52 protein-coding genes and 13 pseudogenes (2 of these 65 only partly in view) are annotated in these 54,994 nt (G+C 68.3%); 32 read left to right on the forward strand and 33 right to left on the reverse strand.

Translation table 11 applies throughout. From position 1 onward, the window contains the following. Positions 1-349 (forward strand): annotated as a pseudogene (locus FE633_RS20300) (cytidine deaminase family protein) (it extends 59 nt beyond the left edge of the window). A 236-nt stretch (positions 350-585) separates the two neighbouring features. Here the strand turns inward: FE633_RS20300 and FE633_RS20305 are convergent. From FE633_RS20305 to FE633_RS20315, 3 genes are all read right to left on the reverse strand, one after another. Beyond that, positions 586-1,428, reverse strand: coding sequence for a phosphotransferase (locus FE633_RS20305; protein ID WP_138046587.1), 843 nt, complete (start codon positions 1,426-1,428; stop codon positions 586-588). 258 nt (positions 1,429-1,686) lie between these two features. Continuing rightward, entirely contained in the window at positions 1,687-2,214 is a 528-nt protein-coding gene (locus tag FE633_RS20310; RefSeq protein WP_138046588.1) for a GNAT family N-acetyltransferase, read from the reverse strand. Then, positions 2,211-3,419 carry an IS256 family transposase gene (locus FE633_RS20315; protein WP_246113739.1) on the reverse strand — a complete coding sequence of 403 codons (1,209 nt, stop codon included), beginning with the start codon at positions 3,417-3,419 and terminating at the stop codon, positions 2,211-2,213. The genes FE633_RS20310 and FE633_RS20315 overlap by 4 nt, the downstream gene beginning before the upstream one ends. A 185-nt stretch (positions 3,420-3,604) precedes the next feature. Between FE633_RS20315 and FE633_RS20320 the strand changes: the two are divergent. Beyond that, positions 3,605-4,142, forward strand: a pseudogene (locus tag FE633_RS20320) (transposase); the annotation flags it as partial. 71 nt (positions 4,143-4,213) lie between these two features. On the opposite strand, the gene FE633_RS20325 reads toward FE633_RS20320, so the two are convergent. Then, a complete protein-coding gene (locus tag FE633_RS20325; protein WP_138046590.1) occupies positions 4,214-4,642 on the reverse strand; it encodes a VOC family protein in 429 nt (142 codons plus the stop codon). A 284-nt stretch (positions 4,643-4,926) separates the two neighbouring features. Here FE633_RS20325 and FE633_RS20330 point away from each other — a divergent pair, with 284 nt between their 5' ends. Next, positions 4,927-5,361, forward strand: a complete 435-nt coding sequence (locus tag FE633_RS20330) for a hypothetical protein (RefSeq protein WP_246113733.1) — start codon at positions 4,927-4,929, stop codon at positions 5,359-5,361. 362 nt (positions 5,362-5,723) lie between these two features. Here FE633_RS20330 and FE633_RS20335 read toward each other — a convergent pair whose 3' ends face one another. Beyond that, the gene (locus tag FE633_RS20335; RefSeq protein ID WP_138046591.1) at positions 5,724-6,047 is read right to left on the reverse strand and encodes a hypothetical protein; all 324 of its coding nucleotides are present in this window, start codon (positions 6,045-6,047) and stop codon (positions 5,724-5,726) included. A gap of 312 nt (positions 6,048-6,359) precedes the next feature. After that, positions 6,360-6,677, reverse strand: a complete 318-nt coding sequence (locus tag FE633_RS20345; RefSeq protein WP_138046593.1) for a transposase — start codon at positions 6,675-6,677, stop codon at positions 6,360-6,362. Positions 6,678-7,048: 371 nt separating this feature from the next. Between FE633_RS20345 and FE633_RS20350 the strand changes: the two genes are divergently transcribed. Beyond that, positions 7,049-7,252, forward strand: a complete 204-nt coding sequence (locus tag FE633_RS20350; protein ID WP_138046594.1) for a hypothetical protein — start codon at positions 7,049-7,051, stop codon at positions 7,250-7,252. Positions 7,253-7,622: 370 nt separating this feature from the next. Here FE633_RS20350 and FE633_RS20355 read toward each other — a convergent pair whose 3' ends face one another. Continuing rightward, positions 7,623-8,609 (reverse strand): TIGR01777 family oxidoreductase, encoded by a 987-nt coding sequence (locus FE633_RS20355; RefSeq protein ID WP_138046595.1) that lies wholly within the window; start codon positions 8,607-8,609, stop codon positions 7,623-7,625. Positions 8,610-9,289: 680 nt separating this feature from the next. Between FE633_RS20355 and FE633_RS20365 the strand changes: the two genes are divergently transcribed. Together FE633_RS20365 and FE633_RS20370 are read left to right on the forward strand one after the other, a co-directional pair. Next, a complete protein-coding gene (locus FE633_RS20365; RefSeq protein WP_138046596.1) occupies positions 9,290-9,484 on the forward strand; it encodes a hypothetical protein in 195 nt (64 codons plus the stop codon). Positions 9,485-9,527: 43 nt separating this feature from the next. Beyond that, a pseudogene (locus FE633_RS20370) lies at positions 9,528-10,372 on the forward strand (IS5 family transposase). Between the two features lie 277 nt (positions 10,373-10,649). On the opposite strand, the gene FE633_RS20380 reads toward FE633_RS20370, so the two are convergent. Next, entirely contained in the window at positions 10,650-11,030 is a 381-nt protein-coding gene (locus FE633_RS20380; RefSeq protein WP_138046597.1) for a VOC family protein, read from the reverse strand. Positions 11,031-12,083: 1,053 nt separating this feature from the next. Between FE633_RS20380 and FE633_RS20385 the strand changes: the two genes are divergently transcribed. From FE633_RS20385 to FE633_RS20410, 6 genes are all read left to right on the forward strand, one after another. Further along, positions 12,084-12,995, forward strand: a complete 912-nt coding sequence (locus tag FE633_RS20385) for an aminoglycoside phosphotransferase family protein (RefSeq protein WP_138046598.1) — start codon at positions 12,084-12,086, stop codon at positions 12,993-12,995. Further along, complete coding sequence (locus FE633_RS20390; protein WP_246113734.1) at positions 12,992-13,456, forward strand: NUDIX domain-containing protein; 465 nt, start codon at positions 12,992-12,994, stop codon at positions 13,454-13,456. The genes FE633_RS20385 and FE633_RS20390 overlap by 4 nt, the downstream gene beginning before the upstream one ends. Continuing rightward, positions 13,453-14,838, forward strand: coding sequence for an MFS transporter (locus FE633_RS20395; RefSeq protein ID WP_138046599.1), 1,386 nt, complete (start codon positions 13,453-13,455; stop codon positions 14,836-14,838). The genes FE633_RS20390 and FE633_RS20395 overlap by 4 nt, the downstream gene beginning before the upstream one ends. Further along, positions 14,835-16,775: an ATP-binding cassette domain-containing protein gene (locus tag FE633_RS20400; protein ID WP_138046600.1), complete on the forward strand. Its 1,941-nt coding sequence runs from the start codon at positions 14,835-14,837 to the stop codon at positions 16,773-16,775. Before FE633_RS20395 ends, FE633_RS20400 begins: the two co-directional genes overlap by 4 nt. Further along, the gene (locus FE633_RS20405; protein ID WP_138046601.1) at positions 16,772-17,347 is read left to right on the forward strand and encodes a class I SAM-dependent methyltransferase; all 576 of its coding nucleotides are present in this window, start codon (positions 16,772-16,774) and stop codon (positions 17,345-17,347) included. Before FE633_RS20400 ends, FE633_RS20405 begins: the two co-directional genes overlap by 4 nt. A gap of 397 nt (positions 17,348-17,744) precedes the next feature. Continuing rightward, positions 17,745-18,875 carry an FAD-dependent oxidoreductase gene (locus FE633_RS20410; RefSeq protein WP_138046602.1) on the forward strand — a complete coding sequence of 377 codons (1,131 nt, stop codon included), beginning with the start codon at positions 17,745-17,747 and terminating at the stop codon, positions 18,873-18,875. A gap of 227 nt (positions 18,876-19,102) precedes the next feature. On the opposite strand, the pseudogene FE633_RS48495 reads toward FE633_RS20410, so the two are convergent. Both FE633_RS48495 and FE633_RS20420 read right to left on the reverse strand, forming a co-directional pair. Continuing rightward, a pseudogene (locus tag FE633_RS48495) lies at positions 19,103-19,208 on the reverse strand (PhzF family phenazine biosynthesis protein); the annotation flags it as partial. Then, positions 19,189-20,025, reverse strand: coding sequence for a hypothetical protein (locus FE633_RS20420; RefSeq protein WP_138046603.1), 837 nt, complete (start codon positions 20,023-20,025; stop codon positions 19,189-19,191). The pseudogene FE633_RS48495 and the gene FE633_RS20420, both read right to left, overlap by 20 nt. A gap of 1,145 nt (positions 20,026-21,170) precedes the next feature. On the opposite strand from FE633_RS20420, the gene FE633_RS20430 reads away from it, so the two are divergent. Beyond that, on the forward strand, positions 21,171-21,776 hold the full coding sequence (locus FE633_RS20430) for a SigE family RNA polymerase sigma factor (RefSeq protein ID WP_138046605.1): 606 nt from the start codon (positions 21,171-21,173) through the stop codon (positions 21,774-21,776). Then, complete coding sequence (locus FE633_RS20435; protein WP_138046606.1) at positions 21,769-22,464, forward strand: hypothetical protein; 696 nt, start codon at positions 21,769-21,771, stop codon at positions 22,462-22,464. The genes FE633_RS20430 and FE633_RS20435 overlap by 8 nt, the downstream gene beginning before the upstream one ends. A 326-nt stretch (positions 22,465-22,790) precedes the next feature. On the opposite strand, the gene FE633_RS20440 is transcribed toward FE633_RS20435, so the two are convergent. The 4 genes from FE633_RS20440 to FE633_RS20455 all read right to left on the reverse strand — a co-directional run bounded on the left by FE633_RS20440 (position 22,791) and on the right by FE633_RS20455 (position 25,252). Then, positions 22,791-22,973, reverse strand: coding sequence for a hypothetical protein (locus FE633_RS20440; RefSeq protein WP_212747246.1), 183 nt, complete (start codon positions 22,971-22,973; stop codon positions 22,791-22,793). A gap of 218 nt (positions 22,974-23,191) precedes the next feature. Further along, positions 23,192-23,626, reverse strand: coding sequence for a peptidoglycan-binding domain-containing protein (locus tag FE633_RS20445; RefSeq protein ID WP_138046607.1), 435 nt, complete (start codon positions 23,624-23,626; stop codon positions 23,192-23,194). Between the two features lie 143 nt (positions 23,627-23,769). Beyond that, the gene (locus FE633_RS20450; RefSeq protein WP_138046608.1) at positions 23,770-24,276 is read right to left on the reverse strand and encodes a peptidoglycan-binding domain-containing protein; all 507 of its coding nucleotides are present in this window, start codon (positions 24,274-24,276) and stop codon (positions 23,770-23,772) included. A gap of 568 nt (positions 24,277-24,844) precedes the next feature. Next, a complete protein-coding gene (locus FE633_RS20455) occupies positions 24,845-25,252 on the reverse strand; it encodes a MerR family transcriptional regulator (RefSeq protein WP_138046609.1) in 408 nt (135 codons plus the stop codon). Positions 25,253-25,314: 62 nt separating this feature from the next. Here FE633_RS20455 and FE633_RS20460 point away from each other — a divergent pair, with 62 nt between their 5' ends. Both FE633_RS20460 and FE633_RS20465 read left to right on the forward strand, forming a co-directional pair. Then, a complete protein-coding gene (locus FE633_RS20460) occupies positions 25,315-26,124 on the forward strand; it encodes an alpha/beta fold hydrolase (RefSeq protein ID WP_138046610.1) in 810 nt (269 codons plus the stop codon). Further along, positions 26,121-27,335 carry an MFS transporter gene (locus FE633_RS20465; protein WP_212747247.1) on the forward strand — a complete coding sequence of 405 codons (1,215 nt, stop codon included), beginning with the start codon at positions 26,121-26,123 and terminating at the stop codon, positions 27,333-27,335. The genes FE633_RS20460 and FE633_RS20465 overlap by 4 nt, the downstream gene beginning before the upstream one ends. Positions 27,336-27,370: 35 nt before the next feature. On the opposite strand, the pseudogene FE633_RS20470 reads toward FE633_RS20465, so the two are convergent. After that, a pseudogene (locus FE633_RS20470) lies at positions 27,371-28,119 on the reverse strand (IS5 family transposase); the annotation flags it as partial. Between the two features lie 332 nt (positions 28,120-28,451). Then, positions 28,452-29,360, reverse strand: a complete 909-nt coding sequence (locus tag FE633_RS20480) for a class I SAM-dependent methyltransferase (protein WP_138046611.1) — start codon at positions 29,358-29,360, stop codon at positions 28,452-28,454. Positions 29,361-29,380: 20 nt separating this feature from the next. Here FE633_RS20480 and FE633_RS20485 point away from each other — a divergent pair, with 20 nt between their 5' ends. The 7 genes and pseudogenes from FE633_RS20485 to FE633_RS20510 all read left to right on the forward strand — a co-directional run bounded on the left by FE633_RS20485 (position 29,381) and on the right by FE633_RS20510 (position 33,607). Beyond that, a complete protein-coding gene (locus FE633_RS20485) occupies positions 29,381-29,776 on the forward strand; it encodes a VOC family protein (protein ID WP_138046612.1) in 396 nt (131 codons plus the stop codon). A gap of 286 nt (positions 29,777-30,062) precedes the next feature. Beyond that, positions 30,063-30,275, forward strand: a pseudogene (locus FE633_RS49775) (Ku protein); the annotation flags it as partial. Positions 30,276-30,339: 64 nt separating this feature from the next. Next, entirely contained in the window at positions 30,340-30,585 is a 246-nt protein-coding gene (locus FE633_RS49780) for a Ku protein (RefSeq protein WP_425473198.1), read from the forward strand. A gap of 298 nt (positions 30,586-30,883) precedes the next feature. After that, positions 30,884-31,134 (forward strand): annotated as a pseudogene (locus FE633_RS49785) (lipase); the annotation flags it as partial. A 226-nt stretch (positions 31,135-31,360) separates the two neighbouring features. Then, positions 31,361-31,981: a GtrA family protein gene (locus tag FE633_RS20500; protein ID WP_425473197.1), complete on the forward strand. Its 621-nt coding sequence runs from the start codon at positions 31,361-31,363 to the stop codon at positions 31,979-31,981. Positions 31,982-32,167: 186 nt separating this feature from the next. Continuing rightward, the gene (locus tag FE633_RS20505) at positions 32,168-32,695 is read left to right on the forward strand and encodes a hypothetical protein (protein ID WP_138046614.1); all 528 of its coding nucleotides are present in this window, start codon (positions 32,168-32,170) and stop codon (positions 32,693-32,695) included. 75 nt (positions 32,696-32,770) lie between these two features. After that, positions 32,771-33,607, forward strand: a complete 837-nt coding sequence (locus tag FE633_RS20510) for a DUF4097 family beta strand repeat-containing protein (RefSeq protein ID WP_138046615.1) — start codon at positions 32,771-32,773, stop codon at positions 33,605-33,607. Between the two features lie 57 nt (positions 33,608-33,664). Here the strand turns inward: FE633_RS20510 and FE633_RS20515 are convergent. Continuing rightward, positions 33,665-33,925: pseudogene (locus FE633_RS20515) on the reverse strand (sensor histidine kinase); the annotation flags it as partial. Positions 33,926-34,261: 336 nt separating this feature from the next. On the opposite strand from FE633_RS20515, the gene FE633_RS20520 reads away from it, so the two are divergent. Beyond that, on the forward strand, positions 34,262-34,441 hold the full coding sequence (locus tag FE633_RS20520; protein ID WP_138046616.1) for a hypothetical protein: 180 nt from the start codon (positions 34,262-34,264) through the stop codon (positions 34,439-34,441). A 148-nt stretch (positions 34,442-34,589) separates the two neighbouring features. Beyond that, positions 34,590-35,156, forward strand: a pseudogene (locus FE633_RS20525) (integrase core domain-containing protein); the annotation flags it as partial. Here FE633_RS20525 and FE633_RS20530 read toward each other — a convergent pair. The 4 genes and pseudogenes from FE633_RS20530 to FE633_RS20545 all read right to left on the reverse strand — a co-directional run bounded on the left by FE633_RS20530 (position 35,157) and on the right by FE633_RS20545 (position 38,456). After that, on the reverse strand, positions 35,157-36,125 hold the full coding sequence (locus FE633_RS20530; protein ID WP_138046617.1) for an alpha/beta fold hydrolase: 969 nt from the start codon (positions 36,123-36,125) through the stop codon (positions 35,157-35,159). A gap of 116 nt (positions 36,126-36,241) precedes the next feature. Beyond that, positions 36,242-36,768, reverse strand: a pseudogene (locus FE633_RS20535) (transposase); the annotation flags it as partial. Position 36,769: 1 nt separating this feature from the next. Beyond that, positions 36,770-37,453, reverse strand: coding sequence for a DUF998 domain-containing protein (locus FE633_RS20540; RefSeq protein ID WP_138046618.1), 684 nt, complete (start codon positions 37,451-37,453; stop codon positions 36,770-36,772). A gap of 169 nt (positions 37,454-37,622) precedes the next feature. Beyond that, complete coding sequence (locus FE633_RS20545; RefSeq protein ID WP_138046619.1) at positions 37,623-38,456, reverse strand: SDR family oxidoreductase; 834 nt, start codon at positions 38,454-38,456, stop codon at positions 37,623-37,625. A gap of 297 nt (positions 38,457-38,753) precedes the next feature. On the opposite strand from FE633_RS20545, the gene FE633_RS20550 reads away from it, so the two are divergent. Further along, complete coding sequence (locus FE633_RS20550) at positions 38,754-40,013, forward strand: MFS transporter (protein ID WP_138046620.1); 1,260 nt, start codon at positions 38,754-38,756, stop codon at positions 40,011-40,013. A 650-nt stretch (positions 40,014-40,663) separates the two neighbouring features. Then, complete coding sequence (locus FE633_RS20560; RefSeq protein WP_171060044.1) at positions 40,664-41,323, forward strand: TetR/AcrR family transcriptional regulator; 660 nt, start codon at positions 40,664-40,666, stop codon at positions 41,321-41,323. A 385-nt stretch (positions 41,324-41,708) separates the two neighbouring features. Here the strand turns inward: FE633_RS20560 and FE633_RS20565 are convergent. Both FE633_RS20565 and FE633_RS20575 read right to left on the reverse strand, forming a co-directional pair. Then, positions 41,709-42,370, reverse strand: a pseudogene (locus FE633_RS20565) (transposase family protein). A gap of 101 nt (positions 42,371-42,471) precedes the next feature. Next, positions 42,472-43,770: an MFS transporter gene (locus FE633_RS20575; RefSeq protein WP_138046622.1), complete on the reverse strand. Its 1,299-nt coding sequence runs from the start codon at positions 43,768-43,770 to the stop codon at positions 42,472-42,474. A gap of 72 nt (positions 43,771-43,842) precedes the next feature. On the opposite strand from FE633_RS20575, the gene FE633_RS20580 reads away from it, so the two are divergent. After that, a complete protein-coding gene (locus FE633_RS20580; protein ID WP_138046623.1) occupies positions 43,843-44,859 on the forward strand; it encodes a GlxA family transcriptional regulator in 1,017 nt (338 codons plus the stop codon). Between the two features lie 261 nt (positions 44,860-45,120). Here FE633_RS20580 and FE633_RS20585 read toward each other — a convergent pair whose 3' ends face one another. The 8 genes and pseudogenes from FE633_RS20585 to FE633_RS20615 form a co-directional block, all read right to left on the reverse strand. Further along, a complete protein-coding gene (locus FE633_RS20585) occupies positions 45,121-45,762 on the reverse strand; it encodes a TMEM175 family protein (RefSeq protein WP_138046624.1) in 642 nt (213 codons plus the stop codon). 187 nt (positions 45,763-45,949) lie between these two features. Next, positions 45,950-46,900 (reverse strand): fumarylacetoacetate hydrolase family protein, encoded by a 951-nt coding sequence (locus tag FE633_RS20590; protein WP_138046625.1) that lies wholly within the window; start codon positions 46,898-46,900, stop codon positions 45,950-45,952. Further along, positions 46,897-48,027: a VOC family protein gene (locus FE633_RS20595; RefSeq protein ID WP_138046626.1), complete on the reverse strand. Its 1,131-nt coding sequence runs from the start codon at positions 48,025-48,027 to the stop codon at positions 46,897-46,899. The genes FE633_RS20590 and FE633_RS20595 overlap by 4 nt, the downstream gene beginning before the upstream one ends. A 108-nt stretch (positions 48,028-48,135) precedes the next feature. Further along, positions 48,136-48,687: a carboxymuconolactone decarboxylase family protein gene (locus FE633_RS20600; RefSeq protein ID WP_212747248.1), complete on the reverse strand. Its 552-nt coding sequence runs from the start codon at positions 48,685-48,687 to the stop codon at positions 48,136-48,138. Positions 48,688-48,928: 241 nt separating this feature from the next. Continuing rightward, entirely contained in the window at positions 48,929-49,876 is a 948-nt protein-coding gene (locus FE633_RS20605; protein ID WP_138046628.1) for a quinone oxidoreductase family protein, read from the reverse strand. A gap of 222 nt (positions 49,877-50,098) precedes the next feature. After that, positions 50,099-50,460: pseudogene (locus FE633_RS48510) on the reverse strand (IS630 family transposase); the annotation flags it as partial. Between the two features lie 20 nt (positions 50,461-50,480). Next, a pseudogene (locus tag FE633_RS49790) lies at positions 50,481-50,605 on the reverse strand (IS630 family transposase); the annotation flags it as partial. 56 nt (positions 50,606-50,661) lie between these two features. Continuing rightward, positions 50,662-50,928: a sigma-70 family RNA polymerase sigma factor family protein gene (locus tag FE633_RS20615; RefSeq protein WP_212747249.1), complete on the reverse strand. Its 267-nt coding sequence runs from the start codon at positions 50,926-50,928 to the stop codon at positions 50,662-50,664. A gap of 3 nt (positions 50,929-50,931) precedes the next feature. On the opposite strand from FE633_RS20615, the gene FE633_RS20620 reads away from it, so the two are divergent. Beyond that, positions 50,932-51,174, forward strand: a complete 243-nt coding sequence (locus tag FE633_RS20620; protein WP_138046629.1) for an SRPBCC family protein — start codon at positions 50,932-50,934, stop codon at positions 51,172-51,174. 536 nt (positions 51,175-51,710) lie between these two features. Here the strand turns inward: FE633_RS20620 and FE633_RS20630 are convergent. After that, a complete protein-coding gene (locus FE633_RS20630; RefSeq protein WP_138046630.1) occupies positions 51,711-52,193 on the reverse strand; it encodes a hypothetical protein in 483 nt (160 codons plus the stop codon). A gap of 979 nt (positions 52,194-53,172) precedes the next feature. Between FE633_RS20630 and FE633_RS47805 the strand changes: the two genes are divergently transcribed. The 3 genes from FE633_RS47805 to FE633_RS20640 all read left to right on the forward strand — a co-directional run bounded on the left by FE633_RS47805 (position 53,173) and on the right by FE633_RS20640 (position 54,467). Beyond that, positions 53,173-53,382: a hypothetical protein gene (locus FE633_RS47805; RefSeq protein ID WP_212747250.1), complete on the forward strand. Its 210-nt coding sequence runs from the start codon at positions 53,173-53,175 to the stop codon at positions 53,380-53,382. Continuing rightward, positions 53,337-53,582 (forward strand): transposase, encoded by a 246-nt coding sequence (locus FE633_RS49795; protein ID WP_212747251.1) that lies wholly within the window; start codon positions 53,337-53,339, stop codon positions 53,580-53,582. The genes FE633_RS47805 and FE633_RS49795 overlap by 46 nt, the downstream gene beginning before the upstream one ends. A 93-nt stretch (positions 53,583-53,675) precedes the next feature. Then, positions 53,676-54,467 (forward strand): class I SAM-dependent methyltransferase, encoded by a 792-nt coding sequence (locus FE633_RS20640; protein WP_138046631.1) that lies wholly within the window; start codon positions 53,676-53,678, stop codon positions 54,465-54,467. 466 nt (positions 54,468-54,933) lie between these two features. Here FE633_RS20640 and FE633_RS20645 read toward each other — a convergent pair whose 3' ends face one another. Further along, positions 54,934-54,994: the 3' end of a hypothetical protein gene (locus FE633_RS20645; protein WP_138046632.1), read on the reverse strand. 593 nt of this gene lie beyond the right edge of the window; the window shows 61 of its 654 coding nt (coding positions 594-654); the start codon falls outside the window, past its right edge; it ends in the stop codon at positions 54,934-54,936.

The following is a 54,994-nucleotide window of genomic DNA, read 5'->3' on the forward strand; positions in this document are numbered from 1 at the left end:
CTGCCAGGGCGACAACCACACGATGGCAGCCGCGGCCCGCGTCCAGGGCGGCCGGATAGTCACGGCGATGAACGCCTACCACTTCACCGGAGGCCCCTGCGCCGAGCTGGTCTTCATCGGCGCGGCAGCCAATCCAGGGCACCTACGAGCTGGACACGATCGTCGCCGTGGGCGACCTCAATCGGGGGGGTTGTCCCCCCTGTACGGCCGGTGCCGTCAGGTCCTTCTCGACTACTTCCCCGCCCTCAAGGTCATCGTCGGCGAAGACGACCGCGTCCGAACCGTCCTTATCACCGACTTGCTCCCCGAAAGCTACGTCTGGGCAGACCACCAGCTCGACGGCGAGTAGACCGCGCCACTCAGCACGAGCTCGCACCGCCGGACGGCAACAGGGCGAACCTTGTCTGATGCAGCACCAGGACTTGTCCGGCCGATCATGTGACTCGTGTCCGGGGTCGTTGCTGTGGGCACGGGGCGAGGGGATGAGATGTCCTCTCAAGTCGGCCGAGTTCGTCCGCTGCTCCGTTGTCCGGATGCCGCACACGGCGCAGCGGATCGGGACCCAGCAGCCTCTCTGTCTCCAGTTCAGCCCAGTCCGCAGCGATCGAGTGCAGCACGGACCTGGTTGAGCCCCTCCACTCTCCAGTGGCCCCGGTCAGGCATTTGGTCGTCTCGGCGCCAGCGCCAGGCCGAGAACATCGCCCAGTTCAGGGCGCGGCACCGCTGAATCAAGCCGTGGTCAGCCCCCGTGTAGTGCTTTCCCACTTCTTCGGGCGCATGGGCGAGGTCGAACTCGATCGGCCCACGGCAGCACGTGGCGAGGTCTACGAAAAGCGGCCCTCTCCTCGTGTTCAGGAGGTTGCCCGGATGAGGCTCGCCGTGCAACAGCTGGTCGCCGGCTTTGTCGATGCTGATCGCGGCGCTCAGTCCACTGAGTGTGTCGTTGAGGAGTTCCCGGTCAGAATCGGGCAGTTCGGGGGACCGCTCCCGTTCGTTCACCTCTCTCAGTGCCACGGCGACTCGATCGGTGAAATGCGGTGCGCCCAGATCGATCTGGCGCAGGGCGGCATGGTGACGCAGGAACACGTCTGCGTAGTCGCCCGGCGCGATCTCTGATCGCACAGGTTCGTAGTACGTCCAGAGCGAGATGGCGAAGGCGTCACGCAAATAGACTCGGGGTTCGACCCGAGGGTCGAGCTCAGCCACCGGAGCGTCGACGTCGGCGAGACGGCGAGCAACCTCTACTTCGAACTCGGAACCAGCCAGATGCCCCGAAGGCGCGACCCGAGCCAGAACATCGCAAGGGACCAGGCGCAGCGCGACCCGGTCCGAGTTGTGGATGACGATCGCATCGTCGACCTGTAGGCCCAGCTCCGAAGCGGTCGCCCGTCCTGCCTCAACTGCGCGACGGAGTTCTGTTGGCTCCATACCGTTCTCCCTCATTGTTGAGTACACATACACGTCTGGAGACAACGGCGACGCCCCCGATGTCCGCGCGAACATCATTCGGCAGCCAAACCCGGACCCGGCGATAAGCATCGCAAACGGGACCTGCACAGGCCCTAGGATTCATTCGGCCGATCATGTGACTAGTCCGTGTCCGGGTCGTTGATGTGAACATGGGGCGAGGGCATCTGACGGATGCCAAGTGGGAACGGCTCCGGCCGTTTCTGCCGGGAGTAATAGTCAAGATCTGTGGCGTCTGATGGTCCGGTGCCATCGGATCTCGCCGTCGCGCCATTCGTCGGTGGGTGTGAGTCCGGCGGCAGTGGCGACGGCAGCGGATGCCCGATGTTCGGGGTGGACGTGGGCGATGATCGTGTGCACCGGCTGCTGGCTGAGCCAGTCGACGAGGCCTCGGGCTGCTTCGGTGGCGATGCCTCTTCCGTGCCACGGTGTCCCCACCACCCAGGCGAGCTCGGCGATGGGGCCGTGGCCGGAGGGGCTGACCGTCGCCTGGACGGTGCCCGTCAGGCAGGACTCGTCACCGAGCCGGATCACCCAGTTCAGCCAGGAGACGGCTGGATCGGGAGAGCCTGCGGTCATGCGCTGGTAGCGCGAGCGCAGGGCGTGCGGGGTGTCGGGAGTGCCGCCGATGAAGGTGTGCAGGGCCGGATCGGACAGCACGGTGGCCATCTCCTCGGCGTGCTCGACGCGCAGCGGCAGCAGGTCCAGCCGCCTGGTGCTGATGGCCTGGGCAGCGAGTGTGTTCACGCCGCGACCGCCTTGGGGCGTTCGATGAGCTGGCCGCGTTCGAAGCGGGCTCCGGCGCGGACGAGGGCGACGAGGTGGGGTGCGTTCACGGCCCGCCACCGTTGCTGGGCGGACTCGACGAGTTTGAAGACCATGGCCAGGGCGGCGGTGCGGGAGCCGGCGCCACGGGCGACCTTGGTCCGCAGCCGGACGGTGGAGAAGGTCGACTCGATGGGGTTCGTGGTGCGCAGGTGGATCCAGTGCTCGGCCCGGAAGTCGTAGAACGCCAGCAACTGGTCCTGGTCGTCGGTGATCTTCTTGACGGCCTTGGGGAACTTCGCGCCGTAGAGCTGGGCGAATGTGTTGACCGCCGGTGCCGCGTGGTCGCGGTCCTCAGCGTTGTAGCTGTCCTGGATGGCCTTCTTCGCGCCGGGCTGTGCAGACTTCGGCATGGAGTCGAGGACATTGGCCGTTTTGTGAACCCAGCATCTTTGCTCGCGGGTGTCGGGGAACACCTCGGACAGGGCCTTCCAGAAGCCCAGGGCGCCGTCGCCGACCGCGAGGACGGAGGCGCGCACGCCCCGGCGGGCGCAGTCGCGCATCAGGTCGGCCCAAGACTCGCCCGATTCGCGGTAGCCGTCCTTGAGAGCGACCAGTTCCTTGGAGCCGTCGGCGCGCACCCCGATGAGCACCAGGACGCAGGCTTTGGCCTCCTCCAGGCGGACGTTGAGGTGGATGCCATCGGCCCACACGTACACATAGTCGACCTCCGCGAGGTCGCGGTCCATCAAGGCGGCGTGGTCGGCCTGCCACTGCGTCGTCAGCCGGGTGACCGTCGCCGCCGAGAGCCCGGCGGAGGAGCCGAGGAACTGCTCCAGAGCGGGCACGAAGTCGCCGGAGGACAGGCCGTGCAGGTAGAGCAGTGGCAGCACCTCGCTGATCTTCGGGGACTTGCGGCACCACGGCAGCAGGATCGCGGAGGAGAACCGCTTGCGCTCCCCCGTGGTCTCATCGAGGCGTTTGTCGTTCACCCGCGGCGCCTTCACCTCGACCGCGCCGGCCGCGGTGGTGACCTGCCGGGGCTGGTGATAGCCGTTGCGGACCACCAGGCGGCGCCCCTGGTCGTCGCGTTCATTGGCCAACTCGGCTATGTAGACGTTGACTTCGGCCTCCAGCGCGGCAGCCACCATCCGCCGCGCGCCTTCCCGGACGATCTCATCCAGCAGCGAGCTGCCGCTTGGCGTGCTGCTGTCCTCGTTGACTACCGGCGTGCCTTCCCGACCGACGCGGCAACGTCGGCCTTGCTCGATGACCTATCGATCGATCCATCGGGAAGGTACGCCTCCTTCCGTCAGGAGTGATCCACAGGTATTGAGCATTGCTCTTCTGCCGGTCAGCAACGACCGCTGTGGCCGCTGACCGCATCATCGGCCACCTCGAGCCGTCGCGCTTACGCTTCAGCCCCGTCAGCGGTTCCGTAAAGACGCCGTGCTGATTGTCGACGGCACCCTGGTCCCCACGCGGGATCATACGGTTGTCGAGCAGTCGAAGAACTACAGGTATTTGGCCAACCATCAGGTCGTCATCGACGCCGACACCCGATTCGTCGTCGCCGTCGGCCGGCCGGGCACCGGCAACCGCACCGACCGCGAGGCGTGGGGACTGTCCGGTGCGAAGGCCGCCGTGGGCCGGGCCGCGGTCATCGCGGACGGCGGCTACCGGGGCACCCGCCGCTCATCCCGCACCGCCGTGAACGCGGCCAGACCGAACTGCCAGCTTGGAAGGAGGAGCACAACACCTCCCACCGCAGGGTCCGGGCCCGCGTCGAGCACGTCTTCGCGCGGATGAAGGCCTGGAAGATCCTTCGCGACTGCCGTCCGAGGGGCGGCGGCGTTCACACCGCGATGCTGGGCATCGCCCGGCTGCACAACCTCGCCCTCACGGGATAACTCCCCCACCCCTTACGGGACCAGGGAGGTCCAAGGGAGGCGGCTCCCCACCTCGCCGTCTCGGAGGATGCTCAGTCGAGACAAAACTCGTTGCCCTCGATGTCCTGCATCACGATGCAGGAATCGTTGCCGTCATACAGTAGTCGCACGCGTACCGCCCCGAGGGCGACCAGTCGTGCGCACTCGGCTTCGAGCGTGGCGAGGCGCTCTTCACCCATGAGCCCGGTGCCGACCCTCACGTCAAGATGCAGCCGATTCTTGACGACCTTGCCTTCGGGAACGCGCTGAAAGAACAGTCGCGGGCCCACACCTGAGGGATCACTGCAGGCGAACCATGAACCCTGATCCTCAGGAGACCGGGAGCGGTCGAAATCGTCCCAAGTGGCGAACCCCTCCGGCGGCGGCGATACGACGTACCCCAACACCTCGCACCAAAAGCGAGCGACGCGCTCAGGTTCTGCGCAGTCAAAGGTGACTTGGAACTGCTTGATCGATGACACAGGCGCACCATAACAGGGGGACTCTTTCCCTCATCTCCAGGTAGAGATCTGCATGTTGACGGGAGGATGGTCCTTGCGAGCCGCTGCCGCGTCGTGAACAACGCATCCCCGGCGGCGTAGCCCACCGGTGGGACCCAGGATCCAATCCCGACCACCACCCTCATGCCAAAGATCAGTCACGGGACAATCCTTAGCCCACGGCTGAGAAGCAGTCCCTTTTCCGAATTTAATTTGTGGCGTTTCCGCATGTCAGTCGTGATTTTTGCGTTGTCCGGGCAGGCTTGGTGCGTCTGGCTGGTCTGGAGGAGGTGCTGAACCACCGGGTGATCGGCCTGGAGCAGTATCTCGAGGCGCTGGCCGAGCAGGACGCGTCCGCTCCGGTGGAAGCCCCTGGGGCCGTGGCCGTCGAGGGACCGATGGACGAGCCGGTGCCGGCGGCAGGGCCGCGCAGGATGGTGGCCCGCAAGGAGGGCAGGGTGTCGGTAAAGGTCCTGGTCCCGGACTACCGGCGGATCATGACGGTTTTCAAGGACACGGGTGATGGCGGTCTATCGACGAAGCGGGTGGCGGCGAAGCTGGGCTGGGATCCGGCTGTTGCGACGCGGGTCGAGGGCGCGCGGGGCAGGATGAAGCGGCTGGTGGAGCGGGGCTGGCTGATGCAGGAGACGGCAGGCTGGTTCATGCTGCCCGCGCCCGGGCCCGCCGCTGCTGCCACGTAGTGGCCGTGCTGCGGGCCAGGCGGCGCCTGCCCATCAGCCAGGCCAGGGTCCACTCGACTGCTTCTCAGGGCAACGGCCCGTCACGGCAAGTTGGAAACAGCCTCAATGGCTTGGTTCGCTGGGGCCAGGGCGGTCAGTTAGCGCCGTGTCAGCCAATGTTCGCCCCGTCGCGACGCCCGGCACGGCTCTCCCAGTCTTCGGCCGGGGGTACCCCCACGAGGCCGACCCGGCACCTTGCGGGACACCGCACCGGACGCCGCCGTTCCCTGACGGGCGACCCTGGCTGACGAGGCACTATTTCGTCTTCCTGAAGACCCGTCCTGCCGTGCACCCTCAGGCCATGGAGACGTTGAGTTCCTTCACTAGCACTCGTTCGGCACGCCGCCCGTCTCGCCACCAACGAGGTATACCGCGCTGACGAAATAGCTAGGGACAAGCGCATGGGGTGGGAATCGTTCCCTATGCATCCCCAAAGCAACCCACTTGTTGTTCGTAACACCGTTGTCGGTGACGGTGTCGCCGTACGCCCAGCAAAGGCCGAGCGCCGACTCACCCGCATGGAAGGTGCCGAAGATCTCAGACGTGGTACTGGGGTATTGGCGCTCGTTGACAGTTTCGTACGCCGTCACCATCGCACCATCCGTCGGGGTGACGGGCGCGGCCGAGGCTGGCGCCGCAATGGCCATGGTCCCTACGGTTGCCACGGCGATGCCTAATGAGGCAAGTGACGCTTTTCGGATCATTGTGTTCCCCTCTAGGGCGCACCGATACTGTTCAAATCATCCTCGTGCACTCCGGGCTTCACAGTGCCCCCTTCATAATGTGCGTACTGCTTCGTCACAATGCTCTCTCGTGGTGGAAGTTCACCTCTGGCCCCTCGCACGCGGACCCGAAGCTGGGCTGGGATCCAGCTGTTGCGACGCGGGTCGAAGGCGCGCGGGGCAGGATGAAGAGGCTGGTGCAGCGGGGCTGGCTGGTGCAGGAAAGGCCGGGCTGGTTCATGTTGCCCGCGCCCGGGCCCGCCGCTGCTGCCACGTAGTGGCCGTGCTGCGGGCCAGGCGGCGGCTGCGCATCACCCAGGCCAGGGTGCGCTCGACGACCCAGCGGCGCGGGAGGACGGTAAACCCACTGGGGTCGCTGTGTTTGACCACCTGAAGGGTGAGGCCGAGCTTGCGGGCGGCCCAGTCGACGAGGTGGCCGGTGTAACCGCTGTCGGCCCAGATGAGACGTAGCTTCCGGAAGTTCTCCCGCAGGATGGGCAGCATCGTGCCGGCGGCGTCCCGGTCCGTGGTGGAAGCGGGCGTGACCAGCGCCATCAGCCTCCTGATCGCTGGTCAGCCACAGGTGGACGAGCGCCTTCACAGCGGATGCGGGAGATTGGCCTCCGCTGTCGTGGAAGGTGACGACTGCCGTGTCCCACGCGCCGGCCCATGGTTCATGGCCGTGCGCGAAGATGTCATCGGCAACGTCGCACAGGAACCTCGCCTGCTCTCGCAACTGACGGTTGTCGTGATTGACCCAAGCGAACCAGGACCTGTCCGTCCGAGGCCTGTAGCGGTAGTCCGGCCCGTAGTCGTAGGTCCAGTACGGGTCCGTGCTCCAAGGCTCGGGTTCCACATCCTCCCGCAGGCGCTCCCGAATCTGCCGTCGGCCGTCCTCCCAGAGCTGCTCGATCGCCACGGTGGCGATGAGCCCGCTCCAGCCCTTCGCCGGGCACCGCGACCGCCACAGCAGCGCCAGCTGGCGCCACGGTGGCACCGGTTCGCTCGCGTCGGGGAAGAGGTCATCGCTGCAGATCCCGCCGGTGGTCGTCGCCGCCAAGGCGAGCAGCAGCAGGTTCATGGAGTACGTCGCTGGCCGGGCCGGCACGGCCAGGCGCTGCGGCGTGTAGTCGCCATAGCGGGTGTTGTGGCGGTTTTCCAGCGCATGGTGGAAGAGTCCGAGAAGGAGAGTGAGCGCCTCGGTCCGCCGCGACTCCGGCCATCCGCGCAGTCGTTCCGCGAGGAAGGAGACGGTCGTTCCGCGCGTGGTGAGCGGCAAGAAGGACAGCAGCGCGTGCAGGAACGCGTCGTCGGTGGTGGTCGGTCTGTTGCGGCGCGTGTTGTGGCGTACCGACTCGGCTTCGTGCCCTACGCCCAGCACGCCGTGCAGGGCGTAGGGTTCCTCGGACGACCCCGGTCTGCTTCGCTGACGCGACTTTCGGACACGCAGGCGTTGGCTATGCACGCGAGTTGCGACTCTGATCCACTTCTTGTGGTCGTCTACACAGCGTGGCTGCTCGATTCACGGGCCCGACCCGATGCCGCACGAACCAGCCTGGCCCGCTGTACGAGGGATACAGCGGCCCTCTCCCACTCGGGATACGCGAAAACGAACCCGGCCGCGCGCAGCCGACCCGGCGCCACCCGACGGCTCTTGAGTAGCAGCTCCGTGTCCGAGCGCAGCGCGAACGCCCCCAGCTCGGCCATCCAGCGCGTCGCCGGCAGCCCCACCGGGACGCTCCAGGCCGTGCGCAGCGCCCGCATGAAGTCGCGGTGCGGAAGAGGGCCGGGCGAGGCGAGGTTCACCGGCCCTTCGAGGTCGCCCCGGGCGATCAGGAACTCCACCGCTCGCACGAAGTCCTCGTCATGGATCCAGGAGACGTACTGCGCGCCGCCGGCCACCGGACCGCCCAGCCCGAGTCGCGCCAGCCGCGACAGTACGTCGAACACACCGCCCCGATCCGGGCTCATGACCATCGCCGAGCGCAGCGCGACCTTGCGGGTCCCGGGAGTCGGTGCCTCGGCCTGCGCCCGCTCCCAGTTCTTCGCGATCTCGACGCTGTACGCCCAGTAGTCCGGCACACCGGCCTCCGAGCCGCCGATCACCCCGGTCGCCTCGTCGTGTGCCGCGTCGAAGCGGTGGGCGTAGACCGTCGCCGTACTCATCTGCAGCCAGACGCGCGGTGGCCGCGCGGCGGCGGCGATCGCCTCGCCGACCACCCGCGCCGAATCCACCCGGGAGTCCATCATGGCCCGAAGGTTCTCGGCGGTGTAACGGCAGGAAACGCTGCGCCCGGCCAGGTTGATCACGACATCGCAGCCGTCGATCGCAGCGGCCCAGCGGCCCAGCGTGGCCCCGTCCCAGCCGATGTCGTGCGCCCGCACGGGACGCCGGGTCAGCACCGTGACCTCGTGGCCGGCCGCCGTCAGGGCACGGTCGAGAATCGTTCCCACCTGTCCGGTTCCCCCGGGCAGCACTACCTTCATCGAACCCCCTCGGCTTCGCTCGGCATCAGCGTAGCTCTAATTTTTGAACGTGTTCAACTAGGGAGCCCGGTGCGCGTCAGGGCGAGGCGGCCGACACAGGCGGGCAGACCGGCGTCCACTTCTTACAGGGCCGGACCTTCGATGTTCGCTGGGACCGCTCCAGCTCTACGGCCAATCCCGCCCGTCCCCTCAAGCGGGTTCATCAGGGCTGCGGGGCCCACGACATCGACCGCTTCAACAACCTGGCTTGGGACCTCGGAGAGCGGCCGGTTCCCGATCTGCTTGTTGCCCTTCGCGTACGGCGCGCCCTGCTGGAAGGGACCGAAGAGCACATCGACCGATTCGCCGGCCGTCACCTCAGCCTGCGCTCGGGACACTCAGTTCGCCAGAAGGTTCATGCCCGGGACGGGCGGAGCAGAGCAACGCCATGGCGCTCACCCGGTCCGGCCAACGCGCGGCGACCTCCAGGGCGACCTGCCCGCCGCAGCTCAAAGTCAACGGCATTGGTTGTAACCTCGCCCGCCGTCCTCGCTCTGTGTTTGCTCAGGTCAGAAGTTGGCTCGCCCACCCGGCGTCGGCTCGACTCAGGTTATGGAACACCGCACCGTCGAGGGCTCGACCCCTAGGCAGGTTCGTTTGGATCACTTCCGCTGGCCGAGGTTGTCGTTGATGATGTCCGTGTGACTCACCGCATCAGTGCTCTGATCTCGGCCTTCGGCGTCCTTGCCAGCGTGATGCTGCTCGTCCTTGCCGTTCGTGAGTATCGTTCCGGGGCGTCGGTCCTCTGGCTCGTGGCTGGAGCCGTGATCTTCCTCAGTGCTTCGTACACGCTCGTGCGGGACGTGTGGCGGCTCCGCACTGGGCCGACCACCTGACAGCTGCACCGTTCCAACCAGCCCCGCCGGTCGTTGTTCGTGTGTGCCGTTGACTGACGCGCAGTGGGCGCGAATCGAGCCGCTACTCCCAGATCGGACTCCGCGGCGGGGTGGCCGGTGGAGGGACCACCGAGAGGTGATCGACGCGATCGCCTGGAAGTTCCAGACGGGATCGCAGTGGATCCACCTCCCCGAGAAGTACGGCAACTGGCGAGGCGTCTACAACCGGCTGCGGATGTGGGCCATCGACGGCACCTGGGAGCGGGTGTTCACCACGCTGGTCGCTCAGGCAGAGGCCGACGAAGACCTCAACTGGGCCGTCTCGGTCGACTCGACCGTCGTGCGCGCACACCAGCACGCGGCCGGAGCCCGCAAAAAAGGGCCCCAGCAGGCGAACCGGCGGACCACGCCATCGGCCGGTCCCGCGGCGGACTGACCACGAAGATCCACCTGGCCTCCGATGCCCACTGCCGGCCACTGGCCTTCGTGCTCACCGCCGGACAGGCCGGTGACGCACCCGCCTTCGCTCACGTCATGGCCCGCCTTCGCGTTCCTCGACGGTGAGGACGGCCCCGCACCAGGCCGGACGTGGTCCTGGCCGACAAGGCATACTCCTCCCGCGCGATCCGCGAGCACCTGCGCAAGCGCGGGATCCGCGCTGTGATCCCAGTTCCGGCCGATCAACGCGCCCACCGCCTGCGGCGTGGAAGCCGAGGCGGTAGGCCACCAGCCTTCGACCGCGAGGCGTACAAGCAGCGCAACACCGCCGAGCGCTGCATCAACCGCTTGAAACAGTGGCGAGGCATTGCCACCCGCTACGAGAAGACCGCAACCATCTACCTGGCCGGACTCCACATCGCAGGCATCTTCCTCTGGTCAGCGCGGTGATCCAAACGAAACGGCCTAGGCGTAGACCGTGACCTGACCGCCCGCACCGCCCGCGTGGGCACAGGCAACAGCGGTTCCAGCGGCGCCCACTGCTCATCGGTCAGGTCAAGCCGCCTCGTCACCGCTGGGGTGGCCACGAGGTCTCCGGGTTCAGGTTTTTCTTGGTCGATGAACCCTCTGCCGGAGACCTCACTTACTTCACGATCACGACACCCCCGTCACGCCGCACTTCGAGGCAGGCCCTGGGTACCTGGCGCCGAGGCGTGACCGATAAGCATCAGAGTGGGTTGAGGCGGGCCTTGAGCAGGCAGAACTCATTGCCTTCGGGGTCGGTCAGGACATGCCACTGCTCCTCCCCTGTCTGGCCGATGTCGGCCGGGCGCGCACCAAGCTTCAGTAGGCGTTCGAGCTCGGCGTCCTGATCGCGGTCGGTGGCGTTGACGTCGATGTGCAGCCGGGACTTCCCCTTCTCCGGCTCATCCCTGTAACTGAGGATGATCGTCGGCTGCGGACCACCGAACCCTTCACGCGGCCCGATCTCCAACGTGCCGTCGTCCTCGCGATCGAGCACGACGAAGTCCAGGACCTCGCACCAGAACCGCGCCAGCACCTCAGGGTCGCGGCAACCGAGCACGAGCTCACTGATACGACATGCCATAACGAAACCTGCTCTCAGCCTGGTAACTGCCGGGGAGGCCACACGCGAACCTCATGGGCTCCCAGCAGTGAAAACAATCCCGCGACCGTACCGGACGACGCGAGCACGGGCGAAATGATTTCAGGGCCGACCCTGTCGGGCAGCCGGGCAAGGCAGTTGGCCATGCAGTAGGGAAGCTGATTTTGAGACATGACCTGGCCGCCGACGTGCCCTTTCAGAGGTTCGCCATCCCGGGCGGCGCCATGGTCGGCACTTCGCATCGGGCAGTTCAAGCCATCTTGGTCAGCACTCAACTTCGGGGTGCCGCGGCCCAGTTCGAGAATCCTTTCTTCTGGCTTCGTCCCAGGGCATCGGGCCGTACCGCCTCAGTCCGCCCTTCGTTGAACGGCCTCTCGGATTGTCCGGATCACAGCCCCGGGTCCCGCTGATTGTCAGTGCCGTGCCCGAGGGTTCCTTCCGCACTCCACGCCTCGCTGCCGTCTGCCACAGCAGCCCCATCGCCACGAGAAAAGCACCTCAGATCCGGAGGGCCGAGTTGACAGCCACCAAGGCAGGGACGAGTTCTTGGCACCTGCGTACTGCGCACCGCCACCGCTTCTTCGCTTACAAACCGCGCCGTGCGCCACCGGCTCCTGCCCGGCAGGCCGGCCGCTGCCTCGTTCACCGCGGACGACACGCTCGTGCTCACAGCCGGTGCACGTGCCGGACGCGAGCTCAGCCGCCCGCGGCAATCGCTCGATCAGGTGACGACCCCCTGTGCGAGTGATCGAACAGTGCATCACGGCCACATCACCCAGTCCCCACAAGGGTCACCCCCCGTGCTCGAACTTTTGACCGACGCTTCGCCTGCTGTTGCCCGTAACGGCCTGTCCAGCAGCCGAGTTGTTGTGTCACCTATGCCGCTCACCCTTTCCAGGAGGAACTCATGAATCCCGTCCCCGCCCTCGCCCCCGTGCCTCCTGCGCTCGAACAGCGGGTCCACCTCGTGCACGGTGTTGACGCCGCCCGTACGTTCGCCGCGGATCCGGCACGTCCGGAACCGAGGTGGGGGGCATGAGCGTCGCAAAAAAGCCGATTCCGCCCGTCCTCCTGGAGTGGGCCCAGAGCGTCGTCGGACCGGTGCACCTGGTCCGAGACGTCTCCCACGGCCGCGTGAACTCCCGTGTGTGGCAGCTGACGTGCGCCACGGGGATTGTCTTCGCGAAGCTGGCGCCGAGCCCGATGTCGTTCGGCCGCGACACCCGCGCCCTGCGGGAAGTGGTCCCGGGCCTGGAGCCGGGCACCGCGCCCCTTCTGCTGGCGGCCGACCCCCTCCAGCAGGCCCTGCTGCTCTCCCCGGTGTCCGGCCGCACGGTGAAGTCGCTCTCCCTCACCCACGCGGAGCAGCGCATGCTGCACCGGCAGGCCGGCAGCTGGCTGCGGCGCTTCCACGGCGGTGCCGGCGAGGTGTCGGCCCAGGACCATGCGGATGCCGCCGCCGAGGTCGCCCGCGCCGCTGCCGGCGGCGAGAAGCACCTGGACCGGGCCGGGAACCTGATCGGCCCAAAGGACCGGTGGACCGTACGGTGGCATGCCGCCGCGCTCGGCCGGCTCGGGCCGCTGCCCGCGGGATACGTCCACGGCGATTTCCAGGAACGCAACTGGCTGCTCGACACCGGCCCCGCGGCCCGGGTGTTCGGGGCGGTGGATCTGGAGCGCGCCCGGCCGCACGCTGCCGTCGCCGACCTCGTCCTTCTCGCTTGCGGATCCTGGGTCGGCCGCCCCGACCTTCAGGAGGCGTTCTTCGAGGGGTACGGCCGCGCGCTCAGCGCCGAGGAGCAGTGGGCGCTGCGCTGTCTGTCCGTGCTGGACGCGGCGAGCGCCATCTCGTGGGGCGTGCCCAACGGCGATGGCGAGATCGGCGATGCCGAGATCGTCGAACGCGGGCGGGCCACGCTGGCCCGGCTGGAGGTGCAGGCCGCGTGAGCGATCAGCACTTGAGCCCGGCGAACGTCATGGTGCTGCTTCAGCGTGGCGACGGGCGGATCCTGGCAGTACGGCACAACGACAAGTCCAAGACGTCTGCGAACCAGGTAACCGTGATCGGCGGAAAGCTGGAGGAGGACGAGTTCCTCGACGAGGGCGCGCTGCGCGAGCTGCACGAGGAGACCGGTGTCCGTGTCGCTGCCTCGGACCTGGAGATCTGTCAGACGGTGCATTACCGGGGTCCCGACGGCGTGCGGGTGATCGGGGCGGTGTTCACCGCGCAGCGGTGGCAGGGCGAGCCGCGCAACGCCGAAACGGACAAGCACGAGGCCATCTTGTGGATCGATCCCGGTAATCCGCCCACGGACTGCCACCCCTACACCCGGAAGGTCTTGGCCAACTTCATGGCGGGGCACCTGCACGGGAACATCACCGTGGCGGCGAGCGGGGACGGGACATGACAGCCTCTCCTGAACCCGCCCCGCGCCCGCCTCTCGCCTCCGCTCCCCCGCAGGGTGGAGCCCAGGCCCTGTGGCGCCACCGCCCCTACATGACTTATGTGGCGGGCGAGGCGACCAGCGTGGCCGGATCGTCGGTGAGCAGCGTGGCCGTGCCATATCTGGCCGTGGTCGAGCTGAGCGCCTCCACCGCTGAGGTGTCCGCGCTCGTGTTCCTGACGCAGCTGCCCAGCCTGCTGTTCGCCTTGCACGCCGGGGCGCTGGCCGACCGGTATCCTAAGCGGCCGCTCATGATCGGCGGGGACCTGGTCTGCGTGTGCGTCCTGCTCACTCTGCCGCTCGCGGCCGCGTTCGACTGGCTCACCTTCCAGCAGTTGATGGGGGTCGCCTTCGTCCAGTCCACCGCTGGGGTCGTGCACGATGCCGCCGCCATCGCCTACCTCCCCACCCTGTTGGACCGATCCTTGTTGCAGCGCGGCAACAGCCGGATCGGCGGCCTGTTCTCCGTCTCCGCCACGGCCGGCAGCAGCCTCGGCGCGGTGCTGGTCTCCGTCCTGGGCGCGGCCCGCGCCCTCATCGCGGACGCCCTCTCCTACGCCGTCAGCGCCTTGTGCACGACTCATATCCGCATCACCGAGCCCCCGCCACCGTCCCGGGCCCCAAGTGCGCGGCTGCGTACGGAGATCGCGGAGGGCGTGCGGTACGTCTTCGCCGACACGACCCTGCGCACCCTGACCCTCACGAACTCGACCATGAGCTTCGCCCTGGGTGTGCTGAACACCGTGTGGGCGCTGTACCTGCTGCGTGAACTCCTCTTCACCGCCACGGCCTTCGGCCTCGTCATGGGGGCCGCCGCCCTGGGCAGCTGCGTCGGCGCGCTGTTCGCCCCGCGCATGACCCGGTGGTTCGGGCCCGGTCCGATGATGCTCACCGCGCTCATCCTGACCCCGATCGCCCAGCTCCCGCTGCTTCTCGCCTCGGCGGGGCGCTCCTGGCAGATCGCGATCGGCGCCGCGCTCGCCGTCCAGCTCCTGTGCGCGGCGGCGGCCGGCACCACCCAGCGGTCCATCCGGCAGATGATCACCACGCCCCGTCTGCAGGGACGCATGCAGGCGGTCAGCACCTGGCTCACAGGAGGCTCCCGCCCATTCGCCGCACCCCTCGCCGGAGTCATCGGCACCCTGCACGGGGTACGCAGCGCCCTGATCGCCGGCACCGTTCTCCTTCTCGTTCCGGTCTTGGTCCTCGCCCTTTCTCCGGTGCGCTCCCTTCGTGCCCTCCCGGTGACGGCACCCGATCCCAGCGGAGACGCCCCTGCGCCGGCAGATGTCCCGGCCCCCGCCAACGAACGCGCCCCACTGAAGAAGGAAGGAGACAGGCCATGACGGAGACCGCCGACCGACTGCATGACGAGAGCGGCGAGGCCGACGACGTGGCGGCGGCGCCCGCCGCCGAAGAAGAGCTGGCGTTCGACCACCCCGGCGGGGACAGCCTGGAGCTGGCCGACTTGCTGACCGGACGCACCATGGCCCGACGGCTTCCCTCACTGATCCGCAGAACCTTCTCCCTGGCCTGGCAGGTCGACCGCACGGCCGTCGGCGTCCTTCTGGCCTGCCAGATCGTCTCCGGGATCTCGGGGGCGCTCGGTCTGTTCGCCACCACGGAGGCGCTCTCCGTGCTCATCGAGACGGCCCACGACACGAGCCGGCTGCCGGCGGCGATCCCGGCCGTGGCACTGCTGGCCGGGACGGCCGGACTGCGGGCCCTGCTCGGCATCGCCATCCAGGCCCTGTCCAACCGGCTCTCCCCGCGCATCTGCCGCGAGGCGGAGTACAAGATGCTCGAAGCGGCCACCAACTCGGAACAGGCCGCCTACGACCACCCCGGCTTCAACGACCGGTACGACGCCGCCGAGCGGGGCGTCGACGTCAGCCGGGACATGATCGGCCAGTCGCAGAACTACATCTCCTCCCTCGCCACCCTGATCGCGGCCGCCGTGGTCCTCGCCAGCCTCTACCCCCTGCTCCTGCCCCTGCTGCTCATGGCAGCGGTACCGCAGGCGATCGCCGCCATCCGCGGTGAGCGCGTCACCTACCTGGCGGTGGTCGCCACCCACAAGGACCGGCGCGTGATGACCATGCTGCGCTGGCACCTGATCGCCAAGGACCAGTCCGACCAGGTCCGCACCGACACCCTGGCCCCCTACCTGCTCAGCAGGTACAAGGCCAGCGCGGAGCGGGTTGAAGCCACCAGCGACACCGCCGCCTGGGACCGGGCCAAGATCGCCGTCGTCGGTGCCGCCGCCACGGGGTTGGCGTCCTCGGCGGTATGGGGTGCGGTGTTCCTGCTGCTGGGAACCGGCCGGATCTCGGCGGCAGCGGCCGGCACCGCCGTGTTCGCGCTGCGCTCCGCGGCCACCGGACTCCAGGGGCTCGTCGGCTACGGCCGGGACCTGTTGCGCACCGGGCTCTACCTCGACGACTGGGAGCGGTTCGTCACGGAGGCCGCCGGGCAGCGCCTGGACCGCGGCATCATCACACCCCAACGGCCGCGGCACATCGCCCTGCGGAAGGTCTCCTTCCGATATCCGGAGGCGGACGAGGACACCCTCCACGAGGTCGACTTCGAGGTCCGTCAAGGCGAGATCGTGGCCGTCGTCGGGGAGAACGGCTCGGGTAAGTCGACTCTGATGAAACTGCTGTCCGGGCTCAATCTGGCCAGTAGTGGCGTCGTCACCTGGGACGGTGTCAGCGTCGCCGACCTCGACCCGCACGCGATGTGGCGGCAGACGTCCGTGGTGCCGCAGGACTTCGCCCGCTGGCCCATGACTGCGCGCGAGAACATCACCTTGGGCCAGCCGTGCGCCGAGGGCGACGTGGCCGTGAAGCGCGCGGCACGGGCCAGCGGAGCCGATGACGTGATCAGGACTCTCCGGTCGGGGCTGGGCACGTTGCTGGCCCGGGAGTGGTGGGGCGGCGTGGCGCTGTCTCCGGGGCAGTGGCAGCGGATCGCGGTGGCCCGACCGGCGCACCGTGACGCGGGTCTGCTCGTCATGGACGAGCCCACCTCCGATCTCGACGCGCGGGCCGAGCACCGGATTTTCACCGGACTGCGCGGCATGGCCGGGGAGCGGGCAGTCGTCCTGGTCACCCACAACCTCGCCAACACCTCCGTCGCTGACCGCATCGTGGTCATGGACAAAGGCCGCGTGGTGCAGGAGGGCGCCTTCCACGAGCTGGTCAACCAGCCCGGATTGATGCAGGAACTGTGGCGCCTGCAGCAGGACCGAGCCGCCTACCGCGCCGAAGGGAATGACGCGTGATCGCCTCCCCCGTCGCCTACTGGGAGCCGTTGTGGGCGTCCGGCCGCAGCTACCTGCGGATCACCGACACCGAGACCCAACTCCTCGCCGAACACCTCGGTCCCGGCCACGGACGGCCGGCGCTCGACCTAGGGTGCGGCGATGGTGCCCTTGCCCGCCATCTGCACAACCATCTCGGCTACCGGACCACCGGCATCGACTGCGCACCCAGCGCCATCGCCCTCGCCACAGCCACCGGCCCGGCCATAGCCGATCACCCCCATTGCCAGGTCATGGACTTCGTCACCGACGACCTGAGCGAGCTGCCCGATCCGGCGTACGCGGTCATCACCTGCCGGCTCGTATTCCGGTTCATCACCGACAAGGGCGCCTTCCTTGACCGGGTCCGTCAACTCCTCGTCCCCGGCGGGACGTTCTGGGTGGTCACCGAGCTCACCGCCCGACGGGCCGACGACGATCAGCTCAAGAGCCTGGGCATCACCGCGCCCGAAGTCGAACTCCTCACCTCGCGCTGGTCCACCGTGACCGTCGCAGACCTCGGCCGGCTGGCCTGCTTCGCCCTGCGCCCGTAACCCCACTTCGATCGGAGAAGACCCCTTTGAGCAGCGAGCATGCTGGTAGATCCGGCTGTCAGAACTTGTGGAATGGGCCGACCGTCGTTCTCCTGAGTGTCAGCCCGCCACGGTGGTCACCGTCGAGCTCTGGATGGCGGTGGTGCGGACCACCGCCACCGTTCGAGCCGCCTTCGGCCAACTCGGGGCCTGAGGAACATCCGCGTCAGATCGTGCGCTAAGCCTCCTCCTGGCTGATCGGCGCTTTGCCCCGGGCTGATCGGGCGGCAGAGCCGCGGTGTCGGTCGTCTGTCGGGGGCTGTCGGTCCGATGTCGGCGGCTCGTCGGCGAGGCCTGGCACCTTTCCGGAGACGGCCGACCGGAGCTCACCGGGCGGCCCGGTCCCGAAGGAGTCACCATGCACACGCCCGTCACGATCATCGGCGCCGGACTCGGCGGACTCACGCTGGCCCGCGTCCTGCACGTCCACGGCATCCCGGTCACGGTCTACGAGGCCGAGTCCTCCCCGTCGGCGCGAACGCAGGGCGGAATGCTCGACATCCACGACTACAACGGGCAGCTCGCCCTCGAGGCGGCCGGCCTGATGGACGAGTTCCGCGCCATCGTTCTGGAGGGCCGCCAGGCGATGCGGGTCCTCGACCGGGACGGGACCGTCCTGTTCGAGGAAGGCGACGACGGCACGGGCGGACGCCCCGAGGCGCAGCGCGGCGAGCTGCGACAGATCCTGCTCGACTCGCTCCCGGCCGGCACCGTCCGGTGGGGGCACAAGGTCAGCAGCACCCGCGCCCTCGGCGAGGGTCGCCACGAGGTGATGTTCGCCGACGGCGGCACCGTCGTCACCAGTCTGCTGGTCGGCGCGGACGGCGCGTGGTCACGGGTCCGGCCGCTGCTCTCCCCCGCCACACCCGAGTACGTCGGCACGTCGTTCGTCGAGACCTACCTGTTCGACGCCGACACCCGGCACCCAGGCGCCGCGGAAGCGGTCGGCGGCGGGTCGCTGATCGCGCCCGCGCCGGGCAAGGAGATCTTCGCTCACCGGGAAAGCGGCGACACCCTTCACACCTACGTGGCGCTGTCCAGGCCGCAGGACTGGTTCGCCGCCATCGACTTCACCGATGCCGCCGCGGCCACCGCGCGGATCGCGCAAGAGTTCGACGGCTGGGCACCGGAACTCACCGCGCTGATCACCGACGGCGACACCGCGCCGACCCTGCGCCCCCACTATGCTCTGCCGACCGGGCACCGGTGGGACCGGGTGCCGGGGGTGACCCTGCTCGGCGACGCCGCCCACCTCGCGGCCCCGAACGGCGAAGGCGCCAACCTGGCCATGCTCGACGGCGCCGAACTCGGCAAGGCCCTCGCCGCGCACCCCGACGACATCGAGGCCGCGCTGAGTGAGTACGAGCAGGCCATGTTCCCCCGCAGCGCCGAGGCCGTCACTTTTGAAGGTATGGAGGTCCAGGGGATCGAATCCGAGAACAACACGGCCCAGGGCCTGATCGACATGTTCACCGAGAAGGGCCAGTGAGCCGCTAGGCGAGGGCACCACGGTGGCTGTCGCCTCTTGCTCAGGTGCCTCACCCACTCCATGACTTCCGTTCGTGGAACGGTCACGGTGACCGTTCCACGAACGCTTTCGTTAGTCGGTTCCGCCCACGACCCGCCCAGCACACGGCCCCGGTTCACCACGCAGACGGTAAATCACACACGTCCGAAGGCCGCTCCCCGCGGCGCGCCCGGTCCTCTCCCCCGGGTCCGGCAGTGTGGAGCCGTCCCGGACGATGCCAAGTGCGTTGCCGTACCCGCCCTTTGGCGCGCAGAAGACGCGCAGCACGATGTAGTCAGTCGTGGGGGCGTTCAAACACGGGTGTGGCGTCCGCGTCGTACGGCAGGGTGGAGATCACGTCGGCGTAGCCCCGGTTCAGCGCCTGCCGTTGGTCTGCGGTGTGCGGGCCCGCTGGGCGCGCGGCCAGTCGCGCCACCCGTTCCTCGTGCACCTCGGTGATCTTCTCGGCGGTCGCCCGCCAGTCGGCGTCGTCCGGTACGCGAACCAGTTCCACGCAGGCCGGTTGCATGCCCTCCACCAGCGCGGCCGCAGCCCGGTCATGGCCGTCGAGGAGCAGCCAACCGTCCAGGAAGGACACCCACCACAGCAGGACGGGGGCGAGGGTGCCCTCCCGAGCGTGCTTGCGGTACGCCTTCACGCGTGGGGCGTCCGGTGCCGGAAGCGGGCGCAGCGGCAGGACACCGTGCCAGCCGCCACCACAGAGCAGTTCGAGGGTGGCGTCCGGCCAGTCCCGGACGAGGTCGCAGTTCCAGATGCCCGGAGCGAAGGTGGTGCGCGGGGTCAGCATCCAGCGCCCGTGGTGCAGTGGGCCGTGGGCTGTCTCCTCCAGCCACCGCCCGTACCGGTGCGGCCAGTTGGTCCTGGACCGCATCGTCGCGGCGGATATGGGCGGCAGCGGTGAGCGGTGGCCTGGCAGCCGGCGCAGGTGGAGGTTGCGGCAGCAGCCGTCGCCCTCCGACCGGGCCTGGATCAGCGGCCGTTCGCCCTGTCTGAGGACCCACCCGCGGCCCTTCGCCCGCTCGAAGCGCAGCGGGGGCGGGCCTGGCCGGCCGTCGGGTACGGCCAGAACGAGCCCGTCCCCCGGCAGTTGTTCCCTCGTCGCCCTGGTCATGGGATCAGTGTGGGCACGAGGCGGCCCTCCTCGGCAAGGGATTACTCCGACGCCGTGCACCCAGCCGAACCTGCTGGTAGGAGACCTCGGCAGCGTGCTCCTCGACCAGGCGGTGGAAGATCCGCGTGACCGTGTGGCGCTATGTGCGCGGCGCGTCCAGGCCTCCCGCAGGATCTCGTCGACGACCGGCTTGTAGGGGCCAGTGTGGTCACCCGCTGTGGCGCTTCTTCCTCCGGATCGGGCCAGACCGATGTGACGGTCCTTCCTGACCGTCCGGCACGACGTGTTGTACGTCCGCTTCAGCTCCCGCAGCATCATGATCACGGGCGATTGTCTGCACAAGCCGCTGAGCGAGCCGACAGTCGCCGTAGCCCAGCAGGTGCAGGCGCGGTTCTTCCACGGACCGGGTTCCCGCGGCGACCGGCCCGTCGGCGCGGGGCGCCACGTGCGCCGTCTGCAGGGCCGGATGGGTTCCGTACGCCGCCCAGGCCGCTGCCCTGCTCGAACAGGAACGGGCCTGCGGCCACCCTGCTCCCACCCGATGCGTCCAGCACCGGGTGGGAGCCCGCCGCCTGGCCCGGACAACCGCTGGCCGCCCCCGCGGCCAGTACTGTCATCGCGGCGGTGGCCGTTGTGGCGACCGCGAAGCCGCCGGGTGCGCCGGATGCGTCAACTGCCCGGCCGGAGATGGCATGCAGCACCCGCCCGGCCGAACGACGAAGACGTACGAACAGCCGGGACCCGAGATCACCGCGGATCTCCCGCGGCGGGCCGTGTCCCCACGGTGCGAGCACGGACCGCACGACTGGCACGTCAGCTCACGGGCCCGCAACCGGCGTTCCACCCGGACGACATCCGTGTCGACGATGAGCACGTGGTACCTCCACCCGGCATCCCCACGGCAGGACGAATCTGTCCGTCAAGATCACCCGGTATGTCGAAGATGCCGCCGATGGAGCAGTCGTCTCACTGCAGTTCCCGCAGTCCGTAGCAGGCGTGGTCCGCCCCTGGGGAGCCCGACCTGTGCGGGGACCCACGGGTGCGGGGGCAGGCAGCGTGGCTGCAGCCGTGCAACCTGCCACGCTCCTCGGGCGTGACAAGGTGGTGAGGGCACGACCCCTCAAATCAGTGATGTGGAGGGGGCAATGCGCGATGCACGCGTCTTCGACGATTTCTACGCCGGCACTGTGCGTCGGCTGACCAGCCAGATGTACGCGATGACCGGCAGTCTCGTCGAGGCCGAGGACCTGGTGCAGGAGGCCTTCGCCCGGGCCTGGCAGAACTGGGAGAAGGTATCCGGCTACGCGGACCCGGAGGCCTGGGTGCGTTCGGTGGCTTGCCGTATCCGGGTGAGTGTCTGGCGGAAGGCGGGCAACCGGCTCACGGCCCACCGCCGCCACGGCATGCCCGACGAGGTGCCCGGTGTCAGTCCTGACTACGTGGCGATCGTCGCGGCGTTGCGGCGCATTCCCTACGAGCAACGGCGGGCGATCGTGCTGCATCACCTGGTCGGGTTGTCCGTCGAGGAGACTGCACGTGAAACCGAAGTCGCGCCGGGAACGGTCAAGGCCCGGCTGTCGCGCGGGCGCCACATGATGGCGCGCTATCTGTCCGACATCGCGAGCGACCGCCCGGGCGGTGCCGCCCGCTCACCCGGTTTGCGGCCGGCGGTCTCGGCACCCGGCATCGCTCCCGCTGTCGCGACCGATGTCCTCGGCTCCGCCGACCAGGAGGTGCACCACCATGACTGAGGACTTCGAGGCCATCCTCCAGGGAGGGTCTGAGGAGCTCGCCGCGCGCACCAGCGCCCTGCCCGCCGCCATGGTCCGGGAACGCGGCGACGAACTGCGGCGCCGTCACCGGATGGCCACTGCCGCACTGGCCGTCGCCCTGGTTGCCGCGGTGGGCGGCGGTGCCTTCGCCGTCACCGGCCATTCCCGCCAGGCCCCTCCGCCCGAGGCGGTCGTGAGCCCGACCACACCGGCCACGTTCACGGCCCCGCCGACCGTGACCCCGAAGCCCCCCAGCGCGGCGCCGGACGGCCCGGCGGCCACATCCCCGTCGTCGCCCCCTTCACCGCCGTGCCGTTCCCTGGTCGTGCCACAGGGGGTCAAGGACGCGGTGACCCTGGCGTACCGGCGATCGCAGCCGGGGCTGGTGCACATCGCCCCGGTCAAGGGCACCTTTTACTACGGCGAGTGCGACGGAGTCTTCTACGCGGGAACCTCCTTCACACCGACGGCCGACGCCACCGAAAACGAGCTCGTCCAGCTCCAGGACGAGGGAGGCGCGGAGAAGTACTTCACCAAAGCCAAAGGCAGCGCGTGGACCTTTGTGGCCGGTGACGGGCTCCCGCGCGATCCTGGGGGCTGCGCCGCCATCCGCGAGATCCCGGCACGGCTGGCCGCACTCTGGGGTGACTGCCTTGCCCGGCCCTGACCCCGCCGGACGGCGCCATGCCCGGCACTGGAGCTCCGCACCTGACCTACCACCCCGCCGCCAAGAAGACGGCGGCCCAGCGGAATCAGGCCCGCGCTGCCTCGCCTGCCGTGCCAGCGGTCTTACGCGGAACGGCCTGGCCGCGGACGGCGGCCGCATCAAACGCGGAAGGTCCTGCGCAACCCAGCCCGCGTTCCAGACTGAGAATGCGCCCGGGCGCCAGCGCAGACGAACCCGCGACATCGCCCGGATACGAGCGCCTGGTAGCCCGGCGAACCTGGCACGCTTATTCCGTCACCTCACGAACCACATTTCGTCGGATACCGCTAACGGGCGAGCGTGACGGTGATGGACTCGTTGGGGCAACGGCTGAGTGTCTCGGAGGGCGCGGCTTCCTCGCTCGGGTCAACGGCGAGCTGGTAGCGGGTCTTGTCGGCGCCCCAATCGGTGACGCACTGGCAGCGGTAGCCCGCGTGCGGCGGCACCGCGCGGAGAAGTTGACCGAGCAATGGCGCGCCGACCTCAACCAGTTGGAGATGCGCTGGTGGGGCAAACGGTTGGTGTTCAAGGTGCGTGGGGTGTCGGCAAGCCGGTGAGGTTCTGTTCTCGGATCATGCGGCGGAGGCCGGCGAGCTGCGGTGAGGATCTCAGCTACAGGATCGTGCGGCGAGGGCCCGGGCCGCCGACGCCCGGGCCCTCGTCAGTCGATGGTGCAGGGTGGTTCCGATCAGAAGTTTGCGCAGACGGCACCCCTGGGCCCCTTTATGAGCCAGTTGAAGACCGTCCGTGTCTTCGGGCCGTAGAGGCCGTCGATGGGTGAAACGCCCTTGGCCCGCTGGAGCTTGGCGACAGCTGCCTTGGTGTCAGGGCCGTAGATGCCGTCGATGGCGCCGGGGTCTGCCGTGCTGCAGCGCCACAGGGAGTTCTGGAGGGCCTTGACCGCAGAGCTGCTGTTGCCCGGGCCCAGCTGACAGTTCAGGGAGCCATTGGACGCCGCGGCCACGGGCCCCGAGAAGTCTTGATACGACTTCGTCACGGTCTTGGTGCAGATCGGGGTGGCGGCCTGGGCGTGCCCGGCCGTCACGGCGACTAAGCCGGATGCAAGAAGGACCGAGCCGCACCCGGCGACGGCCAAGCGTCGAACACCGGTGACAATGGACATGGACGTACCTCCGTGAGTGTCGTGATGCTTTCGATGAAGGCCGGACGATCCTCCTGGGAGCAGCCCGGCCGCGTTGGTCCGGTTCTGGGCGTACAGCTCAGCTACGGTGGGCGATCGCCGCGCACCGCTCGCCCCTGTTCCGATCAACCGCAGGCGGTGAACGTCGCCGCGTTGTAGTACAGGGTCCGCAGATCGTCGCCGCGGTACATGCTCCAGACGCCGCTGCTGGAGCGGACGAACATCACAGAGCGTCCCGTCGGCTCGAAATCCGCCGTCAGGCCCTGGTAGACGTACCGGTTGCCGCCGGCCTCATCCAGCTTCCGGGCGGCGTAGCTCAAGGTCTTCGGCCCGACGATGCCATCGGCCACCAGGCCGGCTGCGGCGTAGCGGTGCTGCCACCGCTTCGTGGTGTACTGCGTCTGCGCCCCGAAGACACAGTCGATGTCCGCGAGGGACATCGGCTCCCCGTCGGGCTTCAACGACTTGTCCGCCCACAGCACGGCCTGCCACATCGCGGCCACGTTGCTGCGGCTGTGGGAGCTCGTGGAGACGATGCCCTCGTCATCCCAGTCGTTCTTGTAGTACCCGCCGCCGGAGACGACCCCTTGGGCCTCACTGGCCTGTGCAGGAGAACCGGCCGAGCCAGTCATGACCACAGCAGTCACCGCGCACAGTCCGGCGATTACGTTACGCAGCCTCACGTCTTCCCCCCGTGTGTGAATGCAAGGGACCCCGACCTGATGGCAAAGCTCCCTCACTAACCGCCAGGCCTTGATGGGTCCGCCCCGTGTCGCTGTGAACGCTACGTCCGACATACAGAGACGACATCCAACCCAGGTTGGTAAACCGCTGCGTTACGCGCCTACAACTGGGGTGGTAGGGAACGTTTTGACCGCACCCACGACGACTCGTACACGCAACGACCATGGCGCGGGGGCGTTGCGGCGTGCCCCAAGCGGTTGTCATGGTGGGGGTGTTTGCGCAGGTGGTGGTGGGGTGCGTCCCAGACTGTCGTCATCTCGGCGGTGGGTGGCCGGTTGAACGGGTCGATGGGCGACTCGACGGTGGCGCCGAAGCGGCACATGATCTCGCAGGCGTAGCGCTGTTCCATGAACACGAATTAGAGGCCGCGCAGATAGGCGCGGTTGCAGACCCCTGTAGCACTGCAGGCGTACGAGTGGTTCACGGCCCCTGGGTCGGCCGGCTATTCCGAGCGGATCAAGCGGCTGCCGGGGAGGGTGTTACACCCCCGGTTGGCTGTTCGCTTGCGAAGGCTGACGGAGCTGCGTTGAGTACCGTGTCTAGCATGGCCCGTGATGCCTGAAGGGCCTCGATCTCCTGTGTAATCCGCTGCCGTTCGCCTTGGAGCTGGCGGACCAGGTCCGGACACATGGGGACCAGGTGGTCGCTGTCGTCGGCAACACAGGGCAGGACTTGAGCGATCACGGTGGTGGAGAGGCCGGCCGTCAGGAGGCTGCGGATACGGCGCACTGTCTCCACGTCTGCGTCGCTGTACTCCCGGTATCCGCTGGGAAGTCGGGTCGGGGCGAGCAGCCCCTGCTGTTCGTAGTAGCGCAGGAGTCGTTCGTGCACTCCAGTCCGCTGGACCATCTCCTTCATACGCATGGGGTGCTGCCTCTCCCGGCGACTTGACTCTGACACCGGTGTCGGAGTTTAGCGTCGTATCCATGAGTGCTGAACAGGCCGTTCTTGAACGGAATCTTGATGTGTACGTGCAGGGCAGCGGCCCTGCCCTGCTGCTGGCGCACGGTGCCGGCGGCGGTATCGAAGGCAACTTCGGGCTGGTGCTCGACGATCTGACGCGGGACCACACGCTGATCGGTCCGCACTACCCAGGAGCGGGCGGCACACCGGTCGCAACTGAACCGCTCGATCCCGACGAGCTCGCAGACGCCCTTGTCGCCTCCGCTGTGGCACGCGGGCACGAGACGTTCGCCATCCTCGGAGAGTCCCTGGGAACCGCCATCGCGGTGCGCTCCGCGACCCGCCATCCCGAACGGGTGACAGGACTGGTGCTCACGGCAGGGTTTCCCGTGGCCGATCCAGTCCTCGCACACGCCTCCCAACTGATCGCCCTTCTCGGCAAGGCGGGCGAGTGGGAGGAGGTGGCCCGGCTGGCTTTCCTGGCGTGCCTGTCCGAGAGCCAGTTGAACGGGCTGTCGCCGACCGACATGGAGGAGGCGGTGGCGCAGGTGGAGGCGTCGATGCCTCCCGGCATGCTCGACCACTTCGACCTTGTCTCCCGCGTGGACGTCCGCGGCGACCTCACCAGCGTGACGGCCCCCGCCCTCGTGTTCGCGCCGACGGGAGACCGTCTGGTGCTTCCGGAGAGTTCCCGTCGCCTCGCTGCGGGAATCCAGGGGGCCACGCTGATCGAACTGCCCGGAGCAGGGCACATCCTCGACGCGGACAACCGGGCGCTCTGGCTCGGCCACGTACGCCGTTTCCTCGCGTCTCTTGGCCCTATTTCCGCATGACCACTAAGGACGCGCAGGGCCAGGCCGTTGCGCCGCGTGTTCCCATGGGAAAGCACCGCGGCGGCCTGGCGGTCCTTGCCCTGGCCACCTTCATCGTGGTCACCACGGAGATGCTCCCTGTCGGGTTGCTGTCCGCGATCAGCACGAGTCTGGAGGTGTCCGAGTCCCAGACGGGGACGCTGCTCACGGCCTATGCCTTCACGGTGGCAATGACTGCGACAGCGTTGACTTCTTGGACCGCGAGCTGGCCGAGGAAGCGCCTCCTTCTCGCGGTCGTGGGGATCTTCGCCGTGGGTGCGGTCCTCTCCGGTGCGGCGACGAATTTTGCGCTGCTGGCTGTTGCCCGGCTCGTCTGCGGTGCCGCGCACGGCGTGTTCTGGTCCATCGTGGCCGGTTACGCCGCAGCCCTCGCCGTTCCGGAACGACCGGGCCGAGCAACGGCGGTCGTCTTCGCCGGAAACTCCGGAGCACTGGTTCTCGGCGTGCCCCTGACCGCTGCGCTGGGCGACACTGTGGGCTGGCGAGCAGCCTTCTGGCTGGTGGCCTTCGCCGCGCTGCTGGTTCTGACAGTGGCCATGAGGGTGCTTCCGCCGGTTCCAGGAAATCCACAACGAGCCGACCGAGGCCCTCATGCACTGTGCCTGCCTGGTCTCCTTCCGTTGGTGATGACCACGATGGTGCTCGTGCTTGGCCACTTCACGATGTACAGCTATGTCACCCCACTGCTCCACAGCATGGGGATACCGGACGGCGCCGGAGTGAGCGCGCTCCTTGCGACGTACGGCGTAACAGGGCTCGGCGGCACATGGCTTGCGGGTCTCTGGGTGGACCGCGCGCCGTCCGCCGCCATATTCGGAACTACTGGAGCGATGGCGCTGGCGATCGGCCTGTTGGCATTCGGAGCTTCGCTGACGCCCGTCACCGTGGCGGCTGTCGCCGTCTGGGGGATGGCCTTCGCAGCCGCACCAGTGTGCTTGCAGGCGACAGTTCTGCGCATCGCCGGCACAGCTCACGACACAGCCTCGTCCTGGTACGTCGCCGCCTTCAATCTGGGAATCGGTGGAGGTGCCCTGGCTGGTGGCGCTGCGCTTGCCATCGCGGGAGTTCGAGCGCTCGGCTGGGTGGCGCTCGCAGCGGTCTCCATAGCCGCGGCGATAGCGTGGCGCTCAAGCAGACACTGGTGCATGGAGGACCGGAACGTCGCGCCCTGACGTCGACCAGACATAAGTTGCGCCGACAGGGGTGCTCATGGGCGGCAGTTCGGGCGTTCGTCCCAGCGGTGTGTGGTCCATGCCCGCCGGATCAGGCTGCGGACGGTGATGATGGTGTCGGCCAGGTCGAAGAAGGCGTCGATGACGGTGGTGCGCCGCTCATAGCAGAGGGCGAGGCGGTGGAAGGCGTTCTGCCAGGCGTGGGTCCGTTGGACATGCCACCTCTGGCTTGCCTGGATCGGTGCCTTCTCACCCTTGTGAGCGATGCGGCCATGCAGACCTCGTTCCTCGAGCAGGGCGCGGGTCTTGTCCGAGTCGTAGCCGGCGTCCAGGTGCACGGTGATGTCGTCAGGCAGCGGTCCCAGGTCGTCCAGGCGGTCGAGGGTCGGGGCGAGCAGCGGGGAGTCGTGACGGTTCGCTCCAGCCAGCACGCGGCCCAGCGGGATGTCATAACCATCCGTCATGCCGGAACGCTTCAGGCCCTGTTTGCCGCGATCGACCGGTGATCGCCCTGCGACCTCTCCGCCGCCGGGGGCTTTGGTGATGGAACCGTCGACGGCGATCTGGTCGAGGACGAGGCCGACGATCCTGTCATAGGACTCCAGTGCGATCTGCTTGAGTCTCGCGAAGACGCCCAGCCGGATCCACTCGTCGCGACGGTTGCGATCGTGGTGGCCGAGCAGGTCGTGTCGGCGACCGCCTGGTAGGAGCAGCCGAAGCGCAGCATCTGCAACATCTTGTCGAAGACGATCCGGTCGCCGATGCGCGGCCGGTGGCAGCCCAGACTCATCGCGGCTCGCGGGATCCCCTGGGCCAAGGCGGTTCCTTCTGGGCATGGCCGTCCCGGCGTGCCCGGGCGACGTGCTGGTGAGTCCGGCAGATCGTGGAGTCGACGTTCACCGTCCACCCGATGCGACCGCGCGCGTTGGCTCGCGCCTGGAGCGGTCGTCGCTGCGGCCGACGACATAATGGCCAACCAGGAATCGTCACAGCCGCCCGACCACTAGGAATCGAAGCGTCACTGGCCATCTACCGGCCGAGGTCTGACCCGTTTCAAACCGGCTGACAAACGAGATCATCGGCCTCAGTCGCTCGGGCCCGGGTGTGGATCGATGCTCAGCCCTTCCGGGTGCCGTCGAGTTGGAAGTGCCAGATGACCACGATCGGGGAGTCGTCCAAGGCCGCGGCCGATGCTTCTGGGCACCAGTGCAACAGGTCCCAGGACACATGGGTCGGGAGTGGGTCCGGGGCGGTGTCGGGGTCGAGGGAATGGTGCGGGCGGCGGGGTTCCTCGCAGTGCCGGACCTGGAAGCCCAGTGGGAGGGCTGCGGCGAGGTAGGCGCTGAGCGGACGGTGGTATTCGGCGAGGAGGCACGGGCGGCCGTCCGGGCCGGGACGGCGGGCCAGGGTCGGCCGGAGGTAGGACACCAGCAGGTGGGCATCCGAGATCACGAGGTTTCCGCCAGGGCGCAGGACGCGCGCGAACTCGGCCAGCACGGGAGCCAGCTCGGGGACGTGTGTCAGGGCGAGCGCGCAGACGACGGTGTCGACCGCGTTGTCGGGAAGCGGCAGTCGGTGCAGGTCGGCCTCGTGGAAGTCGACATCTGGCAGGCGCTTGCGGGCCTGGGCGAGCATTTCCGGTGAGGAGTCGAAGCCGATCACGTGATGGCCGAGTTCATGCAGGTAGGTGGTGTGACGGCCGGTGCCGCAGGCCGCGTCCAGCGCCGTGCCGACGGGCAGGCCGTCCAGGATGCGTCGGAGAACGGGCTCCTCAATATCGATCATCTGGTTGCCAGGGGCGTCATAGTGCGGCGCCCAGGCTTGGTAGACGTCGGCCGCGCTGATCGTGCCCGGACTCGCCGTGACCCCCTCGGCATGCGCGAGGGCGGGCGTGTCCAGCAAGGCGCGGATCTCGGCGATCCGGGCCTCGACGAACGCTTGGTCGGCGCTTCCCTCCCTCACGCCGCGCAGCAGAGCGGCACCCTCGATGCCCAGCAGATATCCCAGGGGGCTCAGATAGGTCACGCCACGGACGGTACGGACACATGCTCCGACGGCTCCACCGGTTTTCCGGCGCTTCGGGCAGCCGTCATCGGTGGACCAGAACACCTGCGACCACAGACGAATCAGACCAGATCGACTGCGACGGGGACCAGATTGCTGTTATTTCTTGGACACCGGACGGCCACGGCCGACTTGAGCTGACGAAGTTCCACACGCCGAAGGCGATCAGCGCCGAGCCGGCAAACGCGCCGACGAACACGCTGGGCATTCGTCGCATCATGTTCGCCGTCGACGACATCGAGGACGTCCTCGCCCGCCTGCAAACCCATGGTGCCCAACTCGTTGGCGAGGTGGAGCAGTTCGAGGACAGCTATCGCCTCTGTTACGTTCGCGGCCCCGAGGGCATCCTCGTCGGACTGGCCGAGCAGCTCAGCTGAAGGCTGCCGGAGGGGCCATGCACCCAAAGAATCATCCGGGCACCCGCGCCCGGGAGGTGCGTCGGCCCGCCGGTCGCGTACGCACCCGCGAGCCCACCACCACCCCTGACGACCAGGTACCCCGTGCCGCTCAACCTTCGACGGCACGAACCCATTGATCGTCAGGGTTCGGTGGCAACAATCAAGGTTCGGTGGCACGGGACACCATCCGAGCGGAGAGCTTCGACGTACTGCACCGGGTAGCAACATGGACGCACCCACGCAGGCCGTGAGGACAGTCTGGATCATGTTCGGCCTGGTCAGCCTGCCGGTGCAGTTGTTCCCGGCAACGCGAAGGCACGGGGTGGATCTGCATGAGGTGCACGCCACGGACGGCTCCCGCACACGCCACCGGCGCGTCTGCCAAGCCGAGCACCGAGAAGTAGAAAACCGCGAGATCGCGAAAGGACACGAGACCCCGGACAGGCCCACCGTGGTCCTAAGGGAAGAAGATCTCGAGGCCCTACCACTCACTGCCCAGCAAGCACATCATCGACGTCCTCGGCATTCTCCCCCTCGACGGCCTGGACCCGCTCCTTTTCTCCCGTGCCTACTACGCCACCCCGCACGGGCCAGCCGGGCAGCGGCCGTACGCGCTGCTGGTGGCCGCGCCGGCCCGAGCCGAGCACGCAGCCGTGGCCAAGGTGACGCTGCACACCAAAGAGCGCCCGTCCGCGCTGTGGACGAACCGCGACACGCTGGTCGTCCAGACACTCCTGTGCCCCGAAGAAATCCGCGACCCGGCAACCTCGGATCCACCACGCCAGTGACCGGGCAGGAACCGGAGCCCGCCTCCCCGTTCATGACCCAGCCGCCCGGCATCGGCGTCGCCGCACCGCACCACGACTACGCCGCGGCACCGCAGCGCAGCAACTGGTAGCGGCGAAAGAGCCCGGAGGCCAGCTCATACCGCCTGCCAAGCCGGAGCCGGCGGTCGACTTGACGGCCGCACCGGCCTCCACCGCGCCGAGCAGCGGCTGGAACAACTACGCGTGCAAACCGTCGGCCCCCCTCTTCAACGGGCTCGGCCCGATCGCCAAGTCGGCCGAGCAGCTGCGCGACCGCGACGGCCGCGACACCGCGCCCGGCGTGCACTACACGGTCATCGCGACCAAGTACGACCAGGTCGTCACTCCCCACCGCTCCCAGTTCCTGGACGGCCCCGACGTCCACAACGTCCTCATCCGGGACAAGTGCACGGCCAACCGTCCGAGCATGTGGCGATAGGCCTCGTCGACCGCGCCGCCTTCCAGGAGGTCACCAACGCGCTCGACTCGGCGCTTGCCACGCCCACCACGTGCACGTCGGTCATCGGCTGACCGGCGCCATCATCGAACCAATCGACACCCTGGCGATAACCCTTCGACCTGCAGTTTCACATGTCATGGCCCGATCCTGGCGCCGACAACGGAGCCAATGGCGCCATATACGCCTTGCAATGGCGCCACCCATTGCGCCATGATGGCGACACGGGCGATGAGCCCTCGGTCCCGACTGGGCCGAGGGTTCGCGTATCGCAGAGTCAGCCACCGGAGGGGCCGGATCATGGAGTCAGCACAGCGCCAGACGCAGGCAGCACCCGGCGCCTTCACTGCCTTCGCACGGTTCGTGCTCTGCGGTGGCGGCGTCGGTGTCGCCTCCAGCTTCGCGGTGGTGGCGCTCGCCGCCTGCATGCCGTGGGCTCTGGCGAACGCCCTGATCACGGTTGCCTCGACACTCCTCGCCACCGAGCTGCACGCCCGCTTCACCTTCGGCGCAGGCAGGCGCGGGACCTGGCGCCAGCATGTGCAGTCGGCGGGGTCTGCGGCGGCCGCGTACGGCGTGACCTGCGTGGCGATGTTCGTCCTGCATCAGCTGGTGGCGGCGCCGGGGGCGCTGCTCGAGCAGGCCGTCTACCTGTCGGCCTCCGCGCTTGCCGGTGCCGCACGGTTCGTAGTGCTGCGGCTCGTCGTCTTCGCGGGCGGCCGCAAGAAGACCGCGACCCCGGCCACCGCTCCCGTCCGTGCCCGCGTCCCGGCTCAGGCCTCCCGCGCTCGTCACGCCGCTCGCCCCGCTCCGATCGCCGTGGCCCTGACCTCCGGCCCGACCGGCCCTTCGGCGGTCCGGTTCCACAGCATCGGCCTGAGCGAGAACAACGCGGCGCCCGCTCTGTGCACCGCCGCCTGACCGGCACTCGCCGGAGCGCCACACAGCATGGGTCGATCAAGGAGGATTACCGGTTTGCTTGCACCCCAACCCACAGCACACCAGGAGGTTCCCCTGTGACCGCGACCACCGCCCCCCTGCCCACCCCTGCACCATAATGGCGCCACGCGGCTTGTAATGGCGCCATAATGGTGCCACCATTGCACTATGGACCTCACTCCCTACGTTGACAACCTCCGGCACGAACTCGCTGTCGCCGCCGAAGCCGGTGGAGACGAAGCCCTTGCCCTGGCCGAGCGGCTCACCGCCCAGCTCGAGTCGGCCGCCCGGCTCACCCTGCTGAACGCCCTGTCCGACGCGATGGACGAGGTCACCCGCGACCTGGCCCCAGGCTCGGTCGATGTACGACTGCGTGGGCTCAACCCCGAGTTCGTGGTCACGGCGCCACCCATCCCGGACACCTTCGGCGAGGGCGATGCCCCGGCGTCGCCGCCGGCGCCCACGCCGCCGACCCCGGTGGACGTCGAGGACGGCGCCACCTCGCGCATCAACTTCCGCCCGCCCGCCCAGCTCAAGGTCCGGGTCGAGGAGGCCGCGAGCCGCGAAGGGCTCTCGGTCAACGCCTGGCTGGTCCGGGCCGTCGCCGCCGCCCTGGACCCCATGGCGGACCGCGGCAAGAGCGGCTCGAGCCGGGTGCACGCGGCCGGGCAGGGAATCACCGGCTGGGTGCGCTAGCCCACCCCACGCCACTCACGTACTCCAACCAAGCAACCAGCAACCAGCACACAACAGCCAAAGGACGGTTCAGCCATGCCTACTTTCGACACCCCCGAGCCCCTCTCCGCCACCCTTGAAGTCGAGATCGGGCGGGCCCGGATCATCGCGGGCAAGCGCACCGACACCGTGGTGGAGGTGACGCCGAGCGACCCCGGCAACAAGCAGGACGTACAGGCCGCCGAGGACACCCAGGTCACCTGCACGGGCGGGAAGCTCGTGATCAAGGGCCCCAAGAAACGCTCGCTCTTCGGCAAGGTCGGCGCGGTCGATGTGACCGTCGAACTGCCCACGGGCTCGGACCTGACCGGCAGCACGGGCCTTGGCGAGTTGATCGGCGAGGGGCGGTTCGGGAACTGCCACCTGACGACGGCTGCCGGTGATATCCAGCTGGAAGAGGCCGCGGCCGTACGGCTGAAGACCTCGCACGGGGACATCCTCGTGGACCGCGCGACGGGCGAGGTCGAGATCCGCGGGTCGGGCCGGGTGCGGGTCGGCCGGGTCGACGGCACGGCCACCATCAAGAACCTCAACGGCGAGACCACGATCGGGGACATCCGCGGGGAGCTGAAGGTGAGCTCGTCCAGCGGGCCCATCAGCGTCCTGCACGCGGACTCCTCCGTCACGGCCAAGTCCGCGAACGGCGCCATTCGGCTCGCCGAGGTGGTGCGTGGGCGGATCACCCTGGACACCTCGGCCGGGGGGCTGGAGATCGGGATCGCCGAGGGGTCTGCGGCCTGGCTGGATGTGCGGTCCGCCGCGGGGCGTGTACGCAATGAGCTGGGGGCGGCGGAGGGACCCCAGGCATCCGAGGAGACAGTCGAGGTCCGGGGCCGCACCAGCGTCGGCGACATCGTGATCCGCCGGGCCTGAGCCGCTCACCGGCCCGAGAGGACCCGAGCGCTCACCGTTCGAACAGGCCCGAGCCGCTCACCGCTCCCAAAGGGCCTGCCCCGCCCGCGGCGCGGGCACCACGGTGAGGCCGCCCCCAGGTGTGTCCTCCGCGCTCAGCGTCCCGCCCATCGACTCCGTGAAGCCGGAGGCCACCGCGAGACGGAGGCCGGCATCTGCCCCGCGTGGGGCGTCGCCGCAACGCTGGAAGGGCTCGAAGATGCGGTCCTTGGCATCGTCGGGGACGCCGGGGCCACGGTCGACGGGCACGGCCTCGACGCGCTCGCCTTCGGTAGGCGCATCGGTGCCCCGGCAGGAGAAGTACAGGCATCGTCCCACCGCAAGGCCCCAACTGCCGTCAAAGCTCAGCGACATCGCCTTCGCCGACACGACGGTGCCATCCACGCTCAACGACAAACAGCATCGCGACTCACCGAGAAAGCCAGACTCACGCAACCGCAACTGGTCGATGACGGAACTAGCTGCTATCAGACCGATATTGACCGCAATTTTGGAGTGAGGCTGCACATTCTGGCCACCGTGGACGCTTCTTGAATGGAGGCGGATGGCGCCTCTGGCGCCAGGGGCGAGACGAAGAGCGCCTGCAAGCAGAAACAGGTACATGGGGAGGCCCCCGTGCAGCAGAGCGCTGCCGGGTGGTTGTTCGAGATCGCGCTTGCCCTCAGGGTGTTCGGCCCAGACGCCGTCCGGGTCTGCCGCCGACTGCTGACGGCCGGTGTGCGGATCGGCGTCACCGGACTGGGCGGCAACCGCGCCCCGTCCGGCCCTGACAAGTCGTCGCGGGATGCGCTGTGACTGGCGAAGCAGGGCCGGAGGAGACCGGCAGAGCCGTCGGCGTACCCAAGATCGTGCCCATCGACTGGCAGAAGGCGTGCTGGGGCTTCCACACCAGCGCCGTCGTATCGACTGGACCATTCTCAAGCGCCGCATCATCGACATGCACTCCCGGCCCGGCAAGCTGGTCCACATCGACGTCAAGAAACTCGGCCGCATCCCGGACGGCGGCGGCCACAAGACGCTGGGCCGCCAGGCCGGCAGCCGGACCACCCGTGGCGGGATGGGCTTCGACTACATCCACCCCGCCGTCGACGACCACTCCCGCCTCGCCTACAGCGAGATCCACAGCGACGAGAAGGTCGCCACCTGCGCGGGCTTCCTCACCCGCGCAGCAGCGTTCTTCCACGCCCACGGCATCACCCGCATCGAGCGCGTACTCACCGACAACGCCTGGGCCTACCGCAAGGGACTGGCCTGGAAACAAGCCCTCGACCAGATCGGCGCCACCGGAAAACTGACCCGCATCTACCGGCCCCAGACCCACGGCAAAGTCGAACGCTTCAACCGCACCCTGCTCGAAGAACGGGCCTACCTACGGCCCTACACCAGCAACGACGAACGCAGCGAAGCTCTCGACAGCTTCCTCCACTCCTACAACTACCATCGCTGCCACACCGCACTCGGCGGCCAGCCACCCATCACCCGCGTCAACAACCCTGCAGGGCAATACACCTTAGCCCCACAGGACCTCCGGTGCCGCGGCCATATCACGCAGGAAACTGTCCAGCAGGCCGTTCACCCGCTCGGCCCGTTCTTGCTGGGTCCAGTGCCCGCAGCCCTCGAAGATGACCGGCTCCCGCAGGTTTGGCACGTATTCCCGTTGCGTTTTCACGTCCATGTACCGCGTGGCCGAGTCGTGCTCGCCGGCCGCCAGGAGCACGGGCTGCTGAACGGTCGTCGCACCCAGAGCGGGAAGCTCATGCCAGTCCCGGTCCACATTGCGGTAGCGGTTCAGGCCTCCGGTGAAGCCGGTGCGTTCGAACTCCTCGATGTAGTGGGCCAGCTCGGACTCGCTGAGCCACGTGGGCAATGCGTCGGGCTCCGGAATCGAGTCGAGCAGGTCGGCGTCCTTTGGAAGGCCGGTGACCAGCCGGAGTCCCAGTTCCCCCGCGTCCCCGGACAGCCCATACATGATCATCCGCATCGTACGAGCGACATCGGCTCCCAGTGCCGCCTCCGCCACGCCGGGCTCCTGGAAGTACAGCAGCCAGTTGAACGTATTGCCCGCCCACTCGCGCAGGGCCTGGGTCATCGGCACAGGCGTCCGAACCTGGTAGGGCACGCTCAGCGCAACGATGGCCGGGAACCGTTCCGGGAACAGCTGGGCGCACGCCCACGCGATCTGCGCGCCCCAGTCGTGGCCGACGATCACTGCGGTCGGCAGCTCCAGGGTATCCAGGAGCCCGACCACATCTCCCACCATCTCGCGCATGCCGTACGCCTCGACGGCCGAGGGGGCAGTAGTGCGTCCATACCCCCTCAAATCCGGTGCGATTAGGTGGAATCCGCTAACCCCGGACAGCTGATGCCGCCACGAGTACCCCAACTCGGGGAACCCGTGAAGCAGCACGGCCGGGGGCCCTTCGCCGGTCTCGGTCAGGTGCATGTCGATGCCATTGGCCCGGACATTCCGCTCGTTCATGATCAAGGCCTCCTCCCGTGCCACCGTCCCAAAGCGCCAGTGCGGACGCGTCGTCCCATGGGCGGCTCCGGTCCTACGCCCGCGGGAGTACACGGCAGCCGCCGCCTTCCAGTTCTCCCTCTCGGATGACGTCCTCCAACCTTGCGCGAACGCGCAGTTCGCACCCGCTTGAAGGTTTCGTTGACCGACTCGATGACCTGCCGCAACGGTTTGAACAGCGGTGTGCCTGGCCGTTCCGGCTCGCCATTGCGGGCTGGCCGCAGCAGTGCATGTCCTGTTCGGCCAGCTGTTGTTCGAAGTCGCGGTCGAAGTAGTTCCTGTCGCCGATCAGTGTCTGTCCCGGCCAGTCGGCGACGAGGTCCGGTTCGGCGGCGAGCAGGTCCAACGGGGACTCGCGTTCGTCGGCCTTGGCCCCGGTCAGGGCGAAGGCGACGGGCAGGCCCTGCAGGGTGCACACCAGGTGCAGCCGCAGACCCCAGAAGTAGCGCGAGTGGCTGACGCAGTAGCCGTACTCGGCCCATCCGGTCAGGGCGGAGCGTTTGACGGTCTCCCGGGAGCGTCCGCACTCCACCGGTGTGGAGTCCACGCTCCATACGTCGTCGCTCCACACGGAGGTGTCGGTTGCCGGCACCCGGGTCAAGCGATCAACTGCGGGGTTCCGCACGTCGCTGGAGGATGTGGACGGCGACCAGGACCAGCCAAACCTCCAACGCGTAGACGGAGACCCTCTCGGTCCCGCCCATGCCGAGACCGGCGTAGTGGCCACTGAAGTGCATGAGCGCCGCGACGAATGCGACGACGCTGATGACTACGGTCGGCGTGCGCAGCCGCGCAAGCGCACCGCGCCGGAAGGCCAGGCCCGCCACCAGCAGACCGACATTGCCCCCGAGCATGATGAGTGCGGCCCCCAGCACGTGCAGATCCAGGTTGACGTCGGCGGGCCATACCCCCGCAAGCACATACCCACCCGCTCCCGCGACGATCAGCACACGTGCCGCCATGGACGCCACTCCCCTGCCCCACCAGCGCGAGGTCAGCAGCACGCCGACGATGACGAGTACCGTAGCGACGATGACGGAAGTGTTGAACAGCGCGTGATCCGGTGAGCAGATGTAGCGGTCAGGCGGATTGTCAGCGCCGGAGTTCCGGCAGTACACGTTGCCCAGATCGCTGATGTTGTTGTCCCGCAAGCTGTACGGGGTGGTCCAGGCGAACTGGGCTACAGCATTGGCCAGGAGAAAGAGCGCCGCGCTGATGATCCAGCAAAGCGCGCCGATGCGGGTAGCCGTGAGCCGTCGTGGCTGTCGGGGCGTGATCATGCGGGTCATGTCATCACCACATCCCGCGCACGGTCACTGGCGCTGACCCCCTGATACGAGGTGAGGTTGTCCCCAGCTGTGCACCGTCAGCACCGACGATGGGCTCCCTCCCCCTGCGCGCGCAGCCGATCCCTTGGAATCGATCATCTAGACGCCCAGCTCTCACGAGGCGGGTATCTCAGCGGAAGTTGTCGGCATTCTCCGCAGCCCACTGCTGGAATGGTCTGGCTGGGGAGCCGGTGACCCGTGAAACCGTGTCGCGCACTGCCAGCAGCTCGTCATTGACGTCTCCGCCCGTGACGTCGAGCACTGCATCCGCTGCCTCGTCCCCGAAGACCGCGGCCATCTGAGCGTGAGCGTCCTGCCGGCTGATCTCGATGAAGGGCACATCCCGCCCGAGTGTTGCCGCGATGGCCTCGACCTGCTGCCGGGCTGTCACCGGCTCCGGACCGGTCAGGGCATACGTCCGCCCCTGGTGGCCGGGCTCGGTCAGCGCCACCCGCGCCACCGACGCGATGTCCGCGGGGTGGATCGTTGGCAGCCCGGTGTCGGCATACGGTGCACGGACCGTCTCACGGTCGCGGATCGACGCCGCCCACATCAGAGCGTTCGAGGCGAACTGCGTCGGCCGCAGGATCGTCCAGGACATGCCGCTGTCTTTGAGCAGCCGCTCGACCGCCAGGTTCTCGTCGGCGGGGCCCAGGTGCGGATGAGTCTGGACGGTAATGGACGACACCAGCACCACGTGCTCCACACCCGCCAGCCGGGCGGCCTCGAGGATGTCGGCATCCGAACCCAGACGCGACACGAGGAACAGCGAGCGCACCCCCTCCAGAGCGGTCTTCAATGACTCCGGCTCCGCGAAGTCACCCTCAACGGCCTCGACCATGTCAGGGAACGTGGCCCGTGCGGCGTCACGGGTGAGTCCTCTCAGCGGCCCCGCACCGCATGCGTGCAACTCCCTCAGCAGTGCACTTCCTATGTTTCCGGTGGCTCCGGTCACGAGGATCATGAGCGCGTTCTCCTGCCGTCAGATGATCAACTTGAGGACACGCTAGAAGCTCAATCGCACTTCAGGTCAAGGAGACTCCTGGCCCTTGCCGCTGCCAGGCACGCACGCGGACACCCCGGCGCTTCGGGCCGTGGACTGATCTCCAACGAGCTACCACTGCCCTTGCCACACACCCGAGTGACATCGAAACTCACCGATCAGAAGCGCGTAGACCCTCTACTGGCATCCGAACCCATCGACAAACGACACTCGTTGAGAGGCTCTGGCTCAATTTCTGTGCTGCGTATCGTATTGACGGTGAGCGACGCCAGCGGAACCGAGATACCCACCGATGTGCCACGACAGGTTCCGCTCCGGCGCAACAAGGGCTTCCGGATGCTGTGGATCGGCCAACTGCTGTCCGATACCGGCACGCAGATCAGCGGGATCGCCTACCCGCTGCTCATCTTGGCCCTGACCCACTCGGCGGTGCTCGCCGGAGTGGTGGGTACGGTGCGGGCAATTACCCTGCTATGCCTGCAGCTGCCCGCCGGGGCTCTGTCGGACCGGTTCGACCGGCGGCTGACGATGATCATCTGCGATGTCGTGCGCGCCGCCCTGCTGGCTCTGCTCGGCATCCTGATCGTGCTGGATCTCGCGTCCTGGCCGGTGGTCCTGGCCGTGAGCCTGGTCGAGGGGGCCGCCGGTGCCATCTTCGATCCGTCCGCCGCTGCCGCGCTGCCGGGAATCGTGCCGGACGGGCAACTCGAGCAGGCGTGGGCCGCCACCGAAGCCCGGACGTACGGTGCCAGCCTGGCCGGCCCGGCAATCGGCGGGATGCTGTTCGGGGTGGGCCGGGCCGTCCCGTTCCTGGCCGACGCCGTCTCCTTCGCGGTCTCGTTCGGCACGGTGAGCCGGCTCCGCGGGCGGTTCCGCCCGGAGAACGCGGCCGGGCGCACGTCGTTGTGGCGCGAGGTGACCGATGGCCTGCAGCTCGTCTGGCAGGTGCCAGTTCTGCGCGCGGCGGTGATCCAGACGCCCCTGGTGAACTTCGCCTTCAGCGGCGTGATCTTCAGCATCACCCTCGCGATGCAACAGCACGGTACCTCCACCGCGGTGATCGGCCTCGTGCAGGCAGCCATCGCGGCCGGCGGGCTGCTCGGCGCCGTGGCCGCACCCCGGCTGCAAGGGCGCATGCACCTGGCAACACTGACCACCACGATCACCCTGGCCGGGGCCCTGCTGTTCGGCGCTGCGGCCCTGCTTATCCCGTCACCGCTGGTGGCGGCGCCGGTCGCCCTGGCGCTGCTGCTCGCGCCGGCCGCGAACGGCGCGCTGGTTGCCGTGGTGCTTCGCAGCGCGCCGGAAGAAATGCGCGGCCGAGTCATCAGCACCGTGATGATGGCGGCCACCGCGCTGGCGACGCTGGCGCCACTGATCGCCGGCCTGATTGTCCAGCACGCGTCCGGCGCATGGGCGGTAGGCGCCTTCGCCGCCACGACCGCCGCCGCGGCCGTACTGTGCCTGATCCTGCCAGGTTTTCGGCACGCGGAGTCCCCGGCGCCCGCACCGAGCTGAGTGACTGAACGAACAGGCCGCCTGGGGTGGTGCCCAGCTTTCGGGCAAGAACTGAACCCGCGTCCTCACATTCGCGCCGGGTGACGATGCCAGTGGGCGCTTCGAGCAAGCGGCGCAAACGATGCCAAGTCGCGTCCTCCCGCACGTACTCAGGGAATGCCTCATGTCCGCGCCGTATCAAAGGTCAGCACAGCGACATCCACCGAAGGCTCCACGGCTGGCCCTTACCGGACCGCGTCCGCGCCCTCGCGCCACAGTGCGGTCACCAACTTGGTGAAGCAGCGTGAGCTCAGCCCGCTGAAGGGGCCTGTCCAGGACCGCTCCAAAGCCGTGATGCCAGACCGACGGTGCTGACCTTCGTGCTCGGCATCGCCCTCGCCGCAGCGCCCGAGGCGGAATGGGGAGCCGGGTCCCCGGCCCACTGCCGCCGACACGGCGGACGAAGGCAGGCGTGAAGCTCCAGGGCGGGCGACCCGCCCTCCATAACGGATACAATGACACCGAAAATGGATTTCTGACGCACGCAGTGACACATCGGCCGCTGAAAGGGTGACCGTTTCATGGCTTCGGCTACAACACCCGTCCCTGGCAGTCCTGACTGGTGGGCGAGCCGACCGCCGGCTCCCACCTATCGGCGCGGGCGCCCCCCGATGGACGTCGACCGGATCATCGAGACGGCCTTGAAACTCATCGATGAGGTCGGGGCGCAGGCGCTGACACTGCGGATGCTCGCCGACGCCTTGGACTCGGGCACGGCGACGCTCTACCGGCACTTCAACGGCAAGGACGAACTTCTCGCTCTGGTCGCCGACAGAATCCTGGGCGAGGTCCGCGTTCCGCCCGAGGAGTCGGCAGGCAAGTCCTGGCGGGAGGCCGCGACGGTCGCCGCGGAGGCTTTCCACGGCACCTTGTGCCGACACCCCCGTGCGGTGCCCTTGCTGGCGGCTCAGGTTCCTGTCGGCCCCAACGGTCTGCGCGCCAGGGAGCGGCTCCTCACGCTGTTCCTGAGCCACGGGTTCTCGGTCCGCCTGGCTGCCCGCGCCTACACCGCGCTCGGACACTACGTGACGGGCTTCGCCATCCAGCAGTACGGTCCCGGCTCACCCCGTCCCGAGGACCAGGTGCATCTGCGGGGCTACTACCGTTCCCTGGACCCGGCCGCCTACCCGGCCACGGCGGCCGCAGCCGACGATCTCACCTCCGTACCGCTTCAAGAGGAGTTCCGGTTCGGCCTGGAGCTGCTCCTCGACGGTCTGGAGCAGGCCAGGCTCAGAGAGTCTCAGGTGTGCGGCGATGCCGTCGAGCGCTGACCCTGGCAGATCACACGGCTCCCTTCGCCAGGACCCGGCCGGCTGCGGCGCTCCTGCGCGCCCCCGGTGGTCTCGCTCGGCATTCTCGCCCTGCTACGGGTACGGCTTGGCGAGTGCGCTGTAGAGAGCAACTTCGGGGTGGGACAGGTCGATGTGGCCGATGCCGATCCAGGCGGGCGGCGGCCTGGTGAGGTCGGCGCACCGTGCGGCGTCGACGCAGGGACGCTCCTCCGCTCCGATGACGGCGGCCAGGTGTAGTTCCTCCGGGCGCGGGCCTCAACGCGAGAACGGCAACATGCAGGCCATACGTGCAGGCCAAGGGCTGGAGTCGGACGGGGACTCCGGTGCCATACGCGCGTTGGACAACAGTGAGCGTTTTCCATCCTCAGGGTGAGCTGGCCAGATGCAGGCAGAGGACGGCCTGGACGAGGCCCATGATGCGGGTGGTCGAGCAACGGAGCTTGCGGAGGAGTCGCCGGGACTTGAGGGCGGCGACGGCTTGCTCGACGAGGGCGCGGACCTTCGCCTGGCATCGGTTGACGGCCTGCTGCCCTGAAGAAAGCTTCTCCCACCGGCCGCGGTAGAGAACACGGACCGTGCCTCCGGCACCCTGGTAGCCCTTGTCGGCCCGGCAGTTGACATCGGCCCCAGTGAGGGCGTCGACGACTTGCCCGAGTAGAAGGGCCGGTCGGCGGCGATCCGGTCGTTCGGCAGCAGCGTCCCGTCCAGCAGGACGAACGCCTTCATCAACGCCGCCCGGACCGCCTCGGCGAGCGTCGGGGCGAGGGTGGCAAGGACCTCAACCGCCTCGGCGATGAAGCGGTAGGCGGTGGCGGTGCCGACGCCGAACCCGGCCGCGAGCTGCGCATACGGATGACCGTTGCAGAGATGGGCGAGGACGAGCAGGGCCTGCCGACCTGCGCTCATGCGCCGCCATCGGGTGCCGAGACCACGGCAGTGCTCCCGCAGGCGGGCGGAGAGGAAGCCGAGGGCAGAAGTGGACCTTGCGCAGGCGGATGTCCGTCCTCGGCTTCGACGACCAGCCACTGGCCGAGTGGTCCGAACTGTCCACGGTGGCCCAACTCCCCTCGACCATGGGGCACGTGGCCGGTGAACCGGCCCTGGTTGTCGAGGCCGACTACGCACGACTACTCGACGTCACCCACCAGCAACTCGGCGGCCCCATCGCCCTCGCGTGGCCCACCTGCCCTGTCAGGCTCGTGCGCGGCCCGGTACGTGGTCCAGGCGAGGGTGAGCACCGCCGGCGCGGACGCCAGCAGCAGCAGCTCCGGCGGCGGCAGGACGCGCTCCAGCACGGCCAGTAGATACGGCGCGCCGAATCCGAGGTAGGCGAAGGCCTGGAAGATGGCGGTCAGCCTGCCCAAGTTCTCGGCGCTCGCCAGGCGCTGCACTTCCATCAGCCCGCACACCAGGCAGCAGCCGTAGCCCGCGCCGAGCACCAGCGCGGCGATGGCGATGAGCCACCATTGCGCGCTCGCCGCGGCCACTGAGCCGAGTACCAGTCCGCCCACGACGATGCCCAGTGCGGTGGCGATCAGGTGGGGCTTCTCCGGGTGGTGGACACGACGCGCCAGCGGCTGCACCAAGATGCCCGCGACCATGGTCAGCATGGTCACCAGCGCACTGAACGTCAACGCCCTGTCACCGAGTTGGTCCCGCACCAGGCCGGGCAGGTAGGCCAACGCGACCGAGGACGCGCCGAACACCCACGGGGCCAGCGGCGCGATGATGGTCCAGAACCGGCGCCTGCTCGCTTCGGGTAACCGCAACGGCAACCGGAACGTGGCGTCCTCGTCGGCTTTGTGGGTCTCCGGTGTGTGCAGCACGAACGGTACGGCCGCCAAGGTGAGTGCCACATGCGGAATGTAGGAGGTGAGGACCGGGTTCGGTGCGGCCTGCGCCACGAGACCGGCGATCAGCGGGCCGACGGCGAAGCCCGTGGTCATGCCGATTGTCGCGCGTCGGGCACCGGCGTGCTCATCCCGACAGGAACCACTGACGGTGAGTTCCTTGATCCATGCGGTGCCCGAGCTGAACGCCGCTCCGCTGGCGGCACCGGCGACCAGCCGCCCGATGAACAGCCAGCCCAGCCCCGAACCCGCCAGCATGAGGAACCCGCTGGCGAGCGCCGAAGTGATCAGCGCGGGCACCAGCACCCGACGGCGGCCGTACCGATCGGAGTACGGGCCACCCAGCAGGAGCCCGGGGATCAGCCCGACGGCGTAGAGGGCGTAGGTCGCCTGCACCGTCGTCGTCGAGACGCCCAGTTCGGAGCGGTACATCAACAACAGCGGCGCGAACTGGTTCGCCCCCCAGCCGACGGCCGCCACGCCCAGAGCGATCGCAAGCCAAGCACGGCTGCCACCGGAAAGCTGATCGTCTTCCTTTGGGGACTTTCGGCACGTACGCGCTGTCGGGTTGGTCATGACTACGACGCTGACCGGTGACCAACAGTCTCCACAACGGGCCGAAATGCCACCGTGCGTACAATTTGGGCCATGACCTCCGTCGCGCTGGCCGTCACTGACGGGATGCCTCTGTTCGAACTGGCCATTCCGTGCACGATCTTCGGCCCCGGCAATCCAGAGGCTGCCGAGGCCGGTTACGAACTAAGGATCTGCGCGGCCCCCGGGGCGAGTGTCGGGGGATGGCTGCGCTCCGAGACACCGCACAGGCTGGAAGACCTGGCAGAGGCCGACACGGTGATCGTCCCCGCCTGCGACGACGCCCTGGACCACCCGCCTGCCGACCTGGTGGAAGCCGTACGCGCGGCGCACCAACGGGGCGCGCGGGTCGCCTCCATCTGCACCGGAGCGTTCGTGCTGGCTGCTGCCGGGCTGCTCGACGGACGCCGCGCGACCACCCACTGGATGCACACCCGAAAGCTGGCCGAGTCCTATCCGGAGGTCGAGGTGGATCCCGGCGTGCTGTACATCGACGACGGTGACGTGCTCACCTCGGCGGGGCAGGCCGCTGGGATCGACCTCTGCCTGCACATGGTCCGCAGCGACCACGGCGTGACCCTGGCCAACACGCTGGCAAGGCGGCTCGTCGTGTCTCCGCATCGCGCGGGCGGGCAGGCGCAGTTCATCGCCGACCCTTTGCCCGGCGGCGACGGCGGAGGTCCCGGTGAGGGCCGGTACGGTCTGTCCGGCCTGCTCGACGAGACGAGGCAACGGCTCGACGAGCCGGTCACGGTCGCCGAACTCGCTCGCCGAGCGAACATGAGCCTGCGCCATTTCAGCCGACGGTTCATGGCGGTCACCGGCACCAGTCCACTGCAGTGGCTGCTCACCCAGCGAATCCGTCGTGCACAGGAACTGCTCGAAACGACCGACAACAGCATCGAGCGAATCGCCGAGCAGGTCGGAATGGGCACAGCCACCACCTTGCGCCGCCATTTCAACCGCATAGTCGGCATTTCGCCAACCGCCTATCGGCGCGCATTCACCGAGTCCCGTGGCCTTGGCCGTTCTCGTTGGCCGGGGCTCGCACAGACGTCAGACCGGCCCTGATCCGTCACCCTAGGCATGGACGACCTGGCCATCGCCGATGCACGCCGACTGGAGTCCGTCCGGCCCTCCGCATCAGACGGATGGAGCACGGGGTGTCGCGGCTCGCCGGACGCCGTTGCCGTGGGCGAAGTCCTCCCGCACCTCGTCAGACTCCTCGAAGACGGCAGGGGTCTCCGCGCTGCCGGCCGGCGTCGTGCTGGAGGTGTCCAGACAACGGTGCCCGGCTCGTCGAATGTCAGCCGCAACTGGTCGCGGGCACGACTAGCTGGATCGATGTCCTTCTGGGTGGGTCGCCCAGCGGCCGGCCAGTGTGGTGAGCCCGAAGACCACCGCCCAGCTGTACTTGGCGCCGCTCAGGCTGACGAAGGCGATCGGGATGGACAGCAGGAAGGCGGCCGTAGGGAGTGTCAGGAACAACTGGAAGCGCCGCACGGCCCCAGGTACAGCATCCGGTCGCAGCAGGTCCCGGGCGCGGCAGTGGCGCACCATGTTGATCAGGCCGAGCCCGGTGCCCCCGACGACGGTGGCGTAGAGGACGGCGCTGATCTGGTACGCGCTGTCCTCCATGAGGACCTTCGTCGCGAAGGGCACCAGTGCGATCCCCAGCAGCCAGGCGAAGTTCAACCACAACAGCCGGGGGCTGAACCCGCCGATGCGGCCGAACAGCCACTTGTGACATGCCCACAGCGCGGCGATGACCGCGAAGCTCAGCAGGAACATCGCGTAGTCCGGGACCTGTTCCCGGAACACCCGCCAGACCTCGGCGTCGCTCGTGCCGTGGGGCACGGGCAGCTCCAGCGCCAGCAGGGTGAGCGCGATGGCGACGACAGCGTCGCTGAAGAAGACCAGTCGCTCATTGCCGGCCGTGGCGCGACTGACGCAGGTTTCACTCACCTCGGCCATGTCAACTCCCGGCGTTGTCGTGCCCGTTTCTTCGGGCTGTGCTTCCAGTTCCGCCGCCCCCGGTCATCTCGGAGCGAAATGCCTTGGCCACAGCGGCGCGCTTCGGCACCGTCAGCTTGGGCTCTTCGGCGGCGTTGGGGCCGAATGCCAGGAGCATGGACCGGCGCCATCGGCGACCACGCGCCGCTCACTGCGCGTTCTGATCAGTGTCCGCGACGAGCGTGCGCTGCTCACCGAGGTCGATGCGCCCGTCCGGCGTGGTGATCGTGGCGGTGATCAGGTCGCCCTCGTGCAGGTAGCGCGGATTGCGCTCCTGACTGGCGAAGAAGGCTTGCCACTTCAGGGCGGGCGGCAACAGCCCGGCGATCTTCTCGACCGGCTTGGGCGGGGCCTTCAGGGCCGTGCCGCCGGGGGTGCCGGTCAGCAGCAGGTCGCCGGGGTCGAGGGTCTGGAACCCGGCCAACACTGTCAGCGCCTGCGCCGGGGGCACGATCATGTCTGCCAGGGTGCGGTCCTGGCGCAGGCCTCCGTTGACCGACAGCCTCAGCCGAAGGTTGAGGAGATGGGCGAAGTCCTCCCGCTCCAGCAGGGCGAGGTAGGGCCCGGTGGGCGTGAAGGTCGGGTAGGACTTGCTTTCGTAGAACTGAGTCCTGGTCAGCTGTACGTCGCGCGCGCTGACGTCGTTGGTGAGCACGAGCCCGGCGACGTACGACGGCAGGTCACGTTCCTCGACCACGGTGCCCACGGGCAGGCACGCGCCCATCACCAGGCCGAGCTCGATCTCGTAGTCCAGCAACTTCACGTGCGGCGGCCGGACGATCGTGTCGTGGGGGCCGCTGACGGAGCCGGACGCCTTGCGGAAGAAGGCAGTCGGGATGTCGCCGCCGGCCCCGGCCTCACGGGCGTGGCTGCGGTAGTTGGTCATCTGCGCGACGACCCGGCAGGGGGTGGTGACCGGCGGCAGGGGGACCAGGTCGGCCACCGCCGTGCCCATCTCCCCCAAGGCGGCGGCCTCACGGACGGCAGCCCGGTCGGCGAGCAACTCGGCGGTGGTGACGGCCTTGGTCGCGACGGGTACCGCTCGCTCGCCGCGGACCACCCACCAGCCATCGGCAGTGCGTAGGACATTGGTGCTCATGAGTTCATCGCTTTCATCAGGCCCAGCAGACGGGCGGGGTCGAGTTCGTTGTCCTCACGCAGGCATTGCATGACCTCGCGAAGCAGTGCGGGAGACGGATTCGTACCGAGCCACTCGCGAGTGACCGGCGGTCCCCACTGGGCCTGACCGCTCGCCCTCATGGGCGCCCAGCCGGTTTCGACGTCGCAGGAGAACAGGTCGCCGTCGGCGAAGTGCTCCACCATCAGCCGGTCGGGGTCGCGCCAGTAGTCGAAGATCTGGCTGCCCTGGACGTGTCGGCCGATGCCCCAGCTGCGCTTGTAGCCGCGCTCGGCCAGGTATTCCCCGCCCGCCGCGATCGCGTCGAGATCGGTGACCTGGAAGGCCGAGTGGACATAGCCAGTGCTCGGCCCGAGATGCATGGCCAGGGTGTGGTGATCCACAGCCAGGCTGCCCTGGTCACAGCGCATGAACGCCATCGCCGGCCCGCGATCGCGCTGACCGTCCAGGAACAGGAAGTCACTGACGATCAAGCCGAGGTTGTCCAGGTACCAGTCGAGGGCCCGCGCGAAGACCCGCGTCGAGATCACCAAGTGGCCCAGTCGCTGGATGCGGGTCGGCTCACGGGCGGGGCGCTGCATGGAGTTGATGCGCGGGCGGTGGCTGCCGAAGTTGTGGGTCAGCGGCTGCTGTTCGGGCAGTGCGGGCAGTTCCTCGGTCCCGTGGACGACGCGCACCGGGAAGCTCGACGGGTCGAGCAGGTCGACGACGCGGCCGCCGCCGGCCTCTCCCAGCTCCTTGACGTCGGCGCCGGTGGCGCGCGCGAGCCGGTTCAGGTCCGACCGGGATGTCGCGCGGAAGGCCGGGCCGATGAACCGGGAAGCGCGACCGCGGCGGATGATCGCGCAAGGGGAGCCCGGGAACGTGCCGCGCAGATAGAGCGCGTCCGGCGTGCGCCCGGCGATGAAGAAGCCGAAGTCGCGGGCGAAGACCTCTGCGCGATGCAGGTCGGGCTTCTCGAACTCCAGCCACGCCAGATCGGCCACCTTGATCACGGGATTCCGGGCGCGCCCGGGGTGCTCGCCGCGCAGTGCCCCCTGCCCACTGTGCAGGTCCTGATGTGCGGTTTTGATACTCGGATCAGACATGGGTGTCTCCGGTGAAACATGCGATTGGCGAGAGCTGGGCGGCTTCGACGCCACGAACCGATCGTCGTGGCGCCGGAAACGACCCTCCCGCTCAGCGGCGTGGCAGCTTCAGCCGAGCGGGATCGGCGCCTCGAGGCCCGGCTCGATCTGTGTGTCCGTGCTGTTGAGGAGCCCGGCCAGCATGAAGTAGTGACCGGCCAGCATCACCGCTTCGACGGCCGCCTTCGTTCCGTACCGCGAGGACAGGCCCGCCCACTGCTGTTCGGTGAGCCGGCTGGTGGCCAGCAGGGTGTCCACGCCGGCCAGCAGCTCAGCGTCCTGACGTGCCCAGCCACCGAGGTTGTCCGACGTGATGCGGCGGATCTCCTCCTCGGTGAGCCCCGCGGCCAGCCCCATCCGTACGTGCTGGGCCCATTCGTAGGGGGAACGGCAGGTCCGTGCGGTACGAAGGATGATCAGCTCCCGGTCACGGGCCGGGAGAACCCCGTCGACGATGAAGCTGAGCCCGAAATTCATGTAGCGGCGGGCCAGTTCCGGGTGGTGGAGCAGTGTGAGCGCGACGTTGACGGACCCTCCCGTCACCTCGTCGACCTGGCCGAGCGCGGCTCGGTCTGCTGCCGGAAGTTGCAGGTCTTCCTTGATCCGTGTTGCGTGCGTCATTTCCATGAGTTCCTTCCGTTGAGCAGCGGGAGGAAACCCGCCGCGGAGGCTTGGGCCTTCGGCAGCGGTCCTGCCGTTCAGGCCCCGTGTGAGACAGCTCGCCCCATGCAGAAGAGGTGAGTCGACCTGTCTCATGGAGAGTTGCGCGAGCGCGTCGCCCGCCGACGATTCCGGCAAGGTCAGCCGAAGCGTCGGCCGTCCGGAGTCAGACCCCGAGCGATGCCATGGCCGTTCCTCACCGTCAGTCGGCGATCAGTACGGGGCGGGGGCCCGCAGGAGCCGTCCACGCCTCACTGGCCCGGGAGAGCGGGTAGGCGTGGGCGTCCACCTTCACCTTTCCGTCGGCGATGAGCTGTACGTACGCGGCGACCTGCACGACATAACGGCGCATGTCGAAGGAACCGATGCCGCTGCCGCTGAGACGGAAGGGGCGGCTGCGCAGCAGTGAGGCGGGCACGGCAGCCTGTTCGCCGGCCGCGGAGCCGATCTCCACGTAGTTGGTAGCCTGCGCGCCGGGAATCTCCGCCAGTGCCTCGAAGGCGGCCTCGGCAACGCCGCCCCACAGGAAGTCCAGAACGAGGTCGGGCGCATTGCCGTCGAGGGCCGCACCGATGACCGCCGCGTCCACGCCCTTGTTGCCGATGATCTCGACGATCTCGGCACCGAGCCCTGCCACCCGCTTGAGGTCGTCCATGCCACGGCCCACGCCGATTACGCGCCGCACGCCGAGCGCCAGGGCGTTCTGCACGGCGAGACCCCCGGCCGCTCCGGTCACCCCGAGGATCATCACGGTGTCCGGTGTGCCGTGCTCGTCCGCGTGGATGGTCAGCGGCATCCAGGACGACATGCCCGGGTTCACTCCCGCCGCCACCGCGACGGGGTCGGCGCCGTCCGGAAGCGGCAGGGCCAGGGTGACCGCCATCCGCTCGGCGAACGTGCCCCAGGGCTCCTCGACGTCGCCGGTGTACACCAGCGTGCCGTCGGCGGTGCGGGCCACCGCGTCAACGCCCGGCACCAGCGGGAAGTCCCCGGTGCTGCTGTAGTGCTTGCCGGACGCCTTGGCCCGCACGACGGGGTGGATCGCGGACGCGACCAGATCGACGATCTGCTCGCCCTCGCCGACCTCCGGGTCGGGGAAGTCGAGGTACTCGGGGACCGCATCCGCCGTCGTCACCACTGCTGCCTTCATCGCTGCTCTCCTTGGCTCTGGAATCACACCTGCGGTCCCGCGTGGCTCCCGACCGTGAAACGGACGCCGAAAGCCAGCAACCGGGACCAGCGGCCCGGCGCGTCACCCTTTACGGATACAACGTAACCATAATCCTGGCCGATCTCCAATACGATCCGCGTCGGGACTCCAGAACGCCCACTCCTGGAGCCCCGGGAAGAGCCCCCAACTCCAGCTCTCGGTACGTTCCTTGCGTTCGGCGGCCAGGACGTCGCGGTGGCGGGCGTTGGCATTTGCGCCAGCGGATATAGGCGAGCAGGGCCCGGGTCTGCACGGTGTGGTTGGGGTGGTTCGAGTTGGCGATGGTGAACTGGCGTTGCGGTCCGAAGTGAGCCTCGATCGAGTTCGCCCACGAGGCGTAGGTCGGGATGAAACACAGTTGGATCGGGGCACCGTCTGGCCTGGCGGCGGGGATCGACTCAGCGCGGTCAGCGGGTTTCCGGCACCTTTCCCGCGGCGATTGACGCCCCACAAGCGGTCGTCGCCGACCGAGTAACAGCCGTGGAGTAACGCACCCCGTGGGTGCGGTGGGAGGTGGCCGGTCGGGCCTGGTCTGCCCGGGCAGGCAGCGTAAGGCTTCGCGGCCCATGCGGATCACCCGGCCGTGGATCTTGCGCAGGTAGGCGGCGAGCTCCGTAACGACCAGCGGGTGCAGGGCTGGCCGAGCTTGATCGGGCGAGTGGTGGCCGTCACCGCACATCCGACTGCCATGACCACCAGCCCGGCGAACCTTCACGGTCACCGCACTAGTCGAGTGTTCGGGGCAGGCCGAGGTGCGACGCGAGCGTCGCCTCGAAGTGCGTGATCTCGCGGATCCGGTCGCCGGCGAGGCCGACCACCAGGACCCCCACGATGTGCAGGCCGCCGGTCACCGGGTCGCGGACGTACTCGCGCCACGCGGGCTGGTCATTCGCCCGTACCGGCACCATGCGGGCGATCCCCCGCCGGTGGGCGTCGATCGCGGTGAAAAACCGGCGCGCGGCCTCGGTGCCGCAGTGCGCGTCGCGTGGCACGTCGTGGACGGCTACCTGAGCTTCGTCGACGACACGACGGAGTGGACCGGCACCGACATCACCTTCGACATCGTGCCCACGGGCGACGGGACGGAGGTCCGCTTCACCCATCTGGGCCTCGCTCCCCACTTCGAGTGCTTCGAGAAGTGCTCGAGCGGGTGGCGCTACTACATCGCGACCAGCCTGCACGACCACATCATCGACCACTTGGGTCAGCCCAACCAGAAGGAAGGTGCCCCCTCGTGAGGGACCTGAGGGGCGACAGAGCGGCGTGAGGGTCGGATCCGGCAGGGCATTCCGCGCGCCGGGCCCGTTCCACCCTCACCGGCTCTATCTGCTCCCACACCGGGATCACCGATCCGCCCAGGTGGCCGGAGACGGGCTCCATATCCACCACGACATCGACCATGGCGCTGACGGCGACTCCGTCCTCGGTCGACCACGCCGTTCCAACTCACCCCGAAGTCAAGGCGATTGATGCGGGTGGTGGCCGTGAACCCGGCGCGCCTCCTGGGGCCCAGGCCTCGACCGTCCTCCCACCAGGGGGTATCCCACCGCGGGTATCCCACCGCCCCAAGTGGGTGACGTCGAAGGGCACGGGATGCGTGACGCCCCGGCTGACCGGTGTGCACCTGGGCCGCGTCGATGGTCGGTCGCCTCGACGTGGGCCTTCTCCGGCTCGTCGGGACCGACCCGCAGCCAGCCGTGCACGTTCTCGAACTGGCCGCGCACGTAGGCGACCACCATTTTCCTGGCGCCATTCCCCTGGGGCGGTGGCCTGATCAGCGTCGCAGCATGCGGCGCCAAGGGCCGAGGGCAGTGTCCGCGGATCCTCGGCGTCCGGTCATGCCCTCGGCGATGAGGGAGATGCCGGCGCCCAGCATCCAGACGTCCTTGGCCAGCGCGGTTCCCTGCTCAGTGGGGCGCAGACTGCCTTCCTGACGCATGCCCGGCGTACGCAGGTAAAGCCCGAGAGTGCCGCAAGAGAATGCGGTGAGCGCAGCCCCGGCGACAGTGGCAGGGATGACCGGCAGGAGCAGCCCGGTGGCAACGGCGATCTCCCCGGTGGAGAGCAGCCGGGTGAACTTCTGGGCGTCGAGCTTGCCCAGGAAGGGATAGGTGGCCGTGGCGAACTGCTGGAGTCGCTGAGCGGTGGCCTGGTCCGCGTCGCGTTTCGCCAGTCCGGAGTTGAGGAAGTACGCACCGACGGTGAGCCTGAGTGGCAGTTGCCGCGCTGCGGAACGCCATGCCGTACCGGATGCCACGCCGAGCCTCCCAACCTCGCCCCCGCCTACCACCATGCCACCGGTCCGAACCATGTCAAATGGGGAGTAGTCCCTGCCTGTGGCGCGTGTCCGGGCGGATGGCAGCACCACAACCGCGCCCCCTACACCTCCCAGACCGCCCTGGCTCAGATCCAGCAGGGTGAGGTCGAGCAAGCCTGCGAGACGGCCACCGCTGTGACCGGCAGTCGGGGTGCGGGCTTGGCGAGCGCAACCTCGACGGGACGCCACGCAGTCAGCCTCTGGCGCCGATGAGCGGACGGCCTGCTGCACGCACACCCCTTCGGCCGGCGAGAGGGCGCTCCCCAAACGGCGGACAAGCCGTGGTGGCGCGTGGAATCCGCGGCCGCAGCAACAGCACGAAGCAGAACGACCACCTCAAGACGGTCGAGACCCTGCCCCGGCACACATGACTCACGAACGACGCAACCCCCGGCACGGCTTACGCCGTCGGCGTCACGATCCAAGCCCGTCACAGCAGGTCCACGCGAAGGCGGACGAAGCGCACGATCCGATGCCGGGTCGTGCGCGCCTCCACTTCGGCCAGCACCAGAGCCGTGACCTGCCTCCTCCCCCTCCCCCCGCCAACGGCTCGCCGACCACGCCCGTGAGGGCCTGGCCGGCCATCGCGCGCTGCGCGCGCCGAGCTGGATGGTCTCGGTCGCGGTACCGCTCGGCAGCCGCACCACAAGCCGGATCGGCCGAGCCGGCAGGCCTGCCATCGCGACGACCGGGCAGTCGACCGTCTCGGTGTGCCACTGGTGCAGTGTCGGTATTCGAGAGTCGCAGTATTCGGCCTTGGGACTGGTGGGCTCGCATGTTGAGGTGTCGCGTATTCGCGAGCCGCTTGGCGCGCCGGACACGGTGAGTGTTCGCTTGGGCATCGTGGCTGCCGCCGCGAGTACTGACTTCGGCTCGTCAGGGTGATGTTGGGGTGTCGAGGCTCAGGCCGGTGCCGGCTATGAAGCCGTCGAGGGTCGAGCTGTCCAACCTGCCCAGGGTGATCGGCGCGCCGATCACCGTTGCGTGGAACGCCAAGGAAGACCTCCTGGACCTGCTTGCCACCGCCCGGACCCGCCCCAACCGGGAACAGGTCCGCGATCTGCTGTACCGCTTCTACCGCCGATGCGCCGATGCGCCGATGCCGACCTTCCCGAACTGCAGCGCCTAGCCACAACCGTCGAGACATGGTGGCCAGAGATCCTTGCGTTCCTGCACACTGGGATCACCAACGTCGGCTCCGAAGGCACCAACCGGGTCATCAAGACCATAGCCCGCGACGCCTATGGCTTCCGCAACCCCGGCAACCAGCGCTTACGCACCCGCTGCGCGACCACCCGTCGAGCCCGTGGACACCTCGATGCCCGCTAATTTCGTTGAGCCCGCACCCTGCAATCGTGTTGGCTAGCCGCACCGAACTGTCAGTACCGCAGGTGTCCGCTTGGCTGTAGCAGGGAGTTAAACGTGCAGGACATTGTTGTCGACCCTGTTGCCCACAATCGGGCAGCCTGGGACAAGTGTGTCCAAGAGGGCAACGAGTGGTCGAGGCCGGTGAGTGCTGAGGATGTCGAACGCGCCCGCATGGGCGACTGGTCGATTGTTCTCATCGGGCGTGAGCCAGTCGACCGCTCCTGGCTGCCGACGGACCTGACCGGCAAGGACGTGTTGTGCCTGGCCTCCGGCGGTGGCCAGCAGGGTCCGATCCTCGCCGCCGCAGGGGCGCGGGTCACCGTATTCGACAACTCACCCCGCCAGCTCGGCCAGGACCGGATGGTGGCGGCGCGCGACGGACTCGAGCTGCGCACCGTCCTAGGCGACATGCGCGACCTCAGCGCCTTCGGCGACGCAACATTCGACGTCGTATTCCATCCGGTCTCTAACGTATTCGTACCAGACTTGGCACCGGTGTGGCGTGAGTGCTTCCGCGTCCTGCGACCGGGCGGAACTCTGCTCGTGGGCTTCCTCAACCCTGATGTGTACTTGTTCGACCACGAGGCGCTCGACGAGCGCGGCGAGCTGATCGTCGTGCACAAGCTGCCCTACAGCGATGTCACGCAGTACTCCGCCGAGGAACGCGCCACGAAGTTCGGCGCGGATGCCCCTCTTGAATACAGCCACACCCTCACCGACCAGATCGGCGGGCAACTCGCCGCGGGGTTCGTCCTCACCGGCTTCGCGGAAGCGCCGCACCAATCCAACGCATCCGCTCAATACATGTCGAACTATTTTGCAACGCTGGCGGTCAAGCCGGGCTGACCCAGCCGTGGGGCCGGCCGAGCCGGCCGTGTCTCCGAATGGCCGAACGGGAGCGCAGCGTTGGCCTGTCGGTCGCCCAAGTGTCCAGATGCGCCCGTGCGACCATGCCCGTCGTTGTATCAAACGCATCAAGCAGCCAATGCAATTCATCCTGTTTCGGATCTTCAGCCGGCGGGTGCGGCCGGGTATGTACGCGATGCCGAGCCCTTTGGCGACCATTCCTTCCACGCCCTGCTTGTTTGAGCGGTCGGTGTGTCCCGCGCTGGTCATGTCTCGTATGGCGAGGTTCCGCTGACGGGCTGTGTCGGTCTGAGGCGGCGAGGAATGTCGCTTTGCGAGGGGACGGGGCGTTCACTCCGGAGGGTGCTTCGAGGCTGGGTACGGAGCAGTCCAGCGGCAATTGTCCCGCTGGCGTCTCCGGCCGACGATCCTTGAGTCTCCCAACGGCCGGGGAAAAAGGGCGCGTTCATCCTGCTCCGCCGTCGAGCAGCCAGCTGTACCGCAGCCGCAATGCCCGCTCGGTGCTC

It is taken from the genome of Streptomyces montanus (assembly GCF_005786655.1).
Taxonomy (GTDB): Bacteria; Actinomycetota; Actinomycetes; order Streptomycetales; family Streptomycetaceae; genus Streptomyces; species Streptomyces sporangiiformans.

What these genes read in the sequence shown, in the direction of transcription:
- FE633_RS20305 (WP_138046587.1), bottom strand. Translation starts at nt 1,428, where the DNA reads ATGGAGCCAACAGAACTCCGTCGCGCAGTTGAGGCAGGACGGGCGACC.
- FE633_RS20335 (WP_138046591.1), bottom strand. Translation starts at nt 6,047, where the DNA reads ATGGCCATTGCGGCGCCAGCCTCGGCCGCGCCCGTCACCCCGACGGAT.
- FE633_RS20345 (WP_138046593.1), bottom strand. Translation starts at nt 6,677, where the DNA reads ATGGCGCTGGTCACGCCCGCTTCCACCACGGACCGGGACGCCGCCGGC.
- FE633_RS20350 (WP_138046594.1), top strand. Translation starts at nt 7,049, where the DNA reads ATGAGCCCGCTCCAGCCCTTCGCCGGGCACCGCGACCGCCACAGCAGC.
- FE633_RS20355 (WP_138046595.1), bottom strand. Translation starts at nt 8,609, where the DNA reads ATGAAGGTAGTGCTGCCCGGGGGAACCGGACAGGTGGGAACGATTCTC.
- FE633_RS20380 (WP_138046597.1), bottom strand. Translation starts at nt 11,030, where the DNA reads ATGGCATGTCGTATCAGTGAGCTCGTGCTCGGTTGCCGCGACCCTGAG.
- FE633_RS20385 (WP_138046598.1), top strand. Translation starts at nt 12,084, where the DNA reads ATGAGCGTCGCAAAAAAGCCGATTCCGCCCGTCCTCCTGGAGTGGGCC.
- FE633_RS20395 (WP_138046599.1), top strand. Translation starts at nt 13,453, where the DNA reads ATGACAGCCTCTCCTGAACCCGCCCCGCGCCCGCCTCTCGCCTCCGCT.
- FE633_RS20400 (WP_138046600.1), top strand. Translation starts at nt 14,835, where the DNA reads ATGACGGAGACCGCCGACCGACTGCATGACGAGAGCGGCGAGGCCGAC.
- FE633_RS20410 (WP_138046602.1), top strand. Translation starts at nt 17,745, where the DNA reads ATGCACACGCCCGTCACGATCATCGGCGCCGGACTCGGCGGACTCACG.
- FE633_RS20420 (WP_138046603.1), bottom strand. Translation starts at nt 20,025, where the DNA reads ATGACCAGGGCGACGAGGGAACAACTGCCGGGGGACGGGCTCGTTCTG.
- FE633_RS20430 (WP_138046605.1), top strand. Translation starts at nt 21,171, where the DNA reads ATGCGCGATGCACGCGTCTTCGACGATTTCTACGCCGGCACTGTGCGT.
- FE633_RS20435 (WP_138046606.1), top strand. Translation starts at nt 21,769, where the DNA reads ATGACTGAGGACTTCGAGGCCATCCTCCAGGGAGGGTCTGAGGAGCTC.
- FE633_RS20445 (WP_138046607.1), bottom strand. Translation starts at nt 23,626, where the DNA reads ATGTCCATTGTCACCGGTGTTCGACGCTTGGCCGTCGCCGGGTGCGGC.
- FE633_RS20450 (WP_138046608.1), bottom strand. Translation starts at nt 24,276, where the DNA reads ATGACTGGCTCGGCCGGTTCTCCTGCACAGGCCAGTGAGGCCCAAGGG.
- FE633_RS20455 (WP_138046609.1), bottom strand. Translation starts at nt 25,252, where the DNA reads ATGCGTATGAAGGAGATGGTCCAGCGGACTGGAGTGCACGAACGACTC.
- FE633_RS20460 (WP_138046610.1), top strand. Translation starts at nt 25,315, where the DNA reads ATGAGTGCTGAACAGGCCGTTCTTGAACGGAATCTTGATGTGTACGTG.
- FE633_RS20465 (WP_212747247.1), top strand. Translation starts at nt 26,121, where the DNA reads ATGACCACTAAGGACGCGCAGGGCCAGGCCGTTGCGCCGCGTGTTCCC.
- FE633_RS20485 (WP_138046612.1), top strand. Translation starts at nt 29,381, where the DNA reads ATGCTCCGACGGCTCCACCGGTTTTCCGGCGCTTCGGGCAGCCGTCAT.
- FE633_RS20500 (WP_425473197.1), top strand. Translation starts at nt 31,361, where the DNA reads ATGGAGTCAGCACAGCGCCAGACGCAGGCAGCACCCGGCGCCTTCACT.
- FE633_RS20505 (WP_138046614.1), top strand. Translation starts at nt 32,168, where the DNA reads ATGGACCTCACTCCCTACGTTGACAACCTCCGGCACGAACTCGCTGTC.
- FE633_RS20510 (WP_138046615.1), top strand. Translation starts at nt 32,771, where the DNA reads ATGCCTACTTTCGACACCCCCGAGCCCCTCTCCGCCACCCTTGAAGTC.
- FE633_RS20530 (WP_138046617.1), bottom strand. Translation starts at nt 36,125, where the DNA reads ATGAACGAGCGGAATGTCCGGGCCAATGGCATCGACATGCACCTGACC.
- FE633_RS20540 (WP_138046618.1), bottom strand. Translation starts at nt 37,453, where the DNA reads ATGACCCGCATGATCACGCCCCGACAGCCACGACGGCTCACGGCTACC.
- FE633_RS20545 (WP_138046619.1), bottom strand. Translation starts at nt 38,456, where the DNA reads ATGATCCTCGTGACCGGAGCCACCGGAAACATAGGAAGTGCACTGCTG.
- FE633_RS20560 (WP_171060044.1), top strand. Translation starts at nt 40,664, where the DNA reads ATGGACGTCGACCGGATCATCGAGACGGCCTTGAAACTCATCGATGAG.
- FE633_RS20575 (WP_138046622.1), bottom strand. Translation starts at nt 43,770, where the DNA reads ATGACCAACCCGACAGCGCGTACGTGCCGAAAGTCCCCAAAGGAAGAC.
- FE633_RS20580 (WP_138046623.1), top strand. Translation starts at nt 43,843, where the DNA reads ATGACCTCCGTCGCGCTGGCCGTCACTGACGGGATGCCTCTGTTCGAA.
- FE633_RS20585 (WP_138046624.1), bottom strand. Translation starts at nt 45,762, where the DNA reads ATGGCCGAGGTGAGTGAAACCTGCGTCAGTCGCGCCACGGCCGGCAAT.
- FE633_RS20590 (WP_138046625.1), bottom strand. Translation starts at nt 46,900, where the DNA reads ATGAGCACCAATGTCCTACGCACTGCCGATGGCTGGTGGGTGGTCCGC.
- FE633_RS20595 (WP_138046626.1), bottom strand. Translation starts at nt 48,027, where the DNA reads ATGTCTGATCCGAGTATCAAAACCGCACATCAGGACCTGCACAGTGGG.
- FE633_RS20600 (WP_212747248.1), bottom strand. Translation starts at nt 48,687, where the DNA reads ATGACGCACGCAACACGGATCAAGGAAGACCTGCAACTTCCGGCAGCA.
- FE633_RS20605 (WP_138046628.1), bottom strand. Translation starts at nt 49,876, where the DNA reads ATGAAGGCAGCAGTGGTGACGACGGCGGATGCGGTCCCCGAGTACCTC.
- FE633_RS47805 (WP_212747250.1), top strand. Translation starts at nt 53,173, where the DNA reads ATGAAGCCGTCGAGGGTCGAGCTGTCCAACCTGCCCAGGGTGATCGGC.
- FE633_RS49795 (WP_212747251.1), top strand. Translation starts at nt 53,337, where the DNA reads ATGCGCCGATGCGCCGATGCCGACCTTCCCGAACTGCAGCGCCTAGCC.